The sequence below is a fragment of the Nonomuraea sp. NPDC049158 genome, from assembly GCF_040648335.1.
Classification (GTDB): Bacteria; Actinomycetota; Actinomycetes; order Streptosporangiales; family Streptosporangiaceae; genus Nonomuraea.
Genome location: NZ_JBEZDM010000011.1, coordinates 53,802 through 110,204, shown reverse-complemented (window position 1 = coordinate 110,204; position 56,403 = coordinate 53,802). Strand labels below are relative to the sequence as shown.

The 56,403-nt window shown below is 69.9% G+C and carries 51 protein-coding genes and 1 tRNA gene (2 of these 52 running past the window's edge); 22 read left to right on the top strand and 30 right to left on the bottom strand.

Annotated elements, in window-relative coordinates:
* Both AB0B61_RS24520 and AB0B61_RS24515 read left to right on the top strand, forming a co-directional pair.
* Nucleotides 1–213, top strand: the final stretch of a protein-coding gene (locus tag AB0B61_RS24520) for an RNA polymerase sigma factor (RefSeq protein ID WP_358435894.1). It extends 375 nt beyond the left edge of the window; the window shows 213 of its 588 coding nt (coding positions 376–588); its start codon lies beyond the left edge, outside the window; the stop codon is at nt 211–213.
* The gene (locus tag AB0B61_RS24515) at nt 210–773 is read left to right on the top strand and encodes a hypothetical protein (RefSeq protein ID WP_358435891.1); all 564 of its coding nucleotides are present in this window, start codon (nt 210–212) and stop codon (nt 771–773) included. Before AB0B61_RS24520 ends, AB0B61_RS24515 begins: the two co-directional genes overlap by 4 nt.
* An 84-nt stretch (nt 774–857) precedes the next feature.
* Here the strand turns inward: AB0B61_RS24515 and AB0B61_RS24510 are convergent, their stop codons facing one another.
* The 4 genes from AB0B61_RS24510 to AB0B61_RS24495 form a co-directional block, all read right to left on the bottom strand.
* Entirely contained in the window at nt 858–995 is a 138-nt protein-coding gene (locus AB0B61_RS24510) for a hypothetical protein (RefSeq protein ID WP_358435889.1), read from the bottom strand.
* Between the two features lie 581 nt (nt 996–1,576).
* Entirely contained in the window at nt 1,577–2,275 is a 699-nt protein-coding gene (locus AB0B61_RS24505; RefSeq protein WP_358435887.1) for an SDR family oxidoreductase, read from the bottom strand.
* A gap of 240 nt (nt 2,276–2,515) precedes the next feature.
* Nucleotides 2,516–2,794, bottom strand: a complete 279-nt coding sequence (locus AB0B61_RS24500) for an alpha/beta hydrolase (RefSeq protein WP_358435884.1) — start codon at nt 2,792–2,794, stop codon at nt 2,516–2,518.
* 127 nt (nt 2,795–2,921) lie between these two features.
* Nucleotides 2,922–3,923 carry an NADP-dependent oxidoreductase gene (locus AB0B61_RS24495; RefSeq protein WP_358435881.1) on the bottom strand — a complete coding sequence of 334 codons (1,002 nt, stop codon included), beginning with the start codon at nt 3,921–3,923 and terminating at the stop codon, nt 2,922–2,924.
* Between the two features lie 378 nt (nt 3,924–4,301).
* On the opposite strand from AB0B61_RS24495, the gene AB0B61_RS24490 reads away from it, so the two are divergent.
* Nucleotides 4,302–4,889: a TetR/AcrR family transcriptional regulator gene (locus tag AB0B61_RS24490; protein ID WP_358435878.1), complete on the top strand. Its 588-nt coding sequence runs from the start codon at nt 4,302–4,304 to the stop codon at nt 4,887–4,889.
* A 532-nt stretch (nt 4,890–5,421) separates the two neighbouring features.
* On the opposite strand, the gene AB0B61_RS24485 is transcribed toward AB0B61_RS24490, so the two are convergent.
* The gene (locus tag AB0B61_RS24485) at nt 5,422–5,616 is read right to left on the bottom strand and encodes a hypothetical protein (RefSeq protein ID WP_358435875.1); all 195 of its coding nucleotides are present in this window, start codon (nt 5,614–5,616) and stop codon (nt 5,422–5,424) included.
* A 370-nt stretch (nt 5,617–5,986) separates the two neighbouring features.
* On the opposite strand from AB0B61_RS24485, the gene AB0B61_RS24480 reads away from it, so the two are divergent.
* Nucleotides 5,987–6,607 (top strand): hypothetical protein, encoded by a 621-nt coding sequence (locus tag AB0B61_RS24480; protein ID WP_358435873.1) that lies wholly within the window; start codon nt 5,987–5,989, stop codon nt 6,605–6,607.
* Between the two features lie 165 nt (nt 6,608–6,772).
* On the opposite strand, the gene AB0B61_RS24475 is transcribed toward AB0B61_RS24480, so the two are convergent.
* The 7 genes from AB0B61_RS24475 to AB0B61_RS24445 form a co-directional block, all read right to left on the bottom strand.
* On the bottom strand, nt 6,773–7,846 hold the full coding sequence (locus tag AB0B61_RS24475; RefSeq protein ID WP_358435870.1) for an SPFH domain-containing protein: 1,074 nt from the start codon (nt 7,844–7,846) through the stop codon (nt 6,773–6,775).
* 2 nt (nt 7,847–7,848) lie between these two features.
* Complete coding sequence (locus AB0B61_RS24470) at nt 7,849–8,280, bottom strand: NfeD family protein (RefSeq protein WP_358435867.1); 432 nt, start codon at nt 8,278–8,280, stop codon at nt 7,849–7,851.
* A gap of 72 nt (nt 8,281–8,352) precedes the next feature.
* The gene (locus AB0B61_RS24465) at nt 8,353–9,510 is read right to left on the bottom strand and encodes an Ig-like domain-containing protein (RefSeq protein ID WP_358435864.1); all 1,158 of its coding nucleotides are present in this window, start codon (nt 9,508–9,510) and stop codon (nt 8,353–8,355) included.
* A 70-nt stretch (nt 9,511–9,580) separates the two neighbouring features.
* Nucleotides 9,581–10,684 (bottom strand): fumarylacetoacetase, encoded by a 1,104-nt coding sequence (fahA, locus tag AB0B61_RS24460; RefSeq protein WP_358435862.1) that lies wholly within the window; start codon nt 10,682–10,684, stop codon nt 9,581–9,583.
* Entirely contained in the window at nt 10,681–11,439 is a 759-nt protein-coding gene (locus AB0B61_RS24455) for a hypothetical protein (RefSeq protein ID WP_358435859.1), read from the bottom strand. Before AB0B61_RS24455 ends, fahA begins: the two co-directional genes overlap by 4 nt.
* Nucleotides 11,436–12,605 carry a homogentisate 1,2-dioxygenase domain-containing protein gene (locus tag AB0B61_RS24450; RefSeq protein ID WP_358435856.1) on the bottom strand — a complete coding sequence of 390 codons (1,170 nt, stop codon included), beginning with the start codon at nt 12,603–12,605 and terminating at the stop codon, nt 11,436–11,438. Before AB0B61_RS24450 ends, AB0B61_RS24455 begins: the two co-directional genes overlap by 4 nt.
* Before the next feature lie 78 nt (nt 12,606–12,683).
* On the bottom strand, nt 12,684–13,313 hold the full coding sequence (locus tag AB0B61_RS24445) for a helix-turn-helix domain-containing protein (protein ID WP_358435854.1): 630 nt from the start codon (nt 13,311–13,313) through the stop codon (nt 12,684–12,686).
* Between the two features lie 128 nt (nt 13,314–13,441).
* Here AB0B61_RS24445 and AB0B61_RS24440 point away from each other — a divergent pair, with 128 nt between their 5' ends.
* Entirely contained in the window at nt 13,442–14,029 is a 588-nt protein-coding gene (locus AB0B61_RS24440) for a hypothetical protein (protein ID WP_358435852.1), read from the top strand.
* A gap of 9 nt (nt 14,030–14,038) precedes the next feature.
* On the opposite strand, the gene AB0B61_RS24435 is transcribed toward AB0B61_RS24440, so the two are convergent.
* Nucleotides 14,039–15,289, bottom strand: a complete 1,251-nt coding sequence (locus tag AB0B61_RS24435) for an MFS transporter (RefSeq protein WP_358435849.1) — start codon at nt 15,287–15,289, stop codon at nt 14,039–14,041.
* Nucleotides 15,290–15,479: 190 nt separating this feature from the next.
* Between AB0B61_RS24435 and AB0B61_RS24430 the strand changes: the two genes are divergently transcribed.
* From AB0B61_RS24430 to AB0B61_RS24410, 5 genes are all read left to right on the top strand, one after another.
* Nucleotides 15,480–17,147: a fatty acyl-AMP ligase gene (locus AB0B61_RS24430; protein WP_358435846.1), complete on the top strand. Its 1,668-nt coding sequence runs from the start codon at nt 15,480–15,482 to the stop codon at nt 17,145–17,147.
* Complete coding sequence (locus AB0B61_RS24425) at nt 17,140–20,097, top strand: MMPL family transporter (RefSeq protein WP_358435844.1); 2,958 nt, start codon at nt 17,140–17,142, stop codon at nt 20,095–20,097. The genes AB0B61_RS24430 and AB0B61_RS24425 overlap by 8 nt, the downstream gene beginning before the upstream one ends.
* Entirely contained in the window at nt 20,094–21,575 is a 1,482-nt protein-coding gene (locus AB0B61_RS24420; protein ID WP_358435841.1) for an MFS transporter, read from the top strand. Before AB0B61_RS24425 ends, AB0B61_RS24420 begins: the two co-directional genes overlap by 4 nt.
* A 213-nt stretch (nt 21,576–21,788) precedes the next feature.
* Nucleotides 21,789–23,024, top strand: a complete 1,236-nt coding sequence (locus AB0B61_RS24415) for a glycosyltransferase (RefSeq protein ID WP_358435839.1) — start codon at nt 21,789–21,791, stop codon at nt 23,022–23,024.
* Nucleotides 23,025–23,076: 52 nt separating this feature from the next.
* Nucleotides 23,077–24,360, top strand: coding sequence for a hypothetical protein (locus AB0B61_RS24410; protein ID WP_358435836.1), 1,284 nt, complete (start codon nt 23,077–23,079; stop codon nt 24,358–24,360).
* On the opposite strand, the gene AB0B61_RS24405 is transcribed toward AB0B61_RS24410, so the two are convergent.
* The 4 genes from AB0B61_RS24405 to AB0B61_RS24390 form a co-directional block, all read right to left on the bottom strand.
* Complete coding sequence (locus tag AB0B61_RS24405; protein ID WP_358435834.1) at nt 24,361–24,729, bottom strand: MerR family transcriptional regulator; 369 nt, start codon at nt 24,727–24,729, stop codon at nt 24,361–24,363. It abuts the gene before it with no gap.
* A gap of 17 nt (nt 24,730–24,746) precedes the next feature.
* Nucleotides 24,747–25,769, bottom strand: a complete 1,023-nt coding sequence (locus AB0B61_RS24400; RefSeq protein ID WP_358435832.1) for an NADP-dependent oxidoreductase — start codon at nt 25,767–25,769, stop codon at nt 24,747–24,749.
* A 367-nt stretch (nt 25,770–26,136) separates the two neighbouring features.
* On the bottom strand, nt 26,137–26,361 hold the full coding sequence (locus tag AB0B61_RS24395; protein WP_225300811.1) for a hypothetical protein: 225 nt from the start codon (nt 26,359–26,361) through the stop codon (nt 26,137–26,139).
* 145 nt (nt 26,362–26,506) lie between these two features.
* Complete coding sequence (locus AB0B61_RS24390; RefSeq protein ID WP_358435829.1) at nt 26,507–27,661, bottom strand: alpha/beta hydrolase family protein; 1,155 nt, start codon at nt 27,659–27,661, stop codon at nt 26,507–26,509.
* A 268-nt stretch (nt 27,662–27,929) separates the two neighbouring features.
* Between AB0B61_RS24390 and AB0B61_RS24385 the strand changes: the two genes are divergently transcribed.
* On the top strand, nt 27,930–34,367 hold the full coding sequence (locus AB0B61_RS24385) for an SDR family NAD(P)-dependent oxidoreductase (RefSeq protein ID WP_358435826.1): 6,438 nt from the start codon (nt 27,930–27,932) through the stop codon (nt 34,365–34,367).
* Nucleotides 34,364–35,683, top strand: a complete 1,320-nt coding sequence (gene ccrA / locus AB0B61_RS24380; RefSeq protein WP_358435824.1) for a crotonyl-CoA carboxylase/reductase — start codon at nt 34,364–34,366, stop codon at nt 35,681–35,683. The genes AB0B61_RS24385 and ccrA overlap by 4 nt, the downstream gene beginning before the upstream one ends.
* On the opposite strand, the gene AB0B61_RS24375 is transcribed toward ccrA, so the two are convergent.
* From AB0B61_RS24375 to AB0B61_RS24365, 3 genes are read right to left on the bottom strand one after another with little or no spacing between them, the layout of a single operon-like run.
* Nucleotides 35,664–36,857, bottom strand: coding sequence for a helix-turn-helix domain-containing protein (locus AB0B61_RS24375; RefSeq protein ID WP_358435822.1), 1,194 nt, complete (start codon nt 36,855–36,857; stop codon nt 35,664–35,666). The two genes, ccrA and AB0B61_RS24375, sit on opposite strands and share 20 nt — an antisense overlap.
* 59 nt (nt 36,858–36,916) lie before the next feature.
* On the bottom strand, nt 36,917–37,120 hold the full coding sequence (locus AB0B61_RS24370; RefSeq protein ID WP_358435820.1) for an EF-hand domain-containing protein: 204 nt from the start codon (nt 37,118–37,120) through the stop codon (nt 36,917–36,919).
* Between the two features lie 29 nt (nt 37,121–37,149).
* A complete protein-coding gene (locus AB0B61_RS24365) occupies nt 37,150–38,028 on the bottom strand; it encodes a LysR family transcriptional regulator (RefSeq protein ID WP_358435817.1) in 879 nt (292 codons plus the stop codon).
* A 62-nt stretch (nt 38,029–38,090) separates the two neighbouring features.
* Between AB0B61_RS24365 and AB0B61_RS24360 the strand changes: the two genes are divergently transcribed.
* From AB0B61_RS24360 to AB0B61_RS24350, 3 genes are all read left to right on the top strand, one after another.
* Nucleotides 38,091–39,074, top strand: a complete 984-nt coding sequence (locus AB0B61_RS24360; RefSeq protein WP_358435814.1) for an aldo/keto reductase — start codon at nt 38,091–38,093, stop codon at nt 39,072–39,074.
* A gap of 158 nt (nt 39,075–39,232) precedes the next feature.
* Entirely contained in the window at nt 39,233–39,478 is a 246-nt protein-coding gene (locus AB0B61_RS24355; RefSeq protein ID WP_357651335.1) for a type II toxin-antitoxin system VapB family antitoxin, read from the top strand.
* Nucleotides 39,475–39,897, top strand: coding sequence for a PIN domain nuclease (locus AB0B61_RS24350; RefSeq protein WP_358435812.1), 423 nt, complete (start codon nt 39,475–39,477; stop codon nt 39,895–39,897). The genes AB0B61_RS24355 and AB0B61_RS24350 overlap by 4 nt, the downstream gene beginning before the upstream one ends.
* A gap of 17 nt (nt 39,898–39,914) precedes the next feature.
* Here AB0B61_RS24350 and AB0B61_RS24345 read toward each other — a convergent pair whose 3' ends face one another.
* Genes AB0B61_RS24345 through AB0B61_RS24335 form a run of 3 tightly spaced genes read right to left on the bottom strand, consistent with a single transcriptional unit; the run spans nt 39,915 to nt 42,534 of the window.
* Entirely contained in the window at nt 39,915–41,090 is a 1,176-nt protein-coding gene (locus AB0B61_RS24345) for a VWA-like domain-containing protein (protein ID WP_358435809.1), read from the bottom strand.
* Between the two features lie 3 nt (nt 41,091–41,093).
* Nucleotides 41,094–42,296, bottom strand: a complete 1,203-nt coding sequence (locus AB0B61_RS24340) for an AAA family ATPase (protein WP_358435807.1) — start codon at nt 42,294–42,296, stop codon at nt 41,094–41,096.
* Nucleotides 42,280–42,534 carry an ankyrin repeat domain-containing protein gene (locus tag AB0B61_RS24335; protein WP_358435804.1) on the bottom strand — a complete coding sequence of 85 codons (255 nt, stop codon included), beginning with the start codon at nt 42,532–42,534 and terminating at the stop codon, nt 42,280–42,282. Before AB0B61_RS24335 ends, AB0B61_RS24340 begins: the two co-directional genes overlap by 17 nt.
* A 163-nt stretch (nt 42,535–42,697) precedes the next feature.
* On the opposite strand from AB0B61_RS24335, the gene AB0B61_RS24330 reads away from it, so the two are divergent.
* A complete protein-coding gene (locus AB0B61_RS24330; RefSeq protein ID WP_358435801.1) occupies nt 42,698–42,937 on the top strand; it encodes a hypothetical protein in 240 nt (79 codons plus the stop codon).
* Nucleotides 42,938–43,017: 80 nt separating this feature from the next.
* Here AB0B61_RS24330 and AB0B61_RS24325 read toward each other — a convergent pair whose 3' ends face one another.
* From AB0B61_RS24325 to AB0B61_RS24310, 4 genes are all read right to left on the bottom strand, one after another.
* A complete protein-coding gene (locus AB0B61_RS24325) occupies nt 43,018–44,859 on the bottom strand; it encodes a hypothetical protein (RefSeq protein ID WP_358435798.1) in 1,842 nt (613 codons plus the stop codon).
* Complete coding sequence (locus AB0B61_RS24320) at nt 44,856–45,989, bottom strand: gala protein (protein WP_358435796.1); 1,134 nt, start codon at nt 45,987–45,989, stop codon at nt 44,856–44,858. The genes AB0B61_RS24325 and AB0B61_RS24320 overlap by 4 nt, the downstream gene beginning before the upstream one ends.
* A complete protein-coding gene (locus tag AB0B61_RS24315) occupies nt 45,989–47,527 on the bottom strand; it encodes an SDR family NAD(P)-dependent oxidoreductase (RefSeq protein ID WP_358435794.1) in 1,539 nt (512 codons plus the stop codon). The genes AB0B61_RS24320 and AB0B61_RS24315 overlap by 1 nt, the downstream gene beginning before the upstream one ends.
* A gap of 21 nt (nt 47,528–47,548) precedes the next feature.
* Nucleotides 47,549–47,620 (bottom strand) — tRNA-OTHER (locus AB0B61_RS24310).
* 100 nt (nt 47,621–47,720) lie between these two features.
* On the opposite strand from AB0B61_RS24310, the gene AB0B61_RS24305 reads away from it, so the two are divergent.
* The gene (locus AB0B61_RS24305) at nt 47,721–49,382 is read left to right on the top strand and encodes an alpha-amylase family protein (protein ID WP_358435792.1); all 1,662 of its coding nucleotides are present in this window, start codon (nt 47,721–47,723) and stop codon (nt 49,380–49,382) included.
* A 53-nt stretch (nt 49,383–49,435) separates the two neighbouring features.
* Nucleotides 49,436–51,178: a 5'-nucleotidase C-terminal domain-containing protein gene (locus AB0B61_RS24300; protein WP_358435789.1), complete on the top strand. Its 1,743-nt coding sequence runs from the start codon at nt 49,436–49,438 to the stop codon at nt 51,176–51,178.
* A gap of 93 nt (nt 51,179–51,271) precedes the next feature.
* On the opposite strand, the gene sigJ is transcribed toward AB0B61_RS24300, so the two are convergent.
* Nucleotides 51,272–52,180, bottom strand: coding sequence for an RNA polymerase sigma factor SigJ (gene sigJ, locus AB0B61_RS24295; RefSeq protein WP_358435787.1), 909 nt, complete (start codon nt 52,178–52,180; stop codon nt 51,272–51,274).
* A gap of 207 nt (nt 52,181–52,387) precedes the next feature.
* Here sigJ and AB0B61_RS24290 point away from each other — a divergent pair, with 207 nt between their 5' ends.
* The 4 genes from AB0B61_RS24290 (at nt 52,388) to AB0B61_RS24275 (ending at nt 55,431) form a co-directional block, all read left to right on the top strand.
* Nucleotides 52,388–52,981 carry a dihydrofolate reductase family protein gene (locus AB0B61_RS24290; protein WP_358435784.1) on the top strand — a complete coding sequence of 198 codons (594 nt, stop codon included), beginning with the start codon at nt 52,388–52,390 and terminating at the stop codon, nt 52,979–52,981.
* On the top strand, nt 52,978–53,898 hold the full coding sequence (locus AB0B61_RS24285) for an NAD(P)-dependent oxidoreductase (RefSeq protein ID WP_358435781.1): 921 nt from the start codon (nt 52,978–52,980) through the stop codon (nt 53,896–53,898). The genes AB0B61_RS24290 and AB0B61_RS24285 overlap by 4 nt, the downstream gene beginning before the upstream one ends.
* Nucleotides 53,899–53,916: 18 nt before the next feature.
* Nucleotides 53,917–54,225, top strand: coding sequence for an antibiotic biosynthesis monooxygenase (locus AB0B61_RS24280; protein WP_358435778.1), 309 nt, complete (start codon nt 53,917–53,919; stop codon nt 54,223–54,225).
* Nucleotides 54,226–54,375: 150 nt separating this feature from the next.
* A complete protein-coding gene (locus AB0B61_RS24275; protein WP_358435775.1) occupies nt 54,376–55,431 on the top strand; it encodes a nuclear transport factor 2 family protein in 1,056 nt (351 codons plus the stop codon).
* A gap of 29 nt (nt 55,432–55,460) precedes the next feature.
* Here the strand turns inward: AB0B61_RS24275 and AB0B61_RS24270 are convergent, their stop codons facing one another.
* Nucleotides 55,461–55,928 carry an NUDIX domain-containing protein gene (locus AB0B61_RS24270; protein WP_358435772.1) on the bottom strand — a complete coding sequence of 156 codons (468 nt, stop codon included), beginning with the start codon at nt 55,926–55,928 and terminating at the stop codon, nt 55,461–55,463.
* Nucleotides 55,929–56,180: 252 nt separating this feature from the next.
* A protein-coding gene (locus AB0B61_RS24265) for an ATP-binding protein (protein WP_358435770.1) crosses the window boundary here: on the bottom strand, nt 56,181–56,403 show its 3' portion. It continues 221 nt past the right edge of the window; the window shows 223 of its 444 coding nt (coding positions 222–444); its start codon lies beyond the right edge, outside the window — the gene reads right to left on this strand; it ends in the stop codon at nt 56,181–56,183.

The window sequence follows — 56,403 nt, the reverse complement described above, 5'->3', positions numbered from 1 at the left end:
TCGCTGCGCCGCCAGGAGCAGGACGTGTTCGCGCTCTGCGTCTGGTCCGGGCTCGGCTACGCGGAGGCGGCCGAGGCGCTCGGCGTCCCCGTGGGCACCGTACGATCCCGGCTGTCGCGAGCGCGCCAGAAACTTGGCCAACTCGCGGAACCACCACCCGCGCCGCGACAGGTAGTAGGTGACCAAGGCCCCACAAAGGAGGAGATCCGATGAGCTGGCCATACGACCGCGATCTTCCCGAGGGCCGTCACCGACTGCTCAAGGAGTTCGTGATGACCGAGATCGACAAGCCGAAGCGGCGCCTGCTGCGGCCCATCGTCCTGGCGCCCGCGCTGGGCCTGGCCGCGGCGGCGGCCGTGGCGATCCCGCTGCTGTTCGGCGGCACCCCCGCGTACGCCATATCCGACAACCCCGATGGCACCGTCCACATCCAGATCAACGAGGTGAAGGACGCCGACAAGCTCCAGGCGGACCTGCGGGACAAGGGGATCAACGTGGTGGTGAACTACATCCCCCGGGGCAAGAAGTGCAGCCCCCAGCCCCGTGCCGCGCATTTCCTGCCGAAGGAGACGGGACTCGTGGTCTGGCCGCCGCAGGAGGAGGGTTACACCATCGACCCGAGCGTCATCAAGGAGGGACAGACCGGAGTGCTGGAGTTCAGCGTCAGCGAGGGCAACGGCAAAGTCGTGGCGGGCATCTGGGCGCGCGTCGCCGAGGGCCCGGTCGCCGACTGCACGCTGGTCGACACCACGGACGCGCCGCTGTCGCACTGAGCCCGCGAGGACGGCAGGCCGCCTGGACGGGGGCGCCTGCCGTACACCGTCATTGGGGATAGGCGGCCGTTCGCGGCAGGCGAGTCATTCGGGGTAGGCGGTGCTGAGGGTCAGCTCCCTCCACTCGTCGAAGTCGGTGCGGGGTCTGTCGAGTTTGGCTTTCGCGACATTCAGGGCATCCGCTCCCAGAAGCAGCCGCAGGGGCGGGTTCTCCGACCGCACCACGGTGAGGATGGCCTCGGCGGCCCGCTTGGGGTCGCCGGGCTGGCTCCCGTACGTGCCCAGGGTGTCCTCCCGGCGCTTGCCGGCGGTCTCGGAGTAGTCTTCGATGCGGTTCCCCGACTGCCACGCATCGAGGGCCCTGACCAGTTCGTACGGGGCCCTCCGGGCGGGCCTCCAGGTGCCATCCGCGCCCAGTGGTGGGCAGGTTCTGCTCGGACATGAGGATCAAGTCCCTTCGATGAGCAATGGTCATGACGTGGACCAACGCAACGGCTTCTCGCCGGCGTGGGTGGGGTAGCCGGTGTAGCCGGCTTCACCGGCGCCGCAGAAGGTGGCGGGGCGGGGTGTTCAGAGGCGCGCCGGACGCGCTCGACCAGGCCAAGGGTTGGCCGACGCCATCGCGCCGACGCCATCGCGCCGACGCCATCGCGCCGACGTGATGAGGTCGGGTCGAGTTTCTTCGATGTCCTTGGCGCGGGCGCGATGTCGGTGCTGATCCGGTTGAGGGCCCAGCGTGGTCGGCCACTGTCCTGGAGGTGGCGAGGAGTTCGTGGACGCAGGTGCTCGACGTGGACTGATCCTCAGGCCAACTGCGGGTAGAGCGCTGTGACGCCTGCGGCCAGCGCGGCCTGCGCCTGGCGGCTGGCGTCGTCCGCGAGGATTTCGTAGGCGCCGGCGGCGATGCCGTCGACGGCGATCCGGGCGATGTCGGCGGGGTCGGACTTGTCCCCGGTGACCGTCCGTGCCATGTCGGTGTCCATGTAGCCGACGTGCAGGCCGGCCACACGGATGCCCTGGTCGGCGAGCTGCACGCGCAGGGCGTTGGTGAGCGACCACTGCGCGGACTTGGCGGCGCAGTAGGCGCCGATCTCCGGGAAACTCACCCAGGACAGGCCGGACAGGATGTTCAGGATCGCGCCGCCGCCGTTGGCCGCGATCTGGGGTACGAAGCCGCGTACCACCGAGAGAGTGCCGAAATAGTGGGTGTCCATCTCCAGGCGGATGTCGTCCGGATCGCCGGTGAGCAGGTCGCTGCCGGTGGCTGAGCCAGCGTTGTTGATCAGGACCGTCACATCGCCTGTGGTCTGGGCAGCGGCCGCCACGGAGGCGGGGTCGGTGATGTCGAGCGCGATCGGCGTGGCGCCCGGCAGGTCGACCTGGCCGGGGTTGCGGGCACCGGCGTAGACGGAGGCGCCGCGGCTGAGCAACTCGGCAGCGAGCGCACGGCCAAACCCCCGGTTGGCTCCGGTGACAAGAACGGTGCTGGTGGACAAGTCCATGGAAAGCTCCTGGTGAAATGAGAAAGGCGCGTTGCATCGCATCTGTTGGGCCGGCCGGGGTTCCGTGTCAGGCCGCGGGGTCAGGTGGCCCGGGCCGATTCCGTGGGCGGCAGGGTGGTGATCAGTACGTAGGGGGCTGTTGGTCATCGAAGGGCAAGATCCCCATCGATTGGTGTCGGCGTTCGGCCCGGAGTGCCAGGTCGGCGAAGGTCGGTGAGGGTGGCGGTGGCGTAGGCGAGGTCAGGTGGCGAGGAAGTGGGTCACCTCAGTGGCGAACTTTCTGGCGTGCTGGAACAGAAAGGCGTGACCGGCGTCGTTGTAGAGAATGAGGGTGGCCGAGTCGAGGTGCTGGACCGCGACGTAGGAAGCGTGTGCGGGGAGCATCACGTCGTGCACGCCGTTGGCGTAGCGGACGGGGTGCTTGATGGCTTCCAGTTCTGCTCGCGCCTGGTCGAAGGGGCGCTCCAGGAGCTTGGCCACCGCGGTGAGCAGGCCCTTGTCGCCGCAGACCGACCTCAATCGCCACCCCAAGCTCCGGGCGGCGCTCAAGACCGTCGCCCGGTACGTCGACGACCACGCTGCCCGAGCGCCACTTTGCCGGCCGTCGTGAAACTGACGCAAACCTCCAGAGCCCGCGATCGGGGGTTCATCTCACCTTGACGACGACCTTGCCTTTTGCGCGCCCCGTTTCGAGGTAAGCCATGGCCTCTTTGGTTGATTCGAACGGAAAGACCTGATCCACGACTGGGCGTATACTCCCCGATTCGATGAGAGAACTGATCTCGCGCAGCTGATCGCCGCTTGCTTTCATGAAGAGAAACGAATAGCTGACGTGATGACGTTTTGCCGCTCTCCTGGCTTGATAGCTCAAGGCGCGCATCACCGGCCGCAAGATCCACGGCGATCCGACCTCTTTCGCGAAATCGGGATCAGGTGGGCCTGAGATCGAGATGAGCTTGCCGCCGGGCTTCAGCACTCGTAGAGATTTCTTGAGAGTCTCGTTGTCCAGGCTATGCAAAACCACATCATAGCCATGCAGGATTTTTTCGAAGTCGTCTTTCCTGTAATCGATCACGACATCTGCGCCGAGGCGCTTCACCAGATCGATGTTCGCCGTGCTGGTCGTTGTAGCCACGATTGCGCCGACATTCTTGGCCAACTGGATGGCGAACGTTCCTACACCGCCGGAACCCGCTTGGATGAAAATTTTCTGTCCTTTCCTCAGCTTCGCTGTTTCAACCAATGCCTGCCAGGCGGTCAAGCCGACCAGCGGGATGGAGGCTGCTTCTTCCATGGTGAGGCGTGCTGGCTTCAGCGCCAGATCGTCTTCTTTTATCGAGATGAGTTCAGCGAAAGCACCGATTCGATCTTGACCTGGCCGCGCGTATACTTCGTCGCCGGGCTTGAATCGCCGCACGCGAGACCCGGCCCGGACAACGACGCCGGCCACATCATTGCCCAGAACGACCGGCAGATGATAGGGCAGAATGAGCTTGAACTCTCCGTCCCTGATTTTGGCATCGAGAAGGTTCACGCCCGCGGCGTGGATCTGGACCAGTACATCGTTCTCCCGCACCTCCGGGTCCGGCATTACGCCCGCCCGCAACTTTTCGTTGTTTCCGTAACGTTCGAGGATGAATGCTTTCATGATGCTTTCTCTCCTTGATTTCTTGCCAAGTGAGAATGAAAGGAGGCGGCCGACTCGATGTCGCACAACCGGGTCGGCATGGTGTTCCTGTGCCGCCGCCCAAGCCGGGCACACTCGCCCAGGGGTCTACGGCGGGCTGGGGGGTCTGTCACGCTCTCAAGGAGCTGCGCGAACTGCTGTGCCTGGCGGCTTACTCCCATGGTGACGCTCCTGCTCAGTGCTGCGCACGCTGCTCGTGCGCCATCTTTAGATTATGACCATACGACCATAAGATGAGACGTCGTCCAGACGCAAGGGTCTCGCCGGATTTAGATTATGATCGTACGATGATGGCGTGTGGCGAGGGCAGGTGGGCCCTCCCCGCAGGAGGAGGAGCGCATGGTTCGGTACAGCCAGGAGCACAAGCGGGCGACGAGGCAGCGGATCATCGAGACGGCCGGCCGCCGGCTCAAAAAAGACGGCATCGACGGCTCCGGAGTCGCCACGCTCATGGCGGACGCGGGACTGACCAACGGCGCCTTCTATGCCCACTTCGCCTCCAAGGAAGACCTGGTCGCCACCACCGTCGCCGACCAGCTCCGCGAACAGCGCGAAAACCTCGGCGCGGTGACGCCCGGACGCGCCGGAGTCGAGCAAATCGTGCGTGCGTACCTGTCGCCCGAGCACCGCGACAACCCCGGCGAAGGCTGCCCATCGGCCGCCCTGCTCGACGAGATCGGCCGCTGCACGGACGCGACCAGGCAGGCCTACACCGACGGCGTGCTGGCCATCATCGACGACTTAACCGCGCGTCTGGCGCCGCACGATCCGCAGTCGGCACGCGTCAAGGCGCTCACCGTCTACGCCGGAATGATCGGCACACTGCAACTCTCCCGCGCCCTGGCCGACCGGCAACTCGCCGACGCCGTCCTCGAGCAAGGCATCCACAACGCCCTCACGCTGCTGGACGCCATACAACGGAGCTGACGTCCCGCATCACCAGACTGTGACACCCTTGCGGAACCGCTGGAGCCCGCCCCATCGGGTCGCTCCCGGCCCCGGACTGCAGAAATTTCCACGGGCACGCCGCTGACCTGCAGCGATGGGCAGGACATCGCATTCAAAGCTACCCAGCCCTTTGCGCTTGGCTTCGGCGGGGTCAATCCCCTCGCGGTCTGCGGCGCGGCCCGACGCCACGCGGTGAGACGAGATCATCACTCAGCGGACCCGCATCGGGGGCTCTTCGGCCAGGTCCGCGACCTGGGAGTCGAGTGGACCGAGGAAGCCATCCAGCGCGTCACCACCGAAACCTCCACCCTCAAGCAACGGGTCCGCCAGCGACAACCTCGACGAACGTCTCCAGGCCGCGCGCTCCAACCTACGCTTCCAAGACCGCCGCGTCGCCGATCTTGAAGCACAACTCACTCACCCGCAACAGGCACCCTGACGGCACCCGCCCTTGCACGCTCGGCCCCGCTCGCCAAGCCGAGACACTGTTGGCGAATTGATCAAAGGCTCGCTACGAGGGAATCGGCTCACTCTCCGGGCTGCCATCGGACCTCACCTCGGTGCTGACGCCGGCGAGCATCGCGACCTCTTCCCGGCGCATCCCGGGTGTTCGGCGGAGCCCGGCCGCGGGCATCCCGTGCGATTCGGGCCGGGCCAGTTCCCGCCGCGCTCGGAGGAACCCACCCAGACGGTTGGCACTGTCCATATTTCGAGGTTAGGCGCTGGTCGGAACGCCAGGGGGGACCTGCCACTCCCAGGCTGCTCGGTGCGGAGTTGGGGTTCCTGGCTTGGAAAAGCCGTTCTAACTGTGCAACACTGTTGCACAGTTAGAACATGGTTGGGCGAGGAAGGCATCAACACAACGAGATCAACGCGGCCTTCAAGAGGCTGCGCAAGATCCAGACGTTGACCGTGGTCGAAGACCACAACGGGCATCGCTGGGGCTGGGTCGAGTGCTCATGTGGCGCTATGCCCTACAAAGTGTGGTCGACCCCACGCAATGCCGGAAACCATGCGAAAGGCATTCTCGAATGGGCTTACGAGCATGCTGAATGCGGCACGACCGAGGAGGACTCATGAAGACCTGGAGCTTCCGCATCATGCTGAACCGGGCGCCCAACGACGAAGAGACGGACGCTCTCTACGAGGCAGGTCTGGATGACTGCGCCGTGGCCGGGGGGCCGGATGGCAGCGTCTACCTCATGTGCGAGCGCGAGGGGGAGAGCCTCTTGGAGACGATCACGTCCGTGCTCATCCAGGTCAGCAAGGTCAACGAGTTGTGGGCCGTCGGCGTGGGGCAAGGCGATGCGGTAACGCTCGGTGACGCCGCCCGGCGTCACGGGGGGCGCACACAGGCCAGCCTGCGCCAACTCGCCAGCGGACAGCGCGGGCCTGGTGGCTTTCCCGAGCCGCTCATCGAGGCCGACAACATCAGCCTCTACTCGTGGGCGGAGATCTCCGAATGGCTGCGTATCAAGTTGGGCGATGACATTCCGCCGGGCAACCGGGAAATCGCACTGGCTGACGCCACGGTCAAGCTGGCTTGCCGAGCAGGTTCCCTGCACCGGGCGTCCCAAGTGCGGGACCTGCTGGAAATGGCCTGCCGTCCCCTCCCGAACGAACCCAAGTCCGAGGCCAAGCCTGGACCCAAGCCCGAGGCCAAGCCCGACACCAAGTCCAAGGCCGGGGTCGCCTGACCGGCGCCCGCCGGGTTGAGCGTGGCGGGCACCTCTGGGGTCATGCGGGCACCTCTGGCCGGGCGGGCACATTAGTCGGGCGGGCGTCCTGGCCGCCATGCCTCCACCAGCGGGCGGGCGTCCTGGCCGCCGCGCTCGCCGCCAGCGAATGGCCGTCTTGGCCGGTCAGCGTTCCTGGTGTTCCTTCTCCAGGTCCGTGAACGCGACCGACGGGTCCTCCACGCCCTGCGTGAGCTGGCGCGGCCCGTTGGGGCTCTCGGCTTCCTGGGCGTCGGCCACGGCCTCCGCAGCCGCCTCCGCCGCCCTGGCGACCTCCTCATCCGCCGCCGAGCTGCCCGGCGCCTCCTCACGCGTCGCCGCCGACCGGGGCAGCGCTTCGGTGAACGCCTTCGACACGCCCTGCAGCGCCGAGGTGACCTCGCTGGGGATCACCCAGAACGTGTTGCCGGGGCTCTGCGCGAGCTGCGGCAGCATCTGCAGATACTGGTAGGCGAGCAACTGGGGGTCGGGGTCATTGCGGTGGACCGCCTGGAAGACCTGGTCGATGGCCCGCGACTGGCCCTCGGCTTGCAGGATGGCGGCGGTGCGCTGGCCTTCGGCGCGCAGGATGGCGCTCTGCTTGTCGCCCTCGGCGGTCAGGATCTGCGACTGGCGCTGGCCCTCGGCGTTGAGGACGGCCGCCCGCTTGTCCCGCTCGGCCCGCATCTGCTTCTCCATCGCGTCCTTGATGGTCTTCGGCGGGTCGATCGCCTTGACCTCCACGCGGTTGACGCGGATGCCCCACTTGCCGGTGGCCTCGTCGAGCACGCCGCGCAACTGGCTGTTGATGTGGTCGCGGGAGGTGAGCGTCTTCTCCAGGTCCATCGCGCCGATGACGTTACGCATGGTGGTGACGGTGAGTTGCTCTATGGCCTGGAGATAGTTGGCGATCTCGTAGGCCGCCGCCCGGGGGTCGGTGACCTGGAAGTAGATGACGTTGTCGATCTCGACGACCAGGTTGTCCTCGGTGATGACCGGTTGCGGGCGGAAGGTCACGACCTGCTCGCGCAGGTCGATCATCGGGTAGACGCGGTCGATGTACGGGATGACGAAGTTGAGTCCGGGCTTGAGCGTACGGTTGTAGCGGCCGAGGCGCTCGACGTTGCGGGCGCGTGCCTGGGGCACGATCCGCACGGCCTTGAGCACCGTGAACACCGCGAAGAGTATGACGAGCAGTCCGACCACCAACAGCGGATCCATGGTCACTCCCGGGGATATACGAGGGCTGTGGCGCCCTCGATCTCGATGACATCGACGGTCGCCCCTGTGGGGATCACCAGGGTCTCGTCATAGGCGCGCGCGGACCACTCCTCGCCGCCGATGCGTACTCTGCCGTCCCTGCCGGTGACCTCCGACAGTACGTACGCCTGCCTGCCGACCAGTGCTTCCACGCCGAAGCGCTGCAGCTGTGGCTGCCGGATGTGGCGCATGGCGATCGGCCGGATCACCATCAGACCGGCTGTGGAGGACAGGGCGAAGACCAGCAGTTGCAGGGGGACGGGCAGACCGATGGCGGCGGTCGCGGCGGTGAGGAGAGCGGCCGCGCCGAGCAGCCCGAGCGCCGCGGTGACGGTGAAGATTTCCGCCACGCCGAGGACGACTGCCAGGATTATCCAGATGATCCATTCATCCATGCTCCGGCCCTCCTAATGGAATAACGGGCCTATGTGCTCGCCTGGTTCCCCCCTCCTACCGTAATGCCGGAATCATTGCTGTGGCAGGGCCGCGGGGTTGTACAAAGCGCTGCCCTGGCGCCACTTGTCCCACGGCAGTTGCCAGAATCCCCAGCCGTTGTCCCACGTGAGCTCGCGGTCGGTGCCGGTGATCGTCACCGGGTCGCCGCGCAGCGAGGAGCCGAAGAACCAGGCCGCCTGGTCGGGGCGGGCGTTGACGCAGCCGTGGCTGACGTTGGCGTGGCCCTGGGCCCAGAGGTTGTTCTTGGCGTGGACGTATTCGCCGCTGTTGGAGATGCGTACGGCGTGGTCGATCATCACGTCGTAGAAGCCGGGCTCGCCCTTCTTGCGGCCGGGCGAGATCATGCGGACCGGGTCGCCCTTGTCCATGGTCAGGTGGACGCCGCTGGTCGTGGTGTATTCGCGGGTGGTGGCCATGCCCGCGCTGATGGCCATGCGCTGCGCGACCCGGTCGCCGCGCCGGACGACCATCTGGTGGGTCCGGGTGTCGATCGAGGTCGTCTGCTCGCGGCCCACCTTGAAGGCGAACGTGCGGTCGGTCAGGCCGTAGACGCCCGGCGCCATGCGTACGCCGGTCAGGTGGGCCGTGACCGTGACCTGCTGCTCCGGCGCCCAGAACGCGCGGGTGCGGTAGATCGCCCGGGTGTCGCTCACCCAGCGCCACGCGCCCTCGACGGCCGGCTCGATCTCCAGCGCCCGCTCCACGGCCGCCTTGTCCCGCACCGGGGTGTCGAAGTCCATGATGATCGGCATGCCGACGCCGACGGTCTCGCCGGGCAGCGGGGTGATGGAGGCGATCTGGAACGAACGGTTGGCGGCGCGGGTGCGGAAGCGGCCCATGGCCACCGTCGCCGGGCCGGCCGAGCCCGCCGCGGTGGCGGTCACCGTGTATTCGGCGCCGGGGGCCAGCGTCCAGGAGGAGCGCCAGGTCGTACGCGACGCGTCCAGCTTGCCCGGCACCAGCGCGCCCGCCACATAGGCGATCACCTGGTTGAGTCTGCCGCCCCGCGCCTGGACGACCAGGCCTTGGTCCGTCCGGGCGCGCCGGGTGTCGAAGGCGGGGGAGACCTGGACGACGGGCGGCGTGGGCGCCGGGCGGTCGGCGGTCACCGGGCAGCAGCCCGCGGTCAGGAGTAGGGCCACGAGAAAGGTGGCCGCGGCGCGCCGCATCTCGATCCTGCTTTCCGGGAAGGGGATACCCAGGTTAGCGGAGGGTCACTGAATGAGCACGCCAAGTCACTTATCGGATTGTTCCGGACACCTCCCCCAATGACCGGCCGCCTGCCGTGGCGCGGATCGTCACGGTGTCGCCGTCCTCCAGGAATGTCCTGGTCTCGCCGCCGGCGAGCTTGATCGGATCGCTGCCGTTCCAGGTCAGCTCGATGAGCGAGCCGCGTTCGTCGCGCTGCTCGCCGGAGATCGTGCCGCTCGCGAACAGGTCGCCGGTCCGCAGGGACGCGCCGTTCGCCGTCATGTGGGCGAGCATCTGGTCGGGTGTCCAGTACATGCCCGAGTACGGCGGCCGGGACACGACCTCGCCGTTGAGCGACACCTCGACCGCGACGTCCAGCCCCCAGTCGTCCGTTCTGCGCAGGTAGTCGAGCGGTTCGGGATCCTGTACGCGGCCGGCCAGCCGGGGCAGCGCCTCCAGCGGCGTGATCCACGGCGAGATCGAGGTGGCGAACGACTTGCCCAGGAACGGCCCGAGCGGCACGTACTCCCACGCCTGGATGTCGCGCGCGCTCCAGTCGTTGACCAGCGTCACCCCGAACACGTGATCCTCGAAGGCCCCGGCGGGCGAGCCCAGCTCGGACGGCACGCCGATCACGAAGCCCAGCTCGGCCTCGAGGTCGAGCTTGGCGGACGGTCCGAACCGCCCGGCCCCGAGCTGGCCGTGCGGCCGGTTGATCGGGGTGCCCGAGACCACGATCGTGCCCGACCGGCCGTGGTAGCCGACCGGCAGGTGCCGCCAGTTGGGCAGCAGCCCTTCGGTGCCGGGCCGGAACATCCTGCCGAGATTGGTGGCGTGCTCCAGCGAGCAGTAGAAGTCGACGTAGTCGGCCACCTCGAACGGCATGTGCAGCCGCACCTGGTCGAGCGGGATCAGGTGCGGCTCGGTGATCGCGAGGTCGGAGGTGAGTTTGTTGGCGATCAGTGTCCTGGTGTCGTGCCAGGCGGTGCGGCCTCTGGCCATGAAGGGGTTCAGGCTGGGCGCCGCGAACACCTCGTCGTGCAGCGCGGCGGCCAGGTCGAGCACCCGGTCGCCGTAGCGCACGCCGACGCGTGGCCGCTCGCCGCGCCGGGAGAACACCCCGTAGGGCAGGTTGTCTGTTCCCCAGCTCACGCGTTCTCCTCGATCAGTCCCAGTGCGCGCAGGTCGTCCAGCGGGGCGCCGGTGCTGCACGAGCCGTAGCTCACCAGCAGCGCCCTGGCCCGCTTCGCCGTCTCCTCGGACACGGCACGGGCCAGCCGTACGAGGTGGCCCACATCGGTGGTGCGCAGCACGGGCGCGGGGTCGCGCTGGTCCACCGCCTCGCAGACGGCCAGCAACAGGTTGAGGAAGCCGTGCCGGTCGACGCCGAGCGTGGGGTCGAAATGGCGTACGGCGTGATGCAGTCCGGCAGTGGCCTTGAACTGGAGGTCATGCTCCGCGCAGAACCGGATGAACGCCGCGAGATGCTCGACCGACGGGAAGGCGTCGGCGGTCAGGCCGCCGCAGCGCACCTTGAGCGCGGCGCCCTCGGGCACGTCGGCGACGTACTTCCCGGCGGGCACCTCCACGAACAACCGCACGCCCGCTGGCAGGCCGCCACCGGGCAACTGGTCGAGGGCGTCCGCGCGCAGCTCGACCGAGTCCACGGGCAGGTCGTCGAACGGCGGGATGTCCGGCGTGTCGACGATCAGCCCGATCCGGCGCGGCGGGGCCTCCTCCTCGCGGCGCAGCCCGTCGAGGCGGCTGGCGGGGCAGAGGAAGCGGTGGGTGAGCACCTGGGAGGCGCGCTCCAGGTCGCGCTGGTGGCGGGCCAGCGCCTCCGACATGTGCAGGGAGGTCGGCGGGAACAGGCCCGCGTCGTCGACCAGCGCGAGATAGAGGTTCATCGGGCCCAGGTCCAGGCGTAGCCGGGGTCCTCGCAGGTCAGTGCGGCCTGGCCGAGGTCGAGCGGGCGGAAGGTGTCGATCATCACGGCCATCTCGCTGGTGGTCGTGATGCCGCGGCTGACCGCGTCGATGACCGCCTCCACCGCCCCGGGCTGCGGGCCGTGCGTGAAGCCGGCCGGGTGCAGCGAGATCGAGCCGACGTCGATGCCGGAGCCCTTGCGGGCCGAGTAGTCGCCGCCCACGTAGAACATGAACTCGTCGGAGTCGACGTTGTGGTGGTTGTAGGGGATCGGTACGGACTCGGGGTGGAAGTCCAGCGGCCGAGGGCAGAACGAGCAGATCACGAACCCCGGCCCCTCGAACGTCTGGTGGACCGGCGGCGGCGCGTGCGTCTTCTTCACGATCGGCTCGAAGTCATTGATGTTGAACGCGAACGGGTACAGATAGCCGTCCCAGCCGACCACGTCGAACGGGTGGTTGCGGTAGACCAGCCGGGTCAGCCCGCCCCGCGTGCGGACCAGCACCGGGACCTCCTCGCCTTCGACGACGAGCGGTTCGGCCGGGCTGCGCAGGTCGCGTTCGCAGTAGGGCGCGTGCTCCAGGAACTGCCCGTACTGCGACAGGTAGCGCTTGGGCGGCCTGATGTGCCCGGACGCCTCGATGGCCAGCACGTTGACCTGGCCGTCGGGCACCCAGCGGTGGATCGTGCCGGTCGGGATGACGATGTAGTCGCCCGGGCCGGCTTCGATGACGCCGTACGTCGACTCGAAGCGGACGCGGCCGTCCTGGACGTACACGCACTCGTCGCCCATGGAGTCGCGGTAGAGCTCGCTGGGGCGGTCGCTGGTGGCGTACGACAATCGGACGTCGGCGTTGCCCGCCAGCTGCATCCGGCCGGTCACCAGGTCGCCCGCGCCGCGCAGGTCCTGGGTGCGGAAGTGGCGCGGCGACAGCGGCAGGTTCGGCTCCAGGCGCGTGTCGGTCAGTGGCGTGACGGTCTCGGCCTTGACGATCGCGGTCGGCAGATAGCGGTGGTAGAGCAGCGAGGAGTCCGACGAGAAGCCTTCCTCGCCCATCAGCTCCTCGGCGTAGAGGCCGCCGTCGGGCCGCCTGAACTGCGTGTGCCGCTTTCTGGGCACCTCGCCAACGACGCGGTAGTAAGGCATCTTCGCCTCCAGGGCGTCCGATTATCGGACGTGTGTGTCCTCTATATGCAACTACCGTCCGCCATCGGCTAAGGGATGTCAACCCAGCGCGCCGGACAGCTCGGCGGCCGCCTCGACCACACGCGGCCCGGCCGACTCGCTGAGCGGCCCGAACGTCACCACGCCGACCGACGCCTCCAGCCACGGCAGCCCGGACACCGGCGCGGCGATCCCCCGCGCGCCCTCCTGCAACTGCCCCTCCGTCACCAGGTAGTCGGCCCGCCCCTCGCGCAGCGCCAGGATCGCCCGCCCGGCGGCGCCCAGCGACAGGGAGTGGCGTGACCCCTCCCGGTAGGCCACGTGCATGTCCGTCCACGACGGCTCCACCACCGCCACGGCCAGGCCGTCGTCGCCCTCGGCCACGGTCAGGTGCGCGGTCGCGCCGACGTCCTCGGCCAGCCGCCGCAGGGTGGGCAGCGCCGCCGCCCGCAGCAGCGGTTGTACGGCCTGGGCCAGCACGAGCACGCCGAACCCGAGGTGCACCCGCCCCTCGGCGTCACGGCGGACGAACCCCTCGCTCAGCAGTGTGGTCACCAGCCGGTAGACCACCGGGCGCGACAGCGCCAGCTCGGTGCTCAGCTCGGTGGGCGTCCGCCCGCCCTTGCCGTCGGCGAGCAGCCTGAGCAGGCGGAGCCCGCGTTCCAGGGTCTGGGCGGATTCAGCGGCCATGAACCGATTATCTATGCGTGAGCTAGGAGTAACGCTACGCGCTGGTGGGGTACGTATCGAGGAGACGAACAGGGGGTGGGATGCGGCAAAGATGGGCATTTGTCGTTGCCGGGTTGAGTCTGTGCGCGTTGCTCCCCATGCTGCCCCCGGCCGACTTCCACACCGTGGCCATGTCGAGGGACCTGCCCGCCCAGCACGTGGATCCCCCGACCAAGCGGCTCGTCGAGGACGTCTTCTACGTCACGCAGGGCATCGAGGTGACCAATCGCCTGCTGCCGTTCCAGGACGGCCTGACCATCCGCGGCGCCGCCCTGGCACCGGGCGTGACCTTGGACGACGCGGGTCGGCTGCACGGCGTGCCCCAGCGTCCCGGCACCTTCGCCACGCCCGTCCGCCTGTGCCGTGGCCAGGACTGCGTCGATCAGCAGGTCACGGTCGTCGTGCTGCGGAACGTGCCCTGGCAGCCGAGTGAGCTGGCCTTCCCCGGCAAGGTGGGCAACCGCTACGACGACCAGATCGGGATCTCGGGCGGGCCCACCGGCGTGCCGCCCACGTTCTCCGTGACCGACCACGGCAAGCTGCCGGCGGGCGTCACGATCGGCCCCGACGGGCACATCGGCGGCATCCCGGAGGCCGCGGGGGTGTCCGAGGTGCCCGTCCGCATCTGCGTGGCGGGCAACTGCGCGGGCGTCGTGGTCACACTGATCGTCGTCTGAACGCGCTTTTCAGCTGGGTACGCTCTCGGCGACCGGATCGGGAGCGCGTAGCTGCCGCACCCCGGGAGACAGCAGCGCGGCGAGTGTGGACAGCACCACGAGCGCCGCGCAACCCAGCAGCGCCGTCCGGGTGCCGACCAGGCTCGCCACCGGCCCGGCCAGCATGAGCCCGATCGGGCCGAACATCAGCGAGCCCAGCGCGTCGTACGAGCTGACCCGCGACAGCGACTCCGGCGGCACCTCGCGCTGCATGGTCGTCTGCCACAGCACCCCGAACACGTCGAAGCAGACACCCAGCACGAACGCCCCCGCCACGAGCGCCCACAGCGGCGCGCCGGTGCCCAGCAGCACGTACGGCAGTGCGGTCGGCAGGCAGAGCAGCGTCCCGACCAGGATCGGCCGCTTGGGCCGGACCCGCAGCGAGACGATCACTCCCACGATCGTGCCGGCCGCCTCGCCGGCCAGGAACGCCGACCAGGCCGCGGGCCCGCCCAGGCTCTCCTTGGCGATCAGCGGCCCGAGCACCCCGTGACCCGCCTGGAGCCCCATCACGAGCACGGAGAACTGCGCGACCACCACCCAGATCCACTGCCGGGTGCTGAACTCGCGCCACCCGTCACGCAGGTCGGCCAGCATCGAATGCTCGGCCGCCGCGTCGCGCTCGGCGGGCGTGAGCCGCAGCGCCGCGATCAGCACCCCGGCCACCGTGAACATCAGCCCGCTCACGGCCAGCGCCCACCCGCTGCCGAACAGCACGACCGCGCCGCCGCCCAGCACCGCGCCCGCCACCCGCGAACTGTTGGCGCCCAGGCCGAGCAGCGCGTTGCCGGTCTGCAACTGATCAGCGGGCACGACCTCGGGGATGATGCCGGTCAGCGAGGGGAACAGCATCGCTATCGCCACGCCGCTGGCCGCCGCGGCGCTCGCCATCGCGGGCAGCGGGGTCCAGCCCGACAACATCATCGCGGCCAGGGCGAAGAAGGCCAGCGCGCTCATGAACTCGCTGACCATCATCACCCGGTGCCGGGGAAACCGGTCCGCGATCACCCCGGCGAACAGCATGAACACGATCATCGGCAGCGCCTCGGCGGTGAGCACCACGGACAGCGTGGTGGCGTCCGCGCCGGGCAGGGCGAGGATGCCGAAGGCGAGCGCCACGGGGGCGAAGGAGGTGCCCAGCACCGAGATGGTCCGCGCGGTCAGCAGCAGCGTGAACCGCCGATCCCGGAGCAGCCCGAGATCGCGAAGATAGCCGTGCACGTGGTAAGCCCCCTAATCCCCCAAATGCTCACTATTGTGATGGTTCACCGCGTCTGCTGTCGTCTGGATATCTCCGTGCTTGTCACGCCGCTGACAAGACCGGAAGCGGAATGTGCAGGCGTTTGGCAAGAATCGAAGCTCTTTCTGCCGTAATTTTCTAGGTCCCTGTAATCGGCGAGGGGACCCGGGCATGCCCGAGGCACTGATCGAGCGCGTGGCGCGATGGGCGCGGGAGATCCCGGACGCGCCCGCCTACACCTTCGTCGACTACCTGGGCGACGGCTCCCGCGAGAGCCTGACCTGGGCGCGGGCCGACCTCAAAGCGCGGGCGCTGGCCGTACGGCTGCGCGAGGTCGCGGGTCCCGGCGACCGGGTGGCGATCCTCGCTCCTCAAGGGCTGCCGTACGTGGTGGCGATGCTCGGCGCCCTGTACGCCGGGATCGTGGCGGTGCCGTTGTTCGCGCCCGATCTGCCGGGGCACGCGGAGCGGCTGACCCGCGCCTACTCCGACGCCGAACCGGTCGCCGTGCTCACGACCACGGCCGCGCTGCCCGGCGTGCGGGCCTTCGCCGCGACGGTTCCGGTGATCGCCGTCGACACGGTCTCGGACCTGCTCGCCGACGAGTGGGAGCCGGTGCCGATCGAGCCCGGCGAGCTGGCCTACCTGCAGTACACCTCCGGCTCCACCCGGGCGCCCGCCGGTGTCGAGATCACCCACGGCAACCTCGAAGCGAACGCCGCGCAGCTGTGGGAGCTGTTCCGGGCCAAGCCGCGTACCTCGGTCGCGGCTCTGTGGCTGCCGCTCTTCCACGACATGGGGCTGGTCGCGACGATCGCGCTGCCGATGGTGGCGGGCAACCAGGTGGCGTTCATGGATCCGGTGGCGTTCGTCATGCATCCGGTGCGGTGGCTGCGGCTGCTCAGCGAGTTCGGCGACGTCTACACCGGCGGGCCCAACTTCGCCTACGAGTACACGGCGGCCAGGGTCGGCGCGGCCGACAAAGAGGGGCTGGACCTGTCCGGGGTGCGGGTCATGCTGAACGGCGCGGAGCCGGTACGGCCCGGCACCGTCGAGGCGTTCAACGCCGCGTTCGGCGGGTGCGGGCTGCGGCCGGAGGCGCACACCCCGGCGTACGGGCTGGCCGAGGCCACGGTCTTCGTCTCCGCCATGGGGCCCGACGAGGCGGTGGTGGCCACGGACTTCGACCGCGACGCCCTCCGCGACGGCCGCGCCGTGCCGTACGGCGGGTCGGGGCCGCTGACCACATTGGTGGCGTGCGGCCGGCCTGGTGGTCAGCGGGTGCGCGTCGTCGGCTCGGGCGGGCAGGAGTCGCCGGACGGGCGCGTGGGGGAGATCTGGGTCCAGGGCCCGAACGTGGCGCGCGCCTACTGGCGCGATCCGCTCCGCACGGCCGAGGTGTTCGGCGCGGTGCTGGACGGCGAGGAGGGCGCCTGGCTGCGGACGGGGGATCTGGGGGTGGTGTACGGCGGGCTGTTGTACGTCACCGGCCGGATCAAGGACCTGATCATCGTCGACGGGCGCAACCACTATCCGCAGGACATCGAGGTCACCGTCCAGGAGGCGCACCGGGCCGTACGCCGTGACCACGTGGCGGCCTTCTCCGTGCCGGGGGAGGAGACCGAGCGGCTCGTGGTGGTGGCCGAGCGGTCGCGCGGTGGCGCTTCGGCCGATCCGGCGGAGGTGGCGGCCCGGGTACGGGCAGCGGTCCGGAAATTTCACGATTTATCCGTGCACGACTTCGTGCTGACGGGCACCGGAGCCGTACCCCGGACGACCAGCGGCAAGATCGCCCGGCGGGCCTGCCTGCGGGCGTACCTGGAGGGCGCCCTTGTTTGAGTCGGCGGGGCGCCTGATCCACCGCGGCCGGTGGACGCTGCTGGTCCTGAGCCTGGTGGCGGCCGTCCTGGTCGCGCCCTTCGGGCTGCAGTTGTTCGGCCGGATGGCCGACGGCGGCTTCGCCGACCCGGCCGCCGACTCGACCACCGCCGCCCGCTGGAACGACGCCTGGTACAGCGGCAACACCCCCGACGTGGTCGTCCTCTACCGGCACCCGCAGGTCAAGGTGCGCGACGCGCGCTTCAAGAAGGCCGTACACGACTCCCTGCGCGCCCTGCCCGCCCAGTACGTACGCAAGCTGGCCACCTACTGGACCACCGGCGCCAAGGAGCTGATGTCCACCGACGAACACGCCACCTACGCCCTGATCACCCTGAAAGGCGCCAAACAGGCGGCGTACGCGGCGATCAAGGACCGGCTGCCCGTCGCGAACCTCCAGGTCCAGGTGGGCGGCTCGGTGCCACTCCTGAAGGAGCTGAACGACCAGACGGCCGCCGACCTGGCGCGCGCCGAGGCGATCTCGATGCCGGTGCTGCTGGTGCTGCTCGTGGTGGTGTTCGGCAGCGTGGTGGCGGCCGGGCTCCCGCTGCTCGTCGGGCTCTTCGCGGTGCTCGGCGCGCTCGTGCTGCTCAGGCTGCTGACCGAGGTGACCGAGGTCTCGGTCTTCTCGCTGAACGTCGTCACCATGCTCGGTCTCGGGCTGGCCGTCGACTACTCGCTCTTCGTGCTGAACGCCTTCCGGGAGCAGATCAGGACCGGCGCCCCGACCCAGGAGGCCGTGGTCCGCACCATGGCGACCGCCGGACGTACCGTCGCCTTCTCCGGTTTGACGGTGGCGACCTCGCTGCTGGGGCTGCTGTTGTTCCCGCAGATGTTCCTGCGCTCGATCGGGCTGGGCGCGGCGGCCGTGGTGCTGGTGGCCATGCTCGCGGCCCTGGTCGTCCTGCCCGCCGCGCTGTCCGTCCTCGGTCCCCGCGTGGACGCCATCCGCATCACCCCCGACTTCGGCTCGGCCGGCGTGGGTGCCGGCCTGTGGCACGCGATCGCCTCCAGCGTGATGAAACGGCCGGTGCTCTACCTGGTCGCGGTCACCTCCGTACTGCTCGCGCTGGCCGGGCCGTTCGCCCACGTACGGTTCGGCAACGTCGACCACCGCGTCCTGCCCGCCGCCGCCGAGAGCCGCCGCGTCGCCGAGACCGTGGACCGCGACTTCGCCAAGAACTCGATGGCCACGATCGACGTCCACGCCCTCATCGAACGCTCCTTCACCACCCGCCCCGCCACCGTCGGCCCCCTCGGCCAGGGCTACACCCCGATCAGCGCCGTCACCGCGATCGACCCCACCGACGCCAAGCCCCTCGCCGACCGCCTGCGCAAGCTGCCCGGCGTCACGGGCGTCGACCTGGCCGGCCTCTCCCAGCCCAACGGCGCGGTACGGCTGGCGGTCCGCTACTCCTACGACCCCATGTCGGCCCAGGCCCAGAACCTGGTGACCCTGATCAGATCCATGACCCCGGAACCGAACATCCGGCGGCTCGTCGTAGGCGGCCCGACGGCGGCCCAGATGGACCTCCTGGCGAGCCTCCTGTCCAGACTGCCGTGGATGGCGCTGGTGGTGGGCGGGGTGACGTTCCTGCTCCTGTTCGCCGCCTTCGGCTCCATCGTGCTGCCGCTCAAGGCCCTGCTCATGAACGTCCTGTCGATCGGCGCCTCGTTCGGCGTGATCGTCTGGGCCTTCCAGGACGGCCACCTGGCGCCGTGGCTGCACTTCACGTCCACGGGGACCATCGAGGCCACGGTGACGGTACTGATCCTGGCGGTGGTGTTCGGGCTGTCGATGGACTACGAGCTGTTCCTGCTGTCGCGCGTACGGGCGGAGTGGCTGCGCACTGGGGACAACACGGCGGCGGTGGCGACGGGGCTACAGCGGACGGGCGGCGTCATCACCAGTGCGGCGCTGTTGCTGCTGGTGGTGATCGGGGCCTTCTCAACCGCCGGGATCACGATCGTGAAGCTGCTCGGGGTGGGCATGTTCGTGGCGATCGTGGTGGACGCGACGCTGGTACGGGCCCTGCTGGTGCCGGCGACGATGCGGCTGCTGGGCGGGGCCAACTGGTGGCTGCCGGGGGTGCTGCGGGGGGTGCATCGACGGATCGAGTTCCGCGAGGGACCTCGGCCGTCGCAGGGGCGGCCTACGGCTCGGCGGCCTGGTGAACGGGGGCTTGCTGAGCGGCCGGTCGCTGAACGGCCGGTTGCTGGACAGCCGCTTTCCCCGAACGCGCTTTCCCCGGGCGCCGCGTCGGCGAGTACGGACGGCGGCGGAGCTCGGCGCCCTGAGACGGCGAGCAGCCCACGTCCCGGGAGGGCGATCAAGCCCAATCCGGACGGCCCCGGCTGGTGCTGGGCGGAGGAGGGCCCTGGCGCAACGGCGCCAGTGACCGTCAACGGCCGCCCGGCCATCTTCGGCGTGGACACCGACCCCATACCGGTCTCCGCCGAACACGACCCCCCTGCCGCCCTCCCCACCACGCGCCCCACGCCGCGCCCGGCCGCACCACCCGTCAGAAAGCGCCCCTACAGCGCCGCCGAGCCCGCAGCCTCCAAACGACCACAGGTCACCGCCCGCCCGACCACCAAAAGCCCGGCCAGCGTCGATACCGGAGCCGATCCGGCTGCCCTGCCTGGACCCGCTGCCCCCGCACGTCCCGCTGCCCCGTCCGGTCTCGCGTCCGGCCCTGGTCTCGCGTCCGGCCCTGGTACCGCGTCCAGCCGCGACACGGCGCCTGGCCGCGACTCCGCGTCCGGTCCTGACGACCCGGGCGCCCCTGGTTCCGGGCGTGCTGCGGGTACGCGGCGGCCGACCTGGGAAAAGGTCACCACCGGTCGTACCAGGGTCGTCAGGGCGAACCCCGACGGCCCCGGCTGGACCTGGGCGGAGGTGGACATGTGACCTTGACCGTCGCCCCCGTCCAGCCCGCCACCCGGTCCCGGCTGCTCCTGACGGTCGTCGGCTTGGCCGGGTTCGTGACGACGTTGGACAACACCGTGGTTACCGTCGCCTTGCCCAGCATCCAGCGCGATCTCCACACCCGCCTGAGCGCGCTCGAATGGGTAGCCACCGGATACATCCTGACGTTCGCCGGCCTCATGATCGCCGGCGGCCGACTGGCCGACGTGTACGGACGGCGCAAGGTGCTGCTCATCGGGCTCACCGTCTTCACCGGGGCGTCGCTAAGCGCCGGTCTGGCCACGTCGATAGAGCCGCTGGTCGCCGCGCGCCTGACTCAGGGGGTAGGGGCGGCGCTCATCCTGCCCGCGACACTGGCCGTCCTGGCAGGGCGCCCCGACCGGTCGCTCGGGGTGGCCATCTGGATGGCGTCCGGCGCCGGCGCCCTCGCATTGGGACCGGTGGTGGGCGGGTACTTGAGCCAGCACGCCCACTGGAGCTGGGTGTTCTTGATCAACGTCCCCATAGGCGTGGCCGTCATCGCGCTGGCCACCGTCGCAATACCGGAAACCTGCCCCGAGCCTCCCGCCGGACAGCACGCCGAGCCTCCCGCCGGACAGCACGCCGAGACTCTCGCTGGGCAGCGGGCTGGGCCTCGTACCGAGGAGAGGGCCGGGCATCGCTCCGAGCCTCGCGCCGGACAACGGGCCGGGCGGCGGGGTCAGGTGGATGTGCCGGGGTTGTTGGCGTCGGTGGTGTTTTTGGCTTCCGGGACGTTCGCGTTGATCCACGGGGGTGAGTACGGCTGGGGGTCGCCGCCCATCCTGATCGCGGTGGGCGGGTGCGTGGGCGGCGGGCTGTTGTTCCTGGTCGTGGAGCGTGGGGCGCGGGCGCCGATGGTGGAGTTGGGGCTGTTCGCGGGCCGGAGCTTCTCGGGTGGGGTGCTGGCTCAGGTGTTGTGGGGGCTCGGGGTCAACGGGGTGTTCTTCTATACCGCGCTGTTCCTGCAGGGGGTGCTCGGGTTCACGCCTACGGCCTCTGGGATGGCGTTCGTGCCGTTGGCGTTGCTCGTGGTGGTCGTCACGCCGCTGGTGCCAGTGGTCGAGCGGCGGCTGGGGAGCGGGAGGACGGTCGCCTGCGGGTTGGTACTGGTGGCGGCTGGGATGGTGGGGGCGGCGTTCCTGGAGGCGGGGGACGGGTGGGGGCGGTTGGTGCCCGCTGTCTGCGCGATCGGGGTGGGGTCGGCGCTGACCATGCCGCTGGGATCGGCTGTGCTGGCGGCGGTGCCGGAGTCTCGGGCCGGGGTGGCGGGTGGGATCTTCTCCGTGAGTCGTGAAATTTCCGGGCTGTTCGGGATCGCGGCCATCGGGGTGATCGTCCACGAGGCCGGAAGCTTCTCCCAGGGGTACGCCCTCGGGCTGCTGGTCGCGGCCGCCCTCGTACTACTGGGCGCGTTGATCGCCATGCTGACACTGCCGTGAGCAGATCGGCCGTGAGATGGTCGGCCAAGACGGTGACCCGCACCCCGGGTGGGCCGCTGGTGAAGGCGGGTTGCGCGTGAGAGCGAGCAGGCCGACGAGGCAGGCCGGGTGTGAAGGCAGGCTGGGCGTAACGGAGACCCGCGCATGACGGCGGACTGGGCGTGACGATGAGCCACCCGTGACGGTGGGCAGGGCCGAGAAGGCGAGCTGGGCGTGAGGGTTGTGGTGCTGGCGTTGGGGTCGCGGGGGGACACTCAGCCGTGCGTGGCGCTGGCCCAGGGGTTGGCCGCGCGTGGGCACGAGGCCACGCTCGTGGCGCCCGAGCGCTTCGGGCACCTGGCCACAGGTGAGCGTTCGGCGGGCCTGCGGTTCGTGCCGCTGGGGGTGGATCCGGTGGCGATCGTCGAGAGTGAGGAGGGGCAGGCGTGGTTGCGGAGCGGGCCGCTGGGGTTCGTGCGGGGCTTCAGGGCCGTTCTCGAACCCCTCGCCGCAGAGCTCGTGGCCCAAGTGGACGACGCCTGTGCGGGCGCCGAACTGGTCCTCGCGCCCGCGCTCGGCGCCATGGGCAGGCACCTCCACGAGAAGCACGGCATGCCGTACGGGATCCTGCAGTTCCAGCCCAGTGAGCCGACCGGCGAGTTCCCGAACCCGCTGATCCCGCGCCGGACCCTGGGCAGGGTCGGCAACCGGGCCAGCTTCGCCGTGGTCGAGCGGCTCGGCTGGCTGATGCTGGGCCGCATGATGAACCGGCTGCGCGGGCAAGTGCTGGGGCTGCGACCGTTGCGGGGGAGCCCGTTCGTGGCCGACCGGCGGGATCGGGTGCCGGTGTTGTGCGGGGTGAGCCCGCTGGTCGTGCCCAGGCCGCGCGACTGGCCCGACTACGTCCACCTGACCGGCTACTGGCGCCTGCCACCCGGCCCGGACAGAGCCGCCGTCCCGCTGCCCCCAGACGTTGCCGCCTTTCTGGATGGTGGGCCGCCGCCCGTGTTCGTCGGGTTCGGGAGCATGGTGCCGGATGAGCCCGAGGCGGTTGCCGAGCAGGTGGTCGCGGCGCTGCGGTTGGCCGGGATGCGGGCGGTGGTGCAGGGGTTGCCTGTGGCCGCCTCGGCGGACGTCTGTCCGGTGGGGGAGGTGGCGCACGAGGTGCTGTTCCCGAGGGTGGCCGCTGTCGTGCATCACGGTGGGGCGGGGACCACGGCGGCGGGGCTGGCGGCCGGGGTGCCGAACGTGGTCTGCCCCTTCTTCTCCGACCAGCCGTTCTGGGGCCGCCGGGTGGCGGCATTGGGAGTGGGGCCCCAGCCGTTGCCGATTCGGGCGCTGAGCGGGCGGTCTTTGGCCGCGCGGTTGCTGGCCGTACCGGAATATCGCGAGAACGCGGCGCAACTTGGCGGACTACTGCGGGTGGAACATGGGGTGAAGAACGCAGTGGATCTCATTGAAGGCAGCTGATCATCCAGATATTGTGCGATATGTCCGCGATCACCCCCTGGAGTAAGGCGCCATGCGACTGAGGAAGATTTTCGTCATCGGATTGGCACTCTCACTGCTGGGCATAGGCGTTCCAGCCTGGTCGGAGGACGATCCGCGCAGCTGCAACGACCTGATGTCCGGCGACACCCCGGCGTACGTGGTATGCCGCTGGATGGCCACCCCCGACGAGGCGCGGGACATCGCCAACTTCTGGCTCTCCAACGACGGCGAGCACCTGCAGGAAGCCGGCCCGCTGAACCCGATCTACGTCGACTGCACCGAAGCCGGCAACGAGTGCGCCAACGACTCCGAGGGCGACGGCCAGCTGCACGACGTCGACTCGCCCGATGTCGACGGCGCCGAGGACGGCGGCTCGCCCGAGTGCCAGTCCGGCGAGGAGTGCTTCGTCAACCCCGAGGGCCTGTCCAAGTCCGAGATCCAGGCTGCCGAGAAGTCCGCCGGCGGCCAGGCCGTCAAGGCCGCCGCCGCGGCCGGGATGCGCGTCTGGATCGACGCGGAGCTGGCCGACGACTGGAAGGCGGGCAAGCTCGCCGAGGCGGCCAAGAAGGTCGCCGCGGTCGCGGCGCAGCAGGGGGCCGTGGGGATCAGGTTCAGCTCGCAGCTCGGGTTCAACAAGACGTTCGAGACGGCTGACGAGATGGACAAGTTCGTCGCGGAGGCCACCACCACGCTCCGCAACCTCGCGCCGGGCAAGAAGCTGGCCGTGCACACGCTGGTGCCGGTGCTCGGCTGCGGCGCCAACGACACGTGCAAGGCCGAGGTGACCAAGAAGTACCCGCTGCTCGACCCCGAGCGGATCGGCGCCTGGCTCACCAAGGGCCTCGTCGACCAGCTCGCCTTGGACGGCGGGCACCTGGCGACCGAGTACGCCACCTGGAAGATCGACGCCACCGAGGCCCAGCGCAACCAGTGGATCCAGGTCAGGGCCCGCGCCTGGGACTCCTACGGTCAGATCGCCGCGGAAGACGCGGGCTTCGCCGCCGTGGGCTCGCCGCAGCTGACCGCCGAGCAGGCCGCCAAGTCGATCACCGACCGCATCGCCGCACCGCTCCAGGCCGACGCCGCCGAGACGGTCACCCTCTGGTCCCGCTGGCAGAACGACCAGGGCCAGGTCAGCAGGCTGTACGGCGAGAAGTGGGCGGCGAACGCCACCTGGGACCAGCTGAAGAAGCTGACCTCGATCCGTCCCCGGCTGGCCACGATCTACGACCCGTCGGCGCCGGAAGTCGACTCGGCCACGGACCTCAAGAAGCTGTCCGAGGTGTTCGGACAGGTGTATCTGCACACCGCCTGATCAACTCACTGTGCCGACCCTGGCGGCGAGGCGCTCACGCAGCGCCGTCAGGCGGGAGATCTCCTCGTCCAGCGCGGTGAGCCGGCGCTGGACGACTCCGGTGCCCTGGGTGCAGCCGTTGCTGCCGTACGGCGGCAACGCCTCGCCCTCCAGGAGGTGGAGGCGTTCGGCGCAGCTGCGTACGTCCTCGACCGTCAGCCCCAGTGACAGCAGCTCGCGGATGATCCGCACCAGCGCCACGTCACGGGGCCCGTACTCCCGCTGCCCGGTCATCGTGCGCGGCGCCGGGGGCAGCAGCCCGCGCTGCTCGTAGAAGCGCAGTGCCCGGGGCGTCGTGCCCGCCGCTGCCGCCGCGTCGCCGATCCGCATCGGTCCTCCAAAGATGACTACAGCTCTACGACGACGGCTCCGAGATGCCGTCCGCCGATCATCTCGTGCAACGCCTGGGGAGCCTGCTCGATGCCCGGCACCCGTACATGCGGGAAGGTGATCTCGCCGGAACGCAGCCAGCCGCCGAAGCGCTCGGTCCACTGTGATCGCGCCCCCGCGTCGTCCGGGGCACTGAAGCCACGCATGGCGATGCCCTTGAGGATGAGCTGGTAGGTGTCCAGTTCGATCGGCGACGTCGTACCGGTGCCGTGTGCCGACATCTGGCCGGACAGTGCGCCGACCAGGACGAATCGCGCCCCGGGCCGGGCCGCGGACACCGCCGCCTGGAGCTGTTCGCCGCCGACGTTGTCCAGGAGGACGTCGATGCCGCCTGGCGCGAGCTTGGCGAGCTGCTCGTCGATCGGCGCCGCGCCGCGGATCACGGCGGCGTCGTACCCCAGCTCGGACACCAGCCGCTCAGCCTTCTCCCGCGAGCCGGTGCTGCCGATCACCTGGCCCGCGCCGAGCAACCGGGCGATCTGCCCGGCCAGCGAGCCGACCGAGCCGGCGCCGCCGGAGACGAACACCGTGTCGCCCGGCCGTACCTCGGCGCCCTGGGTCAACGCGGCGTACGCCGTCCAGCCCTGGGCCAGATGCGCGACAGGGTCGGGCAGCGTGTCACCCAGCGGGGTGCACTGGGCCGCGGCCATGGCCGCGTACTCGCGCCACCCGAGCCAGTGCGAGACCAGCTCGCCGGGGCGCAGCCCACTGTCCGCGGGCGCGGACACGACCTCACCGATCGCCGCCCCGAACAGGGTGTCTCCGGGGAGGAGCGGAGGGAACGGCGCACCCTTCACCCCTCCGCCGATCAGGGTGCGGAGTGCGGCGAAGACGTGGAAGAAGCGATTGCGGACCAGTACCTGGCCTTTTTCGGGCACGGGCAATGGCGTCTCGACGACCTCGAAGTGCTCCGGCCTCGGCAGGCCTTCGGGCAGGCTGACTAGCCGGACTTCGCGGGACGTGCGGGGCAGGGCGGACATGCGACGCTCCTCAGCGGTGGGCAGGGGGCCCTTATGGCGTCGCGACCCTAACCCTTGACCCATACGTCAAAGGCAAGTCGCATGATGAGGAGATGGTCATGGCTCGCCGCCCTGGGGCGTACGCCGCAGGTGATTTCCGATAGCACGAACTGGCCAGACGGCTTGGGCCCGGGGAGCACGAGGGCCGGAAGGTCACCTCGCCGGAGGTGTGGGGACATGTCCCCACTATCACCGCCCGAGCTCCATCGGCGCGGAGCGCCTGAAGGCGGTGACCATACTTACAGGGCCGGGCCCGAAAACACGCGTCAACACACGCCGACAGCGCCCTCTGGCGAACGCTGCCCGCTTCAGGTAGTGCCAGGCGGTTTCAGAGTTTGATCAGTTTGGCGTATGGGGTCGTGATGCGTTCCTGTCGTGATCCGAAGTCGATGAGGACGGCTTCGTCCTCGACGCCGATGACCCGACCGAGACCGTAGCGGTCGTGGGACACCTGGTCGTGCATGCTGAACTGCTCGACCGGCGGGGCCGGAGGCGGGGGCTTGAAGGGGCTGGTGGGCAGGTGGCGCCGGGTCGCGGCGCTGGGTGGCTTCATCTACTCCAGTATGCGCCACCGCGAGATCTTAGAACGCCACATTCGCCGCAGTGGTTCGGTTTTCGGGCGTGAATACCCAGGAACATCGGCCTTATGCCCGATTTATTGGCGTCCGGAAAGCCGTCGAGCGCAGGCGGTGACAGGCTCAGGGCCGGGGGTTGGCCAATTGCCAGTCGCCCTGGCGGTCTGTCGTGTCCAGTTTGGGCGGGCCGCCGCCCGGCAGGCCCAGCGCGGTCAAGATCATGGGGTACGAGTTCTTGAACTCCCTGATCCAGTACGGCCAGGTGTGGGTGCCGTTGCCGTACAGGTTCAGAGTGTGCTGGATACCCAGGCTGTTCAGGCGCTTGCTCAGGGCTTTGACCGTGTAGGCGGAGATGGGTTCGCCCAGGTGGGCCGGGTGCCAGGGGGAGCCGGGCGGGTCCAGGGGGCCCATGAAGCTGTTCGTGCCGCTGGACATGTAGATGGAGACGCCCCTCAGCCTCGGGGCCAGGGCCACGGGGTCGTTGGCCGCCCAGATCTGCCTGTCGCGGATGGGGTCGCCCCACAGGGCTTTGGGGTCCTGCTTCTCGCTGGCCTGGGCGTTCATGATGATCGCTGGGATGCCGGGGATCTCGGTGGCCATGATGCCGCTGTACGCGCCGACGAAGCGGAACATCCCCGGATAGCGGGCCGCGTACTTCATCGCCCCGTACGCGCCCATCGACAAGCCGGCCACGGCGCGCCGGGTGCCCGCTCGGTAGCCGATCTCCAGCAGCCGCCGCACCTCGTACGTGTGGAACGTGGCCCACGCCGGGGTGCCGCCCTTGCCGCCGTTGTACCAGTCGGAGTAGTTGCCGGCTCGGCCTGCTTCCGGCATGACGACCATGGCGTCCAGGTTCTCGGTGAAGTCGGCGATGTCGGTCATGCGGGTCCAGGACGTGTAGTTGTCGGCGCCGCCGTGCAGGAGGTACAGGACGGGCCAGGTGCGGTTCGCCTGCTTGGACCAGCCCTTGGGGAGCAGCAGGCGGACCGGCGTCAGCAGGCCGATCGACGGTGAGGAGATGAGGAGGTCGAGCATGCGAGGGCTCAGCCACCTCTCCCGCACGACGCGGGCGCTGCCGGGGAGGGCTTTCTGGCCGGGCATGTAGGTCGTCGCGGTCTTGGGGGCCGCCGTGGGGCGTCCACCGTCAGTGCCCGTGGTGGTCGATTTTCCGTCGGGCACGAGCGACCAGCCCGGATCGGCGAGCGCGGGAGTGGCGTTCGAGCCGACGAGGAGCACCGTCGTCGCCAGTGCCAGCAGGGTGTGGGCGCGGGATCGCATGAGAGCTCCCCTTCGCAAGTGAGACCGGAGGTTCGCAAGTGAGACCGGAGGTTCGCAAGTGAGACCGGAGGCGAGGCTAGGGGCCCGGGCACCGGCCCAGCTATGCCCCAATGCAACGAAATATCGCCGTTAGGTGCGCTCTGCCGGACAAAACCCGGGGTTATCACTCGCGTGACAAATCAGACCCGAGGAATGTTCGGTACGGGCCTGCCCCGGCGCCACGGCGGATGGGTATGTTGGCCGATCACCCGGCAGCATGGGAGCCCTCGTGAACGTACTGGGCGAAGCCGACATCCGCCGCTTCCTCACCGAGCGGATCGCGTCACGCGGCGTCGAGCGGGTCGATCCGGAACGGCCGCTGGAGGAGTACGGCCTGTCGTCACGTGACGCGGTGGCGATCGCGGGCGAGCTGGCCGAACTGCTCGACAGGCAGCTGAGCCCAACCCTGGCCTGGGAACACCCGACGATCAACCGCCTGGCCCGCGCACTCGCCGGACCGCCTCAGGAGGACAGGGCAGAGATCCCCGGCGACCTGGGTGAGCCGGTGGCGGTGGTCGGAGTGGGGTGCCGGTTGCCGGGCGCGCACGGCCCCGGGGCGTACTGGGAACTGCTGCTCGACGGGCGGGACGCGGTCGGCGAGGTGCCCGCGGGCCGGTGGGAGGCGTTCGACGACGGATCGGCGCGTACGGAGGAGGTACTGGCCGGGACGACCAGGTACGGCGGGTTCCTGGAGGATGTGGCCGGGTTCGACGCGGAGTTCTTCGGGATCGCGCCGGGCGAGGCGGCGCTCATGGATCCGCAGCAGCGGCTGCTCCTGGAGACGGCCTGGGAGGCGCTGGAACACGGCGGCATCGCGCCGAGGTCGCTGGGCGGCAGCCGTACCGGGACGTATGTCGGCATCTCCGGCGCCGAGTACGCCTACTTGACCAGTGCGGACCTGGCCGGCGTCGGCGCGTGGACGGCCACCGGCGCGGCGCTCAGCATCGCCGCGAACCGCCTGTCCTACCTCCTCGACCTGCGTGGCCCCTCGATGGCGGTGGACACGGCCTGCTCATCCTCCCTCGTCGCCACCCACCTCGCGGTGGGCGCCCTGAGATCGGGGGAGTGCGACCTGGCCCTGGCCGCCGGGGTGAACCTGCTGCTGTCGCCCCTGGTCACGGTCGCCTTCGACCAGGGCGGCGGTACGGCGGCGGACGGGCGGTGCAAGGCGTTCGACGCGTCGGCCGACGGCATGGTACGCGCCGAGGGCTGCGGCGTCGTCGTACTCAAACGCCTGACGGACGCCGAACGGGACGGTGACCGCGTGCTGGCCGTGATCACGGAGACCGGCGTCAACCAGGACGGCCGATCCAACGGCCTCGTCGCCCCCAACCCCGAGGCACAGGAGGCTCTGCTGCGGGAGGTGTACGCGGGTCTGGACCGGGGGCCCGACTACGTGGAGGCGCACGGAACGGGCACATTCCTCGGGGACCCCATCGAGGCGCGGGCCATCGCCGCGGCGTTTCCCGGGCAGGTACTGCTCGGCTCGGCCAAGACGAACCTCGGCCACCTGGAGGCGGCGGCCGGGGTCGCGGGGCTCATCAAGACGGTCCTGGCGCTGTGGCACGGCGTGATCCCGCCCAGCCTTCACTTCCGGCAGCCGAACCCGCACATCCCCTGGGAGAGACTGCGGGTGGTCACCTCGCCGACGCGGTGGCCCCGGCCGGACGCACGCGCGGGGGTGTCATCGTTCGGCTTCGGCGGCACCAACGCACACATCGCTCTGGCCGCCTATCGGGCGGTGGGGGAAGCGGCTTCCGCCCGCTCGACCGCCTCATCGGCCGCCCAGCCCGTTCGCACGCAACCCCCGCAGCCCCTCCCTGCTCAGCTAACGCAGCCCGCGCCCGCCCAGCACGTCTTCGTGCTCACCGGTGCCACGTCCGATCGTGTGCGGCAGTACGCCGAGACCCTGGCCGCCTGGCAGCCCTCGGCCGACCTCGGCGACGTGGCCCACACCCTGGCCAGGCGAGCCAGTGGCGCTCGCGCGGCCGCCGTTGTGACCGCCGCTACCCCGGCCGAGCTGCGTGACCGCCTCGCCGCCGTCACGCCCCGGCCCGTCCCCCTGGCGCCGGTCGGCCCGGTGTGGGTCTTCAGCGGGTACGGCTCGCAGTGGCCGGCCATGGGCCACCACCTGTACGAAACGGAGCCGCCCTACAAGCAGGCCATCGACGAGCTCGCGCCCCTGCTCCGAGCCGAGGCCGGCATCGACCTCCACGCCCCGGAGGCCCAGGGCGTGGCCACCGTCCAGCCCATGATCTTCGCCGTCCAGCTCGCCCTGGCCCGCCTGTGGCAGGCGTACGGCATCGAGCCCGCCGCCGTGATCGGCCACTCGATGGGCGAGGTGGCGGCCGCCGTGGTGGCAGGTGGCCTCGACCAGCACGACGCGGTACGCGTGATCTGCCGCCGCGCCCGCCTCCTGGCCAGCCTCGGCGGCCTCGGTGGCGACGGTGGTCGTCGTCACGGTGGCCGCGCTGGCGCTGGCGATGGCGGTGGTGGCCGCAGTCACGGTGGCGGCGGCGGTCGCGATGGCGGTGGTGGTCACAGTCGCGGCGGCGGCGATGGGGGTGGTGGTGGCGCTGGCGGTGGTGGGGCGATGGCCGTGGTCGGGGTGGCTGCTGAAGAGGTGCCCGACGGCCTGTATGTGGCGGTTCATTCCGCCCCGAACCAGACCGTCGTCACCGGCGCTCCCGAGCGGGTCGCCCGGTTCGTGGCGGAGGTCGAGGCACGAGGTCTGTTCGCCAGAACACTCACCACCGAAGGCGCCGGACACTCACCCCAGGTAGCCCCCCTGCTGCCGAAGATCAGGAACGAGCTGGCCGCCATCACCCCAGCCAAGCCGCGCCTGCCGTTCTACTCGACGGTCTTGGACGACCCTCGTGAGTCCCCCACATTCGAGGCCGCGTACTGGGCTGCGGGCGTGCGCCGACCGGTACGCCTCCTCCAGGCCGTACGGGCCGCCGCCGAGGACGGATTCACCGTCTTCACCGAGGTCAGCCCGCACCCCGTGCTGGGCCAGGCGCTCCAGGACACGCTCCCGTCCTCGACGATGATCACCCACTCCCTCGAACGCCACCACGACCACGCCTTCCACGCCCAACTCGCCACCGTGGCCACCGCCATCACGCCCAGGACGCGTGGCCGAGTGGTGGACGTACCAGGAGCGCCGTGGCGGCACACCCGCCACTGGGTCACCCCGTACCGCCGCCCGCCAGGGCACCGCCTGCTCGGCGCGCACGTCGAGACCCCGGCCGGACACGCGTGGACCACCGCGCTCGACGACCTCGCCGACGCGCCCTGGCGCCTGGACCCGTCCGACTGGCACCGCCACGGCCACCCCGTGCTCCCGCTCACCGCCGTGGCCAGACTGGCGCACGCCGCGGCCATGGAGGTGTACGGCGCTGTGGAGCCGTGCGGGGTGGAGCCGTGCGGGGTGGAGTCGTGCGGGGTGGAGTCGTGCGGGGTGGAGCTGTACGAGGTGGCCCTGCACGCGCTGCTTCCTCTGCCCGCACAGGTGACGGTCACTTTGGCGGATATGCGGGTCGAGGTGGCCGCCAAGAACGCCGCAGGCTCCTGGACCATCTACGGCTCGGCCAGCCTCACGCAGCCGGCCGCGTCGCCCGAAGCCCTGGACACGCAGTCGGCTGAGCCACCCGAGGTCCTGGAGAGGGTACGGCGGGTGGCGGCGGACGGCACGCTCCACGGGGTCGAGAGCTGGGAGCTTCCGGCATCGAGCATCCCGGTGTCCCTCGACGCCAAGCTCGTCGAACGCGTCTGGGTCCCCGCCCTCTTGCCGACGACTCGGGCGGGCGAGGTCCAAGAGGCGGCGGAAGGGTCGGGCGCTGTTGTGCGGGTTGCGCGGCTGCTGGAGCCGCCGGCGGCTCGGCGGTTGATCCTGGACCTGGCCCGCCTCGCCGACCAGGGGACACAGCTCACGATCGTCACCGAACGCGCTCAGACCGTACAGGACGGAGAGGCCGCAGATCCCGGTCCCGCCTCGCTGAGCGGGCTGGTCAGAGTGCTGGCGCTGGAGCGTCCCGAAGCCCGCGTCAGGCTGGTGGACGTCGACGACCCCGGCGTGCTGCCACAGGAACTCGCCACCCCGACCGGAGACGACGAGGTGGCCTGGCGCGACGGCGTCCGCTACGCGGCCCGACTGCGCCGCGCCACCCTGACCCCCGCCCCGGCGACCTCCCGCTCGGCGGCCTCCGCCTCCGCGACCCTCGGCCCGACGGCCCCTGGCCCGGCAACCCCCGGCTCCGCGACCCTCGGCCCGGCGGCCCCCGCCCCCGCGCCCCCTTGCCCGGCGGTCTTCGATCCGGCGACGCCGCGTTCGGCGACCTTGCGTTCGGCCATGGCGGTCGCGGGGCCCGGGGGGTATGTGATCACCGGTGGGTACGGGAGGCTCGGGCTGGTCGTCGCGCGTCGGCTGGCCCGCCTTGGCGCCACCCGCATCGTGCTGAACGGCCGGTCCGCCATTCCCGTGCCCAGCGATCTCGCGGGCGTCGCCCAGGTGGTGGCGGGTGATCTGGCCGCTCAAGGTACGGCCGAGCGACTCGTTGCGGCCGCGACCGCGGGAGGGGTACGGCTGCGCGGAGTCGTACACGCGGCCGGGGTCCTGGACGACCGTCTGGTCGCCGACCTCGACCCCAGCAGCCTCGAACGGGTCTGGGCCGCCAAAGTGGACGGCGCGCTCAACCTCCACCGGGCCACCGAACACCTGGACCTCGACTGGTGGGTGGCCTTCTCCTCCGCTGCCGCGCTGCTCGGCTCTCCCGGGCAGGCCGCTTACGCCACGGCCAACGCCTGGCTGGAGGCCCTCTGCCGACTGCGTCGCGCCCGGGGGCTGCCCGCCATCGCCATTGGCTGGGGTACGTGGTCCGGTGCCGCCACCATGCCGGGCGTCGAGCCGCTGACCGCCGAGGAGGGCGTTGAGGCGTTTGAGGCGTTGATCCAGCGTGACCGGTGCGCGGGGGTGGTCAGGATCGCCCCAGCTGCGGCTTTGTCAGTGTTTCCTGGGATCGGTCGCCTTCCGTACTTCTCGGACGTCGCTGACCTCGCTCCAGAGGTGCAGCGCGACCTCGGGCCTGAGGGGGTGCTGGCCGCCGTCAGGGAGCGGGTTGCGGCCGTGCTAGGGGTGGAGCCAGTGTGGCTCGACGAGGGCGCCGTGCTCACCGTCCGCGGGCTCGACTCGCTGGCCGCCACCCGGCTGCGTGGCCTGATCGAGTACGACTTCGGCGTCACGATCTCGACGGCGCCACTGCTCAACGGCGGGACCTTGGGCGAACTGGCCAGGACCGTCACCGCCGAACTGGATCTCCCGCAGCTTAAGATACCGCGCGTCACTGCAGGTCAGGGCGCCGCGACGGCAGGTCCGGCCTCCGCCGCAGCGGGTCAGGGCACGGTGACAGATCAGACGGACGGGATGGCAGGTCCGGCGCCTGCCGCGGCAGGTCACGTGGACGCGGCGACAGATCCGGTGCCCGCCGCAGCGGGACCGTCGGGTGCCTTCAACGGGCGTGCGGTGGTCGGGCTGAGGGATGCGGCGGAGCGGCAGGTGGTTCGGGTGCTGGCCGGCCTGCTGGGGCGCGAACCCTCCATCACCGAGACCATCGCGCCCGACACGTTGGCGAAGACCCTCGACCTTCTCCGCCTCGAACTCGGCAGACCGGTCGCGACAGGTGGCGGACAGGCGAGAGCGCGGGAGAGTGTGCGGGTGGCCGAGGTCGCCGATGCCGTACGCCAGGGTGAGGCGGCCGAAGCCGGGCTCGCCACCGTCAGACCCCTCACCGAACGAACCGGGACCAAACGGACCGACCGCACCGAGCGGACCGACCGCACCGAACGGACCGGGACCGAATGGACCGACCGCACCGAACGGACCGACCGCATCGAAAAGACCGGCGGCAGGCCGCTGTTCCTGGCCCACCCCGCCGGTGGCACCACAGGCGTGTATGCCCTGCTGGCCGCCCGCCTGGACCTCCCGGTCATCGGCCTGGAGCGGCTGGACGACGCGGCTGAGCTGGGCATCCCGGAACGTGCAGCCCGCTACGCCGAGGCCGTCAAGCGGACCTGTCCGGGGCCGTACCGGCTGGGTGGCTGGTCGTTCGGGGGGATCCTGGCGTTCGAGATCGCCAGACGGCTGGGCGACGACGTCGAGCTGGTCGTGATGATCGACTCGGGGCTGCCCGAGCGGGTGTCCGAGGAGCGGCGGCGGGAGATCCAGGCTCGGCGGTACGTGGACTTCGCGGCCTATCTGCGTGACACCTACGGCGTCCGGGTCCGCCTCAACCTGCCCGAGCTCCGGGCGCTCGACGAGCGTGGGCAGCTGGCGCTGGCCGAGGAGCGGATCGCGGAGTCCGGTGTGCCTGAGTTGCTCAGCCCGGCCATCCTGCGTCACCAGATCACCTCGCACGAGGACACCAGGGCCATCGACCGCTACGAGCCCGGGCCGTACCTGGGCGACGTGCTCCTCTACCGGTCCACGGAGCCGACCCCCTGGGCGGTCGAGGACGTGCGGTACGCCCACGCGGACGATCCGGCCCGTGGTTTCCGCCCGTACAGCCCGCGTCTGGAGATCATCGAGGTTCCCGGCGCGCATCATCTCAATCTGCTCGATCCACCCCACGTCGAAGGCATCGCCGCCGATCTGAAGAGGAGGCTCGCATGACGCTGGCAGAGGCCGTGGTGGCGGGCGCGGCGCCTGCCGAGCTGGCGAGCCTGGAGGTGCCGACACGCTATCGGGCCGTTCACCTGCGCAAGGACGAGGTCGGCATGTTCGACGCCCCGGACAAAGACGCCCCGGACAAGGACGGTCCGGACAAGGACGTGCGGAGGTCGCTCCACGTAGGAGAGGTGCCGATGTCGGAGCTGGCCCCCGATGAGGTGCTTGTCGCGGTCATGGCCAGCGCGATCAACTTCAACACGGTCTGGTCGGCCATGTTCGAGCCGATCCCGACGTTCGCGTTCCTGGAGCGGTTCGGCCGTACGGATCCGCGCCACGACCTGCCCACCCACGTGCTCGGCTCCGACGCGGCCGGGGTGGTCGTCAGGGCGGGTCAGGCGGTACGGCACTGGCGTCCCGGGGATCGCGTGGTCACCAGTCCCGCGTACCTCGACAGCCAGGACCCGATCGTCCAGCACGACGGGATGCTGGCCGCGGACCTGCGCGCGTGGGGGTTCGAGACGAACTTCGGCGGGCTGGCGGAGTTCGCGGTGGTCAAGGCGACCCAGTTGCTGCCCAAGCCGAGGCATCTGAGCTGGGAGGAGGCGGCGTGCAACATGCTGTGCGCGTCGACGGCGTACCGGATGCTGGTCGGTGAGCGCGGCGCCCGGATGAAGCAGGGCGACGTGGTGCTGCTGTGGGGAGCGACGGGCGGCCTCGGCGCGTACGGTGTGCAGCTCGTCAGGAACGGCGGCGGCATCCCCGTCGGCGTGGTGAGCTCGCCGGAGAAGGCCGCGCTGCTGCGCGCGATGGGTTGCGAGCACGTCGTCGACCGCTCACGGTTCGACGACCTGACCGATGAGAAGGGCTGGCGCGGGCTGGGGGCGGAGGTCAGGCGGTTGGTGGGGGAGGACCCGGCCATCGTGTTCGAGCACACCGGAAAGGACACTTTCGGCGCTTCGGTATATGTCGCGAAAAAGGGTGGAAAGGTGGTCACGTGTGGCTCGTCCAGCGGGTACGACCACGCCTACGACAACCGCCACCTGTGGATGCGGCTCAAGCAGATCATCGGCTCCCACGGCGCGAACTACCAGGAATGCCACGAGGTCAACCGGCTCATCTCGCTCGGCATGGTCCATCCCACGCTCTCCCGGGTGTACCCGCTGGAAGAGGCGGCGGACGCGGCGCGCGCCGTACAACTGAACCAGCACGTCGGCAAGGTCGGCGTGCTCGCGCTGGCCCCCGAACAGGACCTCGGCATCGAGGATGGCCGCCTCCGCGAGCGCATCGGCGAGGAGCGCCTCAGACTTTTCCGTGTATGACGTTCAGGGCGGCCCGGCGAGCACGGAGCACGATCTCCAGCTCGAAGCGGACGTCCGGATCGGCGAGCTGGTCGCCGTAGAGCTCCTCGAGCTGCCGTAACCGATAACGGACCGTCTGCGGATGCACGTGCAGCCGAGCCGCCACCTCACCCGCCCCCCGGCCGTACCGCAGCCAGGCCAGCAGCGTCTCCGCCAGCCGGTCCTGCTGCGTGGGCCGCAGGTGGGCCAGTGGCGCCAGGCGTACCTCCGCCAGCGCGTTGACCAGCTCCTCGTCCTTGAACACGACCAGCGTCGCCATGTGGTCCGCGCAGTGCAGCAGGCCGCGCGGCAGCACGCCGCGCCCGGACAGCTCCAGCGCCTCGGCCGCCCACCGCAGCGACGCCGCGGCGGCGGGCAGGGGCACGGGCGGCCCGATGGCGCCCAGGTAGCCGCGGAGCGCGCTCTCCAGCATGCGCGCCTGGCCGGGGCCGTTCGGGTCGGGTATGAGCAGGCAGGGCGTGGCTCGGTCCAGGCCCATCAGTACGTCGGGCGGCATCGCGGGCGAGCGGCAGGTGCCGTGCTGGTCGTCGAGCGCGACGCAGGCCACGGTCTTGGGCAGCCGCCACCCGGCGGCCTTGGCCAGGTCGGAGATGGCCTCCGCGCCGGCGGGCGGGCGGCTCAGCAGCAGGTCGAGCAGGCGGTTGCGGCGGCGCTCGATCTCGCCCGCCGCGTGCGCCCTGGCCTCGTCGAAGCCCTCGGCCGCGGCGTCGGCGAGCTGGTCGAGGTAGACGAAGATGGCCTCGCCCAGGTCGTACAGGGACTGCGGGGACAGCCCGAGGGTGTCGGCGATCTCGGTCAGCCGCCGCCAGCCGACCCTGGCGCCCAGCCGCATCGCGGTCTGCAGCGGCTCGAGATTGCGGCCCTCCGCCGCCTCGCCCTTGCCGATCATGCGGAACGGCTCGGGGTCCCAGGGGGCGGCGGGGTCCTGGATGTGGTCGAGGAAGCCGTCGATGGCCTGCTCGACGGCCATCCTGACGACCTTGATGTAGACCTCGTCGGACGGCCTGGCGTACTCGGGGATGCGAGCCTGGATCTCCGCGATCACCTCGGCGGAGATCCGGCCGATTCCGGCCCTGAGCGTCTTCACGATGTCCGCGGAGATCCGGGTCTCGCTGGTGTCACTCTTGATGGCCATCGTCCCTCCTGTCGCCATTGTTACCCGTGCGGCAGAGGTTTGTGTAGCAAGTGCTTGTTTTACCTCTGCAGGAAGGCGCCGAACTCCTCCACGTCGATCAGGCCGTCACCGTCCTTGTCGAGCTTCTCCACCCCGGCCTGCGCGGCCTCCAGCGTGATCGGCTGGCCGAGCACGTCCATCAGCCCGACCAGCTCTGTGGCGGAGATCCGCCCGTCTTTGTCAACGTCGATCAGATTGAAGGTGATCGCGTAGTCGTCGCTCATGGGTCGCCCTTTCGCGGGATCCGTATCGGTCAGACCTTAGTGGCGCTCTCTCGAAGCGCGTCGATGAATACCCTGACTTCTCGTCTTTTATCGCCGGAGCGCCAGGCGATGGCCAGCTCACCCGGCGGGAGGCCGGTCACCGGCCGGTAGACCAGGCCCGGCCGCGTGTAGAGCGCGGCGTTGCCCTCGGCCACCAGCACGACGCCCAGGCCGCTGGTCACGGCCTCGAACACCTCTTCAGGCGTGTTGGCCGTGACCCCGATGACCGGTTCGTCGGTACGGAGCTCGCGGGCGAGCCAGTAGTCACGCAGCGGCCCGGCCGAGGCGGGCAGCGCGATGAACGGCTCGTCGCGCAGGGCCTCGAACGGGATCTCCGCCAGCCCGGCGAGGGGATGATCGTCCGGCATGGCCACGCCTCTGCCCTCGGTGGCCAGAACATGCGTGCTCAGCCCTTCCGGCACGGGCAGCCAGATGAAGGCCACGTCGGAGCCGCCGTCGGCCAGGCCGCCGCTGGGGTCGTCCCAGCCGACCAGCCGCAGCGACACCTCCCAGCCGGGCATCGCCGCCCGGAACAGGCGCAGCGCCTCATGCTGCAACCCCCGCCCGACGGCCGTCTGCATGCCGATGACCAGGGTGCCCGTGGGCGCGGCGGCCCTGGCGGTCTCCAGCCCGGCACTCCACCGGTCGAGCAGCTCGCGCGCCACCGGCAACAGCGCCTCGCCCTGCCTGGTGAGGACCACCCCGGTGGGTACGCGCTCGAACACGTCGAAGCCGAGCTGCCGTTCCAGCGCCCTCAACTGCTTGGACAGCGCGGGCTGGGAGACGAACAGCCGCTCGGCGGCCCGGGTCACGTTCAGCTCCTCGGCGACCGCCACGAAATAGCGCAAGTCACGCAGGTGCACGTCCATAACCGATGGTTATAGCAGAAGGTCTTGGACGCGCCGCCCGTCCCGCCAGCAGGATGAACCGCATGAAGACCCGTGAACTTGGCAACAACCTGACGGTCCCCGCGATCGGCTTCGGCGCGATGGTGCTGTCACCCGGCGTGTACGGCGACATCGACGACACCCGCGCGGAAACAGCGCTCAAGGCGGCACTTGATGCCGGAGCGGTACACATCGACACCAGTGACGCCTACGGCGTGAACGGCCACAACGAACGCCTGGTCGGCCGGGCGATCAAGGGACGGCGTGCTGAGGTGGTGGTCGCCACCAAGTTCGGCCTGGCCGTCCCGGAGGGGGAGGCGAGCAGGTCGCACCCGGTGGGCTACGCGTTCGGCGAGCTGCGGGTGAACGCCGAGCCGAGGCTGGTCCGCCGCTACGCCGAGCGGAGCCTGCGCAACCTGGACACCGACGTGATCGACCTGTACTACGCGCACTATGTGGACCCGGGCGTACCGATCGAGGAGACGGCCGGAGCGATGGCCGAGCTGGTCGAGGCCGGTCTGGTCAGGCACCTCGGCCTGTCGAACGTGACCGCCGACGAGCTGCGCAGGGCGCACGCCGTGCACCCGGTGGCGGCCGTACAGAACGAATGGTCGATGTGGCGGCCGGTCGATCCCGACCTCCTCAAGGCGGCCCGCGAGCTCGGCGTGGGGATCGTGGCCTGGAGCCCGCTGGGCAACGGCTTCCTCACCGGCACCGTCCAGCGGCTTGGCGAGGGCGACTTCCGGCACAACGCGCCCCGCTTCTCCGCCGACAACCTGGCGAGCAACAACGATCGCTACGCCCCGATCAGGGACCTGGCCACCCGTCTGGGCATCACCCCGGCCCAGCTGGCGCTGGCCTGGCTGCTGCACCAGTACGAGCACGTGGTGGCCATCCCGGGCAGTCGCACGCCCGCGCACATCGAGGAGAACCTGGCCGCCGCCGACCTCGTCCTGCACCCCGACACGCTGGCCCGCGTCGACGAGGCGCTCGCCGGTTTCGAGGTGACGGGCGGCACCCTGCTCTGAGGCGTGGCGGCGTCGTTCCCCAATCAACTCGACCGCTCTTTCTCCAAGAGCCATCTCAGTCCCGCGAGAGTAGTCCCGCGCCCAGCAGGAAATGATATCTATCTTTCTGCGTATGCGGTATCGTTTGGGGGAAGCCTGGCTAACGGAAGGGTCCTGTCATGTCCCGAACTGTCATCGACCTTGATGACGAGATGGTGGCCGAGGCCATGCGCATCTACGGCTCAAAGACCAAAGCGAAGGCTGTGCGCATGGCCATGGAGGATGCCGTCAAGCGCCATCTCCGTCAGGAGCTCGCGAACGCGATCAAGAGCGGGGAGCTCGACCTCAGCGAGATCGTGGAGAACACCGGTCCCCGCAATGCCGACGGCACCCTTCAGCGTTCCACGCAACAAGGTGCTGCGTGAGCGATTACCTCGCTGACAAGTCGGCGCTCGCGCGCTGGGGCCATCCCTCCGTCTGCCGGGTTCTGGACGATTTCAGTGACCGGGGCGTCCTGGCCACCTGCGCGGCGGTGGAATGGGAGATGGTCTACAGCGCTCGCAACAAGCCGGACATGGCCCGTATCCGCTTCCTGCTGCGCGGCTTCAACTTTCTCTACTGCGGCGACGAGGTGTTCGAGCGCGTGCTCGAGGTTCAGGGCGTCGCGTTGGAGCGTGGTTTTCACCGTGCCCTGTCCATGGCGGATCTCCTTATCGCCGCCACTGCCGAACGTCACCGGGCGACCGTGCTCCACTACGACGGTGACTTCGATGTGGTCGCATCGATCACCGGCCAGCCCACACAGTGGGTCGTGCCCACAGGGACAGCGGACCGCGTGCTCTGAAGGTGTACGCCGCCGCTTTATCCCGCGGGAATGCGGATGGCCTCGACCCAGGCGGGTGGGGGCGGCGGGTCCGTGCCGATGAGCGCGGCGATGAGGCGGGCCGACGACGGCGCGTCGGGCCACGGAGTGAAGCCATCGGTCAGCACGATCACGACGCCGGGCCGTTCGGGCAGGGCGAGGGCCGCCGTGATGCCGACCCGCATGTCCGTGCCGCCCCCACCGGCGAGATTCACCTGCTGCGCGGACGTCACCCGAGCAGCGGTCCGCACGTCGGCATCGCAGGCGAGCACCGTGACCCGGTTACCGCCGACGCCGACTTCCCGCAGTACACCGGTGACCTCGGCAAGGGCCACCGCGAGGTCGTCCTCGCCCATGGACCCCGAGGTGTCGATGACGATCGCGACGGCCGGCAGCGGGCGGCGCAGGCTCGGCAGCACGACGCCGCGCAGTGCGGCGGTGCGGCGGGACGGGCGGCGGTAGGTGTAGTCGACCGCCCCGGCGGCCCAGGCGACCGCCTCCCGTACGGCGCCCGCGAGCACCCGGCGCCAGTCGATCGTCGGTTCCAGGATCTGCTCCGCCCAGCGCTGCCAGCCGGCCGGGAGGCTGCCGCGGTTGCGCCGGTGGGCGCGCATCGCCTCGGCGGTATGCCGGCGCAGCGCCTCGGACTCGACCGTGCTGACGCCGCCCGGCCCGCCGTCACCGGTGATCTCCCAATCACCCGGCGAGCCGTGGGCGCCGGAGCCGCAGTCGGAGCAGACGGCGGACGGCGGCAGCTGCGGAAGATACTCCTCGAACAGCCGTCCGGCCGTCAGCCCGAAGGTGCCGGGTTCCACCCGGCCTTCCGGCAGTGCCAGCCCGTCGGCGAGCAGGTCATCGTTGATCTCGCAGTCCTGGGCGACGTTCACGCGAAACCGGTCGCGCTGGTCGGCGGCCGGCAGCCGGTCCGCACGGCCGTGGTGGTCGCGCAGCAGGTGAGCCACCTCATGGATCCATACGCCCGCGAGCTCGGGAACGGGCGTCGCCGCGACGAACGCCGGTGACACGTAGCACCGCCAGTGCCGGTCGACGGCCATCGTCGGAACGCCGCTGCTCGGCACGACCGTCAGCGAGTAGAGCGCGGAGGCGAGGTACGGCCGGTCGCTCGCGGCACGGTAGCGCGCGGCGAGCAACTTGACCCGGTCGAATTCGGCCACGGGTCAGAGGGCGCTCGGCAGCGCGCCGGACAGCTGGAGCAGATCGAGGAAGGCGTCAATGCCGCTCGGCACCGGCCAGTCGGTGTCACGCATCGCCGCGAGATCCCCGGCGGCCCGGGCCGCGACGTCGGGTACGCCGGCGTCGACGGCCTTGGCCAGCACCGTCCAGCCGGCCTCCCAGCGCCGCCGCGTGAGGTCGCTCTGCACCGCTGAGACGATGGCCGTCAGGAAGGCGAGCTGCCGGTCGCCTCTCTCCGGTAGCGCGAAGGCGTCCGGGTTGGCCAGAACGCGGTCCGGGTCGGGCAGGTCGAGCTGTTCGAGGTAGGCCAGCAGCTCCAGACCCGCGCCGTCGCCCACCGCGCCGATCACCGCGGCCGCGACCGCCTTCTGGTCGGCGCCGGCGGCGTACCCCACCGCCAGCAGGCGCAGCGCCATCTCCCAGGTACGCGGCGACGGCCAGGCGTGGCCCCGGCTCTCCGCGTCGCCGGGCAGGTGGTGGGCCAGGCCGGGCCGTGCGGTGAGGAACCCGGAGACCACCCCGCGGGCGCGGGCCACCGCGCTGGGCACCCGGGCCGGGTCGATGAGGGGCAGAGGCACGGCCGGCCAGGTTCCGGCCATGCCTCGGGCGACCGTCCGCGGGTCGTGCGTCCACTGCAGGTGGACGAACCGGTTCGCCAGTGGCGGGCTGAGGTGCCAGCCGTCCGCGGCGCTGGACGGCGGGTTGGCGGCGGCGACCACCCGGACCGACTCGGGGAGCGGCAGGCTGCCGACCTGGCGTTCGAGGACGACCCGCAGCAGCGCCGCCTGGACGGCGGGGGGAGCGGAGGACAGTTCGTCGAAGAACACGACGCCGCGCCCGGCCGCGGCCAGCCGCACCGCCCAGTCCGGTGGGGCCATCGGCACCCCGGTGGTGGCCGGATCATCACCGATGATCGGAAGGCCGGCGAAGTCGGAGGGCTCGTGCACGCTCGCGATCACCGTCTCCAGCGGGACGCCGAGCCCGGCGGCCAGCTGCTGGAGGCCGGCGGACTTGCCGATCCCCGGCTCGCCCCACAACAGCACGGGCAGGTTCGCCGACACCGCGAGCGCCAGCGCCTCCAACTGCGGGTTCGTGGCCGGCTCCGTCCGCTGGGAGCCGAGCCGGCGGACCAGCTCGTCGGCCGCGGCCAGCGGATCCGGTGCGAAGCTCTCATCGGTGACGTTCACTGTTCCTCGTTCTACGGTCCCGGTCCAGCAGGGCCAGGAGGAAGTCCAGGTCGGTGCGCTTGTAGAAGCGGATGAGCTGGGAGAGCGACTGGCCCGTGTCGTCGGCGACGTCGGGGTTCGCTCCGGCGGCCAGCAGCGCCCGGACCAGCGCGACGGAGCCGTTCTCCCCGACCGCCACGTGCAGCGCCGTGCGCCGGTTGTGGTCCTCGGCCTCGAGGTCGACCCTGGCCGCCTGCATCGTCGATCCGGCCGAAGCACAGGAGTAGCCGCTGCGGCCCGTTCACCATGGTGGGTGTGGTGACGTGCAGATACCGCGCGGCCTTGGCCGCACCCGGGTAGCCGGCCAGCGTCACCGTCTGGTCGTTGCGGATCGTCGTACGTCCCCCCAGGACGCGCGGCAGATGCCAGCGCAGCAGGTCCGGTGCGAAATGGCGGAGGTCGTCCTCGACGGCGGCCGCGACGGCGCCGCCATGCTCCCGGGCGATGTCGGCCAGGTCGAACGCGACATCGACGTTCGCGACGGCGCAGGCGCCGCGCCAGTCTCCGTCGAGCCGTCGCTCGGTGGCCCGCTCGATCATCCACCGGGGAACGGCGTACCGCAGGATCCGCCGCCGGCTCGACGCCTCGTCCGGTGGGTATGACGGCGTGCGGCGCGGCGCTGCCTCGGGCGCGGGTGTGCCGGCCGTGGGGCCGGGGACTGGCGTGCTGACGGCGTTCACTGTTACTCGGTGAGTTCCGGATGCTCGAGTTCGATCCGATCCGCGATGAAGTCCAGGTCATCGCGATCGAGCAAGGTGAGCAGGCGGTGGAGCGAGATGGGCTCGCCGTGGATCTCGCCGGTCAGGTCGATCCGTGCCCCTGCGGTGAGCAGTGCGTGGACGAGCGCCACCGAACCGTCCCCGCAGATCGCGGAGAACAGCGGCGTGCGCTGGTCCTCGTCCCTGGCGTCGATGTCCAGGCCCACCGCCAGGAGCCGCCCGAGCAGACCATCATGGTCGAGGTGTGGCAACTGGTGGGCCGGCTCGCGCTTTGGACGGCCGTGCACCCTCGGATCGGCGCCGGAATCGAGCAGGTGCAGCATGTGGAGCAGGGTGCGTTGTCGGCCATCACGGACGCGTGGATCCACGCCGGCGTCCAGCAGCTGTAAGACTCCCGGGAGGTCGCCGTGCTGGGCCCGCGAGAATAGCTCCCCTCGCTGGTCGCGCAGGGCCTTGGGGAGCCGTCCGGTTCCGGACGTCCACGTGTGCCGTACGGCGAAGCATCCGGCGATCGCGCCCCCGAACGCCCGCATGGCGGCCTCCCGCTGCTGCTCCTCCGCACTGTGGGGGATGTGAAGGACGCCGTCACCGAAGGACACCTCGTGCCACTCGCCGCGGCAGCGGATCCGGGCCGGCTTCGGGAGTTCCGGCTCGGACGGCCCGGCAGGAACGCCGTGCACGGCGCGGCTGGGGAACAGGGCCTCGCGTACGAGCGGATGGAGCCGCTCCGGCGGATAGCCGTCCCGCAGCAGGTCAAGGTCGGGCAGGCGGCGCCAGCACGCTTCGGGGAGCACCGTGTCCGCGGGCTCCGTGCCCATCTCGAATTCGACGAATCGGACGCGCAGCCCCGCATCCGATCCGTCGGTCTCGAAGAGGACCGCCGCGTACTGCCGGTAGGGAAGCCAGAAACGGTCCGTTCCCGCTGAGGCCGCAAGGCGACGGATCTCCGCCTCCACCCGGGTCAAGGCAAGGGGCATCCGCGCGAGAACGTTGAGCGGATCAACGCGATTCACCCCGTAATAGGGTTCGACCTCAAGCGGCGCGGCGTCCAGATCGATGCCGGCGGCTGCGAACGCCGCTTCGACCTCGCCACGTTCGTGCAGCAGCGTGACCCACTCGGTGAGCGACGCCGGGTCGGCGCGGCCGGGGTCGGCCGTGGGAAGCTCTTCCGCCCCGCGCGGCGTGCCGTCGCTGTGGAAGAACGGCGCCCGAGCCTTGTCGCCGCCGCAGCGTTCACGCAGGTCGTCGGTATGGCGGACATCCCACAGGTGACGCGACGAGCTCCAGTTCTGGACGACGTCGCGCCAGAACGCGCAGTACGCCAAGTCGGTATCCAGATAGGTGTCCTGGTGGTGAACCGGCCCGACGTGCAGGTGCAGCCGCTGCGGGCCGTGGACCATCCAGCGAGGCGTCTGGAGGTACAGGTACGGGGCGTCTGAGGCCCCACCCAGCCGCCCTAGGACCATCAGCTGGTCGGGCACGATCGTCGTACGCCCGCGGTCCAGGCGGGGCAGGTGCCAGCGCAGCAGGTCCGGGGCGAAGTTGCACAGGTCGTCTTCGAGTGCCGTGGCGACGGCGTCGCCGTGCGCGTTCGCGATGTCGGCCAGGTCGAACGCGACATCGACGTTGGCGGCGGCGCAGGCGCCACGCCAGTCGCCGGCGAGCCGTCGTTCGGTCGCCTGATCGATCATCCACGAGGGCACCGCGTACCGCCGGATCCGCCGTAACCGGGACGCCTCGTGCGGCGGATACGAACGGGACGGCGTACGAGGTGGCAGACCGGCCGGTGGGAGCGCCGCGCTCACCGGTAGAGGCTCCCGATCGCGTGCAGGTCCGGATGGGTCCGGGCGGTGGGACGCAGCCGTGGCGCCAGCGCACGCTTCACCTGGCGGGGCACGCCGGGGCCGAACCCGACGTATTCCAGACGGGTGTCGTCGGGAACGGCGGCCAGCAGGGCCTTGGCGCCACGGCCGGTGATCCCGGTCCGGCGCAGCTCCAGCCGGCGCAGGGGGCTGCCGGGCAGAGCCGCGGCCAGCACGGCCGCGCCCGTGTCTCCGGTGACGTTCGGGGGTGCGCCGAGGCTCCGCTCCGATGGCGGACGTCCCAGGTCGAGTGCCTCGATGCCGCCGAGCGCGTCGGCCAGCGCGCGGGCGCCGTCCGGCCCGATGCCGTTGCCACCGAGGCCCAGGCGCACCGGCCGGGCGGGGTCGGCCGCCGCGGCGAGCGTGGCCGCACCGGCGTCGCCGAGATGGTTCGCCGGAAGGTAGAGCTCGCGTACCCCGGCGTCCCGGATCAGCGCGGCCAGCAGGTCGCCGGACTCCGAGCCCAGCCCGTTGCCGCCCAGAAACAGCCGTTCGACCGGATTCGGCCGCTCGGTGAGCACGACCAGCAGCGCCCGCAGCCCCTGCCGCGTGAGCCCGGTGTTGACCAGGTCGAGCGTGCGGATCGTGGTGTTCTGGCGCAGCATCGCGGCGAGGGCGAGGACTCCGTCGTCGCCCACCGGGTTCCGCTTGAGCCAGACGGCGCGCACGGTGGTGTCCGTGGCCAGCCGACCGGCGAGCGCCTCGGCGCCCGCCGCGTCGATGCGGTTGCAGCCGAGGTAGAGAGTCTCCAGGCCGTGGCCGGGAACGAGCGCGTCGGCGATGGTCCGGGCGCCATCGTTGCCGATGGCGTTGGTGCCCAGCAGCAGATGGACGGCATGCGGCGAGGCCACCGCGGCCGGGAGCAGCCGCGCCGCGCCAGCCGGGCCGAGGCCCTGCTTGCACAGATCGACTCGGCCATCGGGCCGTACGGTGCCGAGCGGGAAGGTCTCGTCGGCCGCCACCCGGGTCGGTTCGGCCAGCCGGGCGACCAGCGGACCCAGGTCCGCCGGATCGGCCGGCGGCACGTCAACGTGCTCGATCGCGGGGCAGCGTACGGGCGTCGGCTCCATCATCACCAATCCACCGGTCGGTAGTCCTTCAAGAACAGGCCGGACATCCGGTTCCCGCCCACACCGCGCACGATCGGGTCGTAGACCCGGGCGGCGCCATCGATGACGTCCAGCGGCGGGCGGAATCCCGCCTCCCGCTGCGCGGTCTTGTCCGGATGAGGGCGTTCGTCGGTGACCCAGCCGGTGTCGACGCTGTTCATGTAGATGCCCGAGGCCGCGTAGTCCGCGGCGGCGGTGCGGGTCAGCATGTTCAGGGCGGCCTTGGCCATGTTGGTGTGCGGATGGCGGACGGTCTTCTGCTCCCGGGAAAAGCTGCCCTCCATCGCCGAGACCTGTACGACGTACCGGTCCGGCCACGGCGAGGCCTCGAGCAGGCCGCGCAGCCGGGACGTCAGCAAGAACGGCGCGAAGGAGTTCACCAACTGGACCTCCAGCCATTCGGCCGGGTCCACCTCGTGCAGCCGGAGACTCCAGCTGTTGCGATCGCGCAGGTCCAGCGGCTGACCGGTCTCGTCCGTCCGCCCGGCGGGGAACAGCTCCTCCAGGGTGTCCCGCCGCGTGACGGCCTGCCCAGAGTCCGAAAGAGCCGCGATCGCCGGCGCGGGCACCGGCCGCGCGGCGACGGCGGGCGTGACCGTCCCCAACACATCCGCCACGTCGATCCGCGCGGCGACGGCGGGCGCGACCGTTCCCGACACGTCCGCCACGTCGATCCGCGCGGCCAGCCCGCTCAGCGGCGCGCACTCCGCCGCGCGCACCTCACGGTGGTACGCGCCGGGTCGGCGGATCGTCTGGGCCGCATTGTTGACGAGGATGTCGAGATGACTGAAACGCCGCTGAACGGACTCCAGCAGACCCGCGACGGACGCCAGGTCGAGCAGGTCCACCCCGTGGACGTGTACCCGGTCCAGCCAGGCTTCGGCGTCGGGCACGGCCGCGAACCGACGGGCGGCATCCCGCGGGAAGCGGGTGGTGACCAGGACGTCCGCGCCGTCGCGCAGCAGCTTCAGCGTCAGCTGGAAACCGATCTTCACCCGCCCCCCGGTCACGATCGCCCGGCGGCCACGTAGATCGCAGTGAGCGTGCCGGCGGGCCAGGTTCTCCTCGGCGCAGTCCGGGCACAGCAGGTGGTATTCCGGATGTACCTGCTGGTAGGCGGACTTGCAGACATAACAGCGTCGCGTGCCCACCAGCGGGCGCCGGGTCGGCGCGTCACCCTGGGGGCCCGTCGGGGCTGCCGGCGGGACGAGCGCGGGGGATGGATCCTGCTCTCGATAGCGCGCCGTGGCCGCCGTCGCCTCGTGGTCGCGTCGCCTGCGCTCGGCGTGCCGCGACGCCTTTCGGGTCTTCTTCCCCGCCCGGTACAGGTGCGCCGCGGCCTCGTGCACGGCCGCCCATCGGGGATCAGCCGGATCCGCGGCGCGTGCCTGGGCCAGCACCCGCAGGCAGGTCTCGACCTCAGCCGGGTTGGGGAGGGTTCCTGATTCGGGCGGCGGTGTGCCGGTCAAGTCAGGATCGACGACCGACACCCACACCCCCACCGATGACGTCCACGATTAGGGCAAGGCTGGTCGGATTCGAACCGACGTCCTCCAACCTGCTGTAAGGCGCGACGACCTCTGCGCTACAGCCTTGCCGCTGGAGATCTTAGCGACAATGGCCACTACGGGTGTATGGGACCTGTCCGGCGTATGCGTCTGAATGTGAGCGCCGCCGCTGGGTAGCGGTGGCGTCATGCGACTGACCTACACGTCTGATCTGTGGTGGAAGAATGCCGTCGTCTATTGTCTCGACGTCGAGACGTTCAAGGACGGGAACGACGATGGGGTCGGCGACTTCCGGGGGCTCACGCAGGAGATCGACTACCTGGCGGGGCTCGGGGTCACCTGTCTGTGGCTGATGCCGTTCTTCCCCACCCCCAACAGGGACGACGGCTACGACATCACCGACTTCTATGCCATCGACCCGAGGCTCGGGACGCTGGGCGACTTCGTGGAGTTCATGCGCACCGCCAAGGACCGCGGCCTGCGGGTGATCGCGGACCTGGTCGTGAACCACACCTCCGACCAGCATCCCTGGTTCATCGAGTCGCGCTCCAGCAAGAAGTCGCCCAAGCGCGACTGGTACGTCTGGTCGGACAAACCGGAACCCGACGACCCCAAGCAGGTGGTCTTCCCCGACAAGGAGGACAGCATCTGGCAGCTCGACACCTCCACCGGCCAGTACTACCTGCACAGTTTCTACCGCCACCAGCCCGACCTGAACGTCAGCAACCCCGAGGTCCGCGATGAGATCGCCCGGATCCTGGGCTTCTGGATGGAGCTCGGGCTGTCGGGGTTCAGGGTCGACGCCGTGCCGTTCCTCATCGAGAACGTCCAGCCCCAACTGGCCGACCCGCACGAGTTCCTGGCGGACCTGCGCGCCTTCATGACCCGGCGCGAGGGCGCCTCGGTGCTGCTCGGCGAGGTCAACCTGCCCTACAAGGGCCTGCTCCCGTACTTCGGCGACGGGCTCGGCGACCAGCTCACCATGTGCTTCGACTTCATCGGCATGCAGCGCGCATGGCTGTCGCTGGCGCGCGGCGAGGCCGGGCCGCTCGCCGACGCGCTCAGCTCTCGCCCCAGACCGCCCAAGGACTGCCAGTGGGCGATGTTCCTCCGCAACCACGACGAGCTGACGCTGGACAAGCTCACGGACAAGGAACGCCAGGAGATCTTCCAGGCGTTCGGCCCCGAGAAGGACATGCAGATCTACGGCCGTGGCCTGCGCCGACGCCTGCCGACCATGATGGGCGGGGACATACGCCGCATCAAGATGGCCTACAGCCTGCTCTTCTCCCTTCCCGGCACCCCCGTCATGTTCTACGGCGAAGAGATCGGCATGGGCGAGAACCTCAAGGCGGAGGGCCGCATGGCCGTACGGACGCCGATGCAGTGGTCACCGGACGGCGGCTTCTCCCGCGGCACCCCCGAACGCGAGATGCCGGAGGCCGCCTTCGCTCCCGCTCGCATCAACGTGGCCGACCAGAAGCGGGACAATGACTCGTTGCTGCGTTGGTTCCAGCTGCTCATCGAGCGCTACCGGGAGTGCCCCGAGCTGGCCTGGGGCGACTGCACGGTGCTGGAGACGGCCGATCCGGCGATCCTGGCGCACCGCTCCGACGCCGACGGCGCCACGGTGGTGGCGATCCACAACCTCGGCGAAACCGCCCAGGACGTGGAGCTGAAGCTGGTGGGCCTGGAGACGCACACGCTCACGGACCTCCTGGTGGACGGGACGCTGGAGGTCTCGGAGGAGGGCGTGGCCCGGCTGACGATGGACCCGCACGGCTGCCGCTGGCTGCGCGCCTCCCCGAAGGAGATCCCCGCCGAGGACGCCTCGGTCAAGTCCCTCTGACGTGACGGGGGTCCGTAATCCATGGGTTACTTGCCGCAATTACTGTCCACGCCATGCACACCATGAAGCTGGGGGCCGTCGCGCTGACCGCGCTGGCCCTGATGGGCGTGCCCGCGAACGCGACCGGTGACAAGACCGTCACCGTCACCGTGATGGGCACCTCCGACCTCCACGGCAACGTCCTCAACTGGGATTACTACAAGGACGCGGCCTACGCTGACAGCGCCGGCAACAACGTCGGCCTGGCCAAGGTGTCGACGCTGGTCAACAAGGTGCGAGCGGAACGCGGCGCCGGCCGGACGCTGCTGTTCGACTCGGGTGACACCATCCAGGGCACCCCGCTGGCGTACTACTACGCCAAGGTCGAGCCGATCACCAGGAACGGCCCGGTTCACCCGATGGCCAAGGCGATGAACGCCATCGGCTACGACGCCGTCACCCTGGGGAACCACGAGTTCAACTACGGCCTGCCCCTGCTGGCCACCTGGATCCACCAGATGAAGGCCCCGGTGCTCGGCGCGAACGCCGTCAGCGCGAAGACCGGCCGGCCCGCCTACCTGCCGTTCGTGATCAAGACCATGAACGTCAAGGGCGACAAGCCGGTCAAGGTGGGTGTGCTCGGCCTGACGAACCCGGGTGTCGCGATCTGGGACAAGGCGAACGTCGAGGGCAAACTCCGCTTCACCGACCTGGTGGCGTCGGCCAAGAAGTGGGTGCCGATCATCCGTGGCCTGGGCGCCGACGTGGTCGTGGTGACGGCGCACGCGGGCGACAACGGCATGTCGTCGTACGGCGGTGACCTGCCCGTGGAGAACGCCTCCGCGATGGTCGCCGAGCAGGTGCCGGGCATCGACGCGGTGCTGTTCGGGCACGCGCACAACGACGTGGCCCAGCGGTTCGTCACGAACCAGGCCACCGGCAAGCAGGTCCTGCTCACTGAGCCGAGCAAGTGGGGCCAGCGCCTCAGCGTGATCGACTTCCAGCTCGCCAAACAGCGCGGCAGATGGACGGTCACCGGCAAGTCCTCGGCCACGCTCAACACGAACACGGTCGCCGAGGACCCGAAGATCACGGCCCTGCTCAAGCCGCAGCACGACGCCACAGTCGGCTACGTCAACAAGGTCGTGGCCAAGTCGTCGGAGCAGCTCTCGGCCGCCGAGTCCCCCTACAAGGACACCCCGATCCTCGACTACATCCAGCAGGTCCAGGTCGAGACCGTCAAGCAGGCGCTGCCGGACAACCAGCTCCCGGTCCTGTCGATCGCCGCGCCGTTCAGCCGGACCGCCGTCTTCCCCGCCGGCGACATCCGGGTCCGTGACGTGGCCGGGCTGTACGTGTACGACAACACGCTGCTGGCCGTGAAGCTGACGGGCGCCCAGATCAAGGACTACCTGGAGTACTCCGCCAAGTACTTCAACCAGCTGGCTCCCGGCGACCCGGTGGACGTCGCCAAGCTCACGAACGCCGGCAACACGCCGGACTACAACTACGACCAGCTGTCGGGCGTGTCGTACGACATCGACATCGCCAAGCCGGTGGGCCAGCGGATCGCGAACCTCACCTACGAGGGCGCGCCGGTGCCGGCGGACAAGGAGTTCGTGGTCGCGATCAACAACTACCGGCAGTCGGGCGGCGGCGGGTTCCCGCACGTCGCGGGCGCGCCGGTCCTGTACAACGCCCAGGTGGAGATCCGCCAGGCGCTGATCGACTACGCGACCGCGAAGGGCACGATCAACCCGTCCGACTTCGCCGCCGCCAACTGGCGCCTGACGCGTGACGGCGCGCCGGTCTTCTGACGTACGGCTCTTCTGACGCACGGGCTCTTCTGACGTACGGCTCTTCTGATGTACGGCGAGCAGCGGACCGGCGGGCTGAGGCGTGAACGCGCCTCAGCCCGTCGTCCAGCGACGCAGTTTGTCGGGATTGCGGACCACCCAGATGCGCTTGATCCGGTCGTCCACGACCTCGAACGCGTACACCGTCACGGTGGTGCCGTTTTCCTGAGCCACCAGACCGGGCTGACCGTTGACCGTACGTTCCAGGAACGTCATGTTGCTCATCACCCGGCCGGCGAGCTCGATCCAGGCGTGCGCGATCCGCTCGCCGCCTTCGATGGGGTGCAGGAAGGTGACAGCAGAGCCGCCGCCGTCGGCGATCGCCGTGGCGTCGGGGTCGAGCAGGCCGATGAGGGCGTCGATGTCCTTGGCCTGCCATGCCTGCTTGAAGTCCCTGACGACGCCCGCGCGCTGGGCCGCCGGAGTCGCGGAAGGCCGCGCGGCCCGGATACGGCGGCGGGCCGAGGAGGCCAGCTGGCGACAGGCCGCCGGCGTACGGCCGACGATCTCGGCCACCTCGGCGAAGGAGTGGCAGAAGACATCGTGCAGGATGAACGCGACGCGCTCGGCCGGGGTCATCGACTCCAGTACGACCAGGAAGGCCAGGTTGACCGACTCATCCAGGGTGACCCGGTCGGCCGGGTCGACCATGGTGTCGCTCGTGACCCACTCCGTACGTTCGGGCAGCGGCTCGGGGAGCCATTCGCCCACGTAGGTCTCTCGCCGTGACCGGGCCGAGCCGAGCAGGTTGAGGCAGATGCGGCTGGTGACCGTGGTCAGCCAGGCACCGGGGGATTTGATGGCGTCCTGCTGCTGCCGGGTCATGGCGTACCAGCGGGTGTAGGTCTCTTGGACGGCATCCTCGGCCTCGGCCAGGGAGCCCAGGAGCCGGTAGGCGACATTGATCAGCTGACGCCGCTCGCTCATGATCGCGCTCAGTCCCGGATCGGGTGGGGTGGTCATGGTGTAGCCGGCTCCCTTGGTCGCATCTGCCCTCACCAGTTTCGACAAGACAGCGCACCGGAATGTGAGGTCATGGTACGTGGCCCCGGCACGTGGTGCCCGCGTACCCGGCACGTGGCCGGCACGGATGCCTCCCGCCCCGCCTGAACGGCAGGCTCGATACCGAATCGCCGGCTTCCCCAAGCCAGCTGATCCGGAAGGAAAGACATGAGCAAGGTCATCAGCGCCCACGCCGTCTCGGTCGACGGCTACATCACCGGCCGCGACCCCGGCGCCGGACGCGGCCTCGGCGACGCGAACATGCTGTTCGACTGGTACTTCAACGGCGACACACCCAGCCAGACGTTCGACGGATTCAAACTCAGCGAGCCCAGCGCCCGCCTCTTCGACGCCGCCGCCGCACGAGTGGGCGCGATCGTGGCCGGCCGCAACACCTACGAGGACTCCGACCACTTCGGAGGCGGCAGCCCGCACCCGGCAGCCCCGCTGATCCTCCTCAGCCACCGACCGGCCCCGGAAATCACCGAGCGGCAGACCCTGATCACCACCGGCATCCAGGACGCCGTCTCGGTCGCCCGCCAGTTCGCCGACGGCAAGGACGTCGGCCTCATGGGCGGCGGCGTGCTGGCCGCCGCGCTGGAAGCGGGCCTCGTCGACGAAGTGATCCTCCACCAGGTGCCTGTCCTGCTCGGCGCCGGCCGCCCCTTCTTCCAGGAGCTCCCGAAACACGTGCACCTCCGCCTCCTGGAGGCCATCCCGGCACCCGGCGTGACCCACCTGCGCTACGAGGTGGCTCGATGATCCTCATCACCGGAGGGCTGGGCATGATCGGCGCCCACACCGCCCGCGCGCTCGTCGATCTCGGCCACGAGGTCGTGGTGACCGCACACCGCCGCACCGAGGTCCCGTCGTTCCTGGCCGGCCGGGTCACCGTGGAATCCCTGGACGTCACCGACCGGGACGCCTTCCTCGCCCTCGCCGATCGCCACGACATCAGCGACATCGTCCACCTCGCCGGCAGCATCCCCGACAAGGACCCGGTGGGCTTCTTCCGTACGGACACGATCGGCCTGCTCAACGCGCTGGACGCCGCCCGCGCCTGGGGCGTGCGCAGGTTCGCCGTCGCCAGCAGCCTCGGCGTCTACATCGGCGCGGCCGAGACCCGCTGGCACGAAGAGCTCGCGCTGCCCGCCGCCGACCTGCCGCACCTGATCATCGCCTTCAAGAAGGCCGTCGAGCCGCTCACCACACACAGCCTCCAGGGCAGCGGGGTCCAGCCGGTCGTGCTCCGGATCGGGAGCATCTGGGGACCGCTGATGGACCCGGAATCGCCGTTCAACCCCATCCCGCCGTACATCAACGCCGCGCTGCGCGGTGAACAGCCGCAGCCGCTGTACGCCGACGACGGCGGCGACAGCTGCTACGCACCCGACGCCGGGCGCGCCATCGCCCTGCTGATGACCACGGAAACCCTGCGGCACACCACCTACAACGTCTCCAGCGGCCGGCCGTTCACCAACCGCGAGCTTGCCGACGCCGTACGGGCGATCACCCCCGGCCCGCCGCCCGACCTCCTGCCCGGACGGCGGAACGGCCCCGGCGACGACCCCTACCTCGACACCACCTGGCTCACCCACGACATCGGCTTCGCCCCGGCCTTCGACCTCGCCACGGCGGTCGCCGACTACGTCGCGTGGCGCGCCGCCAACCCCCGCTGAAATCCGCAGGAGCATCTGATGTACGGAGCACTCGTCAGGTTGGTCGTCAAACCAGGGAAGCGATCGGAGTTCCTGGAGTTCGCACGCTGGAACGCTCGGGTGGTCAGGGATTCCGAGCCGGACACGCTGCGACATGACGTGTGGGAGGTCGAGGCGGAACCTGACGTGGTGTACGTCTACGAGGTCTACAAGGACGAGGCCGGCTTCGAGCGCCACATCAAGAACGAACCGGTGCAGAAGTTCGGTGAGATCATGAATGACCTGATCGAGGGCTGGACCATGGTCATCCCCTTCGGACACAGCGCCGTGTCGAATCTGGACGAGTGACGTGGCGCGGTTGCGATCAACTCCTGGCTCACCTGGTGCCGCACCATCAAGCGCCTCACATTCAGCGGGGTTGCGTTGTCGAACTGCTGAGATGAACACACAACCCAGGAAGCCGTCGTACACCGGCTTCGAGGCAACCAGGAGATATCGATGAGTGACTTTCAGGCCATCGCTGACCGCGTCGAGATCGAGGCGCTGCGCGCCGAGTTCACCGACGCGGCGATGATGCGCGACCGCGCCCGCCTCGCGTCCCTGTTCACCCACGATGGCGCGCTGCGGATGCCCAACATCCCCGCCGAGATGGTCGGCCGGGAGCAGATCCGCTCCGTGGGCGAGCGACTGCAGAGCCAGTGGGACTTCTTCGTGCAGAACACGCACCCGGGCGCGATCCAGCTGGACGGCGACACGGCGACCGGCCGCGCCTACATGCAAGAGCTCGCACGTACCCTCGACGGCCGCGAGGTGCTGAACTACGCCGTCTACCACGACCGCTACCAGCGCACCGGTGAGGGCTGGAAGTTCAGCGAGCGGGTCTACGAGGTCAGATACCTCGACACCACCCCACTGGCAGGCGGGGCGCCCGTTGACCCGCAGGCAACACCGTTCGCCGACCAGGCGTCCGAGCAGCGCCTGGAGCGGACGGCCGCCGCGCTGACCGCACACGGTTTCACCGTGGAAATCCTCGACGACGCCGCCGCCGCGCGTACCCGCGTCAAGGATCTGATCCCGGAGGGCGCCAGCGTGTTCACCGGGGCCAGCGAGACCCTCCGCCTGTCCGGCATCGATGAGGACATCAACACCAGCGGGCGGTACGAGTCCGTCAAGGCACGCAGCACGACCATGGACCGCGCCACCCAATCGGCCGAGATCTGGCGGATGATCGCCTGCCCCGACGTCATCGTGGGCAGCGTCGCCGCGGTCACCGAAACCGGATCCCTCGTGGCCGCCTCGGCCAGCGGAAGCCAGTTGGCCGGCTACTCGGGCGCCGCGCCCCGCGCGATCTGGATCGTCGGGGCCCAGAAGGTGGTCCCCGACCTGAGCACCGCGCTGCGGCGCGTCGAAGACCACTGCCTTCCGCTGGAAAACGAGCGCGCCATGAAGGCCTACGGGCGGCCCAGCGCTCTGAACCGCCTCCTCATCCTCAACGCGGAACCCCACCCAGGGCGCGGCACCGTCCTGCTGCTCCGCGAGGCCATCGGATTCTGAACCACCAGGAGCCGTCATAATGCACGATTTCACCAGTCGAGAGCGACGGGCCGTTCGTGCCGCACTCCTTGGAGCAGGTCTTTCAGTAGAACGCCGAGACCGGGCGGAAAGACCCGCTCCGTGGTCGTATCGAGTTCGGTCGCGGTCCACCATCGGTGCCCGAATCCGTCATCTCCAGATCCGGAAACCTCCGCCGTTGAGACTCGGGCGAAGAAGTATGTGTGAACGGTGTAGTGGCGGCTTCCTTGAACGGACCACTCTCCCTCGTTGACGGCTACCGGTTCGCCCAGTACTTGGCGCGTGATGATGAAGCCGGTCTCTTCGTACACCTCTCGACAGGCCGCTTCCACCGCTGATTCGCCTGGCTCGATCCCGCCGCCAGGTATGTGCCATGCGAGCTCGTGGGGCCAGGGGTCGGGCGGGACGAAGCGGAACATCAGCACGCGGTCGGCGGGGTCAACGAGGATGACACGTGCCGTGGGGCGCTTCGTGATCATTTCTCCGAGGCTACCTGCAACCCGGCGAAGGTTTCCGGTCACGGCATTAGCAGGCGTGACGGCGCCGTCCCTCCAGATTTCGCCGCCACGCCTGTTCTACCGGGCTCTTCCGGACAACAATCCCATCCAGATCGCCCGAGCCTCATTGATCGGCCGGATAGAGCTCTCCTGTACTTCGTGCCTGCGGTCGCGTTGGATGGTCCGGCGGATGAACCTCTTGCCCCGCCCAGCATCGGCCCAGGTGCGCGCCTATCAGGTGTGGGGGTCTATGGGAATGCGGGCTTGAACCATGCGTTCATGCCTCTCCGTCAGGCTCGTATCCCAGGCGCCGTGGCAAATATGATCAACGATCTGTAGCCCCCTACCTCCCACTACGAGACCGCTCAAGTCCCGCGAGTCTGTCCGGCGCCGTCGCGGATATTCGGTGGGATGACCAGGATCCGTCACTGTCACGCGGACAGACGCTGGATCCATA

Bases quoted from the DNA above. Each gene is read 5' to 3' on its own strand.
- AB0B61_RS24490 (WP_358435878.1), top strand. From the start codon at position 4,302: ATGGTTCGGTACAGCCAGGAGCACAAGCGGGCGACGAGGCAGCGGATC.
- ccrA (WP_358435824.1), top strand. From the start codon at position 34,364: ATGACGCTGGCAGAGGCCGTGGTGGCGGGCGCGGCGCCTGCCGAGCTG.
- AB0B61_RS24400 (WP_358435832.1), bottom strand. From the start codon at position 25,769: ATGTCCGCCCTGCCCCGCACGTCCCGCGAAGTCCGGCTAGTCAGCCTG.
- AB0B61_RS24370 (WP_358435820.1), bottom strand. From the start codon at position 37,120: ATGAGCGACGACTACGCGATCACCTTCAATCTGATCGACGTTGACAAA.
- AB0B61_RS24505 (WP_358435887.1), bottom strand. From the start codon at position 2,275: ATGGACTTGTCCACCAGCACCGTTCTTGTCACCGGAGCCAACCGGGGG.
- AB0B61_RS24515 (WP_358435891.1), top strand. From the start codon at position 210: ATGAGCTGGCCATACGACCGCGATCTTCCCGAGGGCCGTCACCGACTG.
- AB0B61_RS24305 (WP_358435792.1), top strand. From the start codon at position 47,721: ATGCGACTGACCTACACGTCTGATCTGTGGTGGAAGAATGCCGTCGTC.
- AB0B61_RS24430 (WP_358435846.1), top strand. From the start codon at position 15,480: ATGCCCGAGGCACTGATCGAGCGCGTGGCGCGATGGGCGCGGGAGATC.
- AB0B61_RS24465 (WP_358435864.1), bottom strand. From the start codon at position 9,510: ATGCGGCGCGCCGCGGCCACCTTTCTCGTGGCCCTACTCCTGACCGCG.
- AB0B61_RS24330 (WP_358435801.1), top strand. From the start codon at position 42,698: ATGCCAGCGCAGCAGGTCCGGTGCGAAATGGCGGAGGTCGTCCTCGAC.
- AB0B61_RS24410 (WP_358435836.1), top strand. From the start codon at position 23,077: ATGCGACTGAGGAAGATTTTCGTCATCGGATTGGCACTCTCACTGCTG.
- AB0B61_RS24270 (WP_358435772.1), bottom strand. From the start codon at position 55,928: ATGATCACGAAGCGCCCCACGGCACGTGTCATCCTCGTTGACCCCGCC.
- AB0B61_RS24365 (WP_358435817.1), bottom strand. From the start codon at position 38,028: ATGGACGTGCACCTGCGTGACTTGCGCTATTTCGTGGCGGTCGCCGAG.
- AB0B61_RS24445 (WP_358435854.1), bottom strand. From the start codon at position 13,313: ATGGCCGCTGAATCCGCCCAGACCCTGGAACGCGGGCTCCGCCTGCTC.
- AB0B61_RS24355 (WP_357651335.1), top strand. From the start codon at position 39,233: ATGTCCCGAACTGTCATCGACCTTGATGACGAGATGGTGGCCGAGGCC.
- AB0B61_RS24285 (WP_358435781.1), top strand. From the start codon at position 52,978: ATGATCCTCATCACCGGAGGGCTGGGCATGATCGGCGCCCACACCGCC.
- AB0B61_RS24280 (WP_358435778.1), top strand. From the start codon at position 53,917: ATGTACGGAGCACTCGTCAGGTTGGTCGTCAAACCAGGGAAGCGATCG.
- AB0B61_RS24485 (WP_358435875.1), bottom strand. From the start codon at position 5,616: ATGGACAGTGCCAACCGTCTGGGTGGGTTCCTCCGAGCGCGGCGGGAA.
- AB0B61_RS24335 (WP_358435804.1), bottom strand. From the start codon at position 42,534: ATGCAGGCGGCCAGGGTCGACCTCGAGGCCGAGGACCACAACCGGCGC.
- AB0B61_RS24470 (WP_358435867.1), bottom strand. From the start codon at position 8,280: ATGGATGAATGGATCATCTGGATAATCCTGGCAGTCGTCCTCGGCGTG.
- AB0B61_RS24480 (WP_358435873.1), top strand. From the start codon at position 5,987: ATGAAGACCTGGAGCTTCCGCATCATGCTGAACCGGGCGCCCAACGAC.
- AB0B61_RS24390 (WP_358435829.1), bottom strand. From the start codon at position 27,661: ATGCGATCCCGCGCCCACACCCTGCTGGCACTGGCGACGACGGTGCTC.
- AB0B61_RS24290 (WP_358435784.1), top strand. From the start codon at position 52,388: ATGAGCAAGGTCATCAGCGCCCACGCCGTCTCGGTCGACGGCTACATC.
- AB0B61_RS24395 (WP_225300811.1), bottom strand. From the start codon at position 26,361: ATGAAGCCACCCAGCGCCGCGACCCGGCGCCACCTGCCCACCAGCCCC.
- AB0B61_RS24375 (WP_358435822.1), bottom strand. From the start codon at position 36,857: ATGGCCATCAAGAGTGACACCAGCGAGACCCGGATCTCCGCGGACATC.
- AB0B61_RS24360 (WP_358435814.1), top strand. From the start codon at position 38,091: ATGAAGACCCGTGAACTTGGCAACAACCTGACGGTCCCCGCGATCGGC.
- AB0B61_RS24450 (WP_358435856.1), bottom strand. From the start codon at position 12,605: ATGCCTTACTACCGCGTCGTTGGCGAGGTGCCCAGAAAGCGGCACACG.
- AB0B61_RS24495 (WP_358435881.1), bottom strand. From the start codon at position 3,923: ATGAAAGCATTCATCCTCGAACGTTACGGAAACAACGAAAAGTTGCGG.
- AB0B61_RS24455 (WP_358435859.1), bottom strand. From the start codon at position 11,439: ATGAACCTCTATCTCGCGCTGGTCGACGACGCGGGCCTGTTCCCGCCG.
- AB0B61_RS24275 (WP_358435775.1), top strand. From the start codon at position 54,376: ATGAGTGACTTTCAGGCCATCGCTGACCGCGTCGAGATCGAGGCGCTG.
- AB0B61_RS24405 (WP_358435834.1), bottom strand. From the start codon at position 24,729: ATGCGGATCGGCGACGCGGCGGCAGCGGCGGGCACGACGCCCCGGGCA.
- AB0B61_RS24320 (WP_358435796.1), bottom strand. From the start codon at position 45,989: ATGATGGAGCCGACGCCCGTACGCTGCCCCGCGATCGAGCACGTTGAC.
- AB0B61_RS24300 (WP_358435789.1), top strand. From the start codon at position 49,436: ATGCACACCATGAAGCTGGGGGCCGTCGCGCTGACCGCGCTGGCCCTG.
- sigJ (WP_358435787.1), bottom strand. From the start codon at position 52,180: ATGACCACCCCACCCGATCCGGGACTGAGCGCGATCATGAGCGAGCGG.
- AB0B61_RS24475 (WP_358435870.1), bottom strand. From the start codon at position 7,846: ATGGATCCGCTGTTGGTGGTCGGACTGCTCGTCATACTCTTCGCGGTG.